This is a genomic window from Mycobacterium sp. NGS29, from assembly GCF_059812965.1.
In genome coordinates this window covers 55,385-113,055 of the sequence record NZ_JCALDR010000019.1, presented here as the reverse complement: position 1 = coordinate 113,055, position 57,671 = coordinate 55,385, and the positions used below count along the sequence as shown (strand labels likewise).

The 57,671-nt window shown below is 67.1% G+C and carries 47 protein-coding genes, 1 tRNA gene and 1 pseudogene (1 of these 49 cut by a window edge); 15 read left to right on the top strand and 34 right to left on the bottom strand.

Going from position 1 to position 57,671, the window contains the following annotated elements; all coding sequences use genetic code 11:
• Positions 1-3: 3 nt before the first annotated feature.
• The 6 genes from AC5Y5Z_RS21880 to AC5Y5Z_RS21855 form a co-directional block, all read right to left on the bottom strand.
• Positions 4-3,201, bottom strand: coding sequence for a PPE family protein (locus tag AC5Y5Z_RS21880; RefSeq protein ID WP_499927488.1), 3,198 nt, complete (start codon positions 3,199-3,201; stop codon positions 4-6).
• Positions 3,202-3,338: 137 nt separating this feature from the next.
• Positions 3,339-3,731, bottom strand: a complete 393-nt coding sequence (locus tag AC5Y5Z_RS21875) for a hypothetical protein (protein ID WP_463827544.1) — start codon at positions 3,729-3,731, stop codon at positions 3,339-3,341.
• Between the two features lies 1 nt (position 3,732).
• Entirely contained in the window at positions 3,733-4,986 is a 1,254-nt protein-coding gene (locus AC5Y5Z_RS21870; RefSeq protein ID WP_499927486.1) for a DUF58 domain-containing protein, read from the bottom strand.
• Positions 4,983-5,951, bottom strand: coding sequence for an AAA family ATPase (locus AC5Y5Z_RS21865; protein WP_499927484.1), 969 nt, complete (start codon positions 5,949-5,951; stop codon positions 4,983-4,985). Before AC5Y5Z_RS21865 ends, AC5Y5Z_RS21870 begins: the two co-directional genes overlap by 4 nt.
• A complete protein-coding gene (locus tag AC5Y5Z_RS21860; protein WP_499927482.1) occupies positions 5,948-6,433 on the bottom strand; it encodes a hypothetical protein in 486 nt (161 codons plus the stop codon). The genes AC5Y5Z_RS21865 and AC5Y5Z_RS21860 overlap by 4 nt, the downstream gene beginning before the upstream one ends.
• The gene (locus tag AC5Y5Z_RS21855; RefSeq protein ID WP_463827540.1) at positions 6,430-7,389 is read right to left on the bottom strand and encodes a DUF4129 domain-containing protein; all 960 of its coding nucleotides are present in this window, start codon (positions 7,387-7,389) and stop codon (positions 6,430-6,432) included. Before AC5Y5Z_RS21855 ends, AC5Y5Z_RS21860 begins: the two co-directional genes overlap by 4 nt.
• Before the next feature lie 106 nt (positions 7,390-7,495).
• Here AC5Y5Z_RS21855 and AC5Y5Z_RS21850 point away from each other — a divergent pair.
• Positions 7,496-8,778, top strand: a pseudogene (locus AC5Y5Z_RS21850) (HNH endonuclease).
• A 7-nt stretch (positions 8,779-8,785) separates the two neighbouring features.
• On the opposite strand, the gene AC5Y5Z_RS21845 reads toward AC5Y5Z_RS21850, so the two are convergent.
• Both AC5Y5Z_RS21845 and AC5Y5Z_RS21840 read right to left on the bottom strand, forming a co-directional pair.
• Positions 8,786-9,616 (bottom strand): SDR family NAD(P)-dependent oxidoreductase, encoded by an 831-nt coding sequence (locus AC5Y5Z_RS21845; protein ID WP_463827538.1) that lies wholly within the window; start codon positions 9,614-9,616, stop codon positions 8,786-8,788.
• A complete protein-coding gene (locus AC5Y5Z_RS21840) occupies positions 9,613-10,209 on the bottom strand; it encodes a TetR/AcrR family transcriptional regulator (RefSeq protein WP_463827537.1) in 597 nt (198 codons plus the stop codon). The genes AC5Y5Z_RS21845 and AC5Y5Z_RS21840 overlap by 4 nt, the downstream gene beginning before the upstream one ends.
• A 43-nt stretch (positions 10,210-10,252) precedes the next feature.
• Between AC5Y5Z_RS21840 and AC5Y5Z_RS21835 the strand changes: the two genes are divergently transcribed.
• The 3 genes from AC5Y5Z_RS21835 to AC5Y5Z_RS21825 are packed head-to-tail and all read left to right on the top strand — an operon-like array spanning position 10,253 to position 13,853.
• Entirely contained in the window at positions 10,253-11,371 is a 1,119-nt protein-coding gene (locus tag AC5Y5Z_RS21835; RefSeq protein WP_463827536.1) for a phosphotransferase family protein, read from the top strand.
• The gene (locus AC5Y5Z_RS21830) at positions 11,371-12,486 is read left to right on the top strand and encodes an Rv3169 family protein (RefSeq protein ID WP_499927479.1); all 1,116 of its coding nucleotides are present in this window, start codon (positions 11,371-11,373) and stop codon (positions 12,484-12,486) included. Before AC5Y5Z_RS21835 ends, AC5Y5Z_RS21830 begins: the two co-directional genes overlap by 1 nt.
• 20 nt (positions 12,487-12,506) lie before the next feature.
• Positions 12,507-13,853 (top strand): flavin monoamine oxidase family protein, encoded by a 1,347-nt coding sequence (locus AC5Y5Z_RS21825; protein WP_463827534.1) that lies wholly within the window; start codon positions 12,507-12,509, stop codon positions 13,851-13,853.
• Here the strand turns inward: AC5Y5Z_RS21825 and AC5Y5Z_RS21820 are convergent.
• Entirely contained in the window at positions 13,848-14,807 is a 960-nt protein-coding gene (locus tag AC5Y5Z_RS21820) for an alpha/beta fold hydrolase (protein WP_463827533.1), read from the bottom strand. The two genes, AC5Y5Z_RS21825 and AC5Y5Z_RS21820, sit on opposite strands and share 6 nt — an antisense overlap.
• A 135-nt stretch (positions 14,808-14,942) precedes the next feature.
• Between AC5Y5Z_RS21820 and AC5Y5Z_RS21815 the strand changes: the two genes are divergently transcribed.
• Positions 14,943-16,262, top strand: a complete 1,320-nt coding sequence (locus tag AC5Y5Z_RS21815; protein ID WP_499927508.1) for a flavin monoamine oxidase family protein — start codon at positions 14,943-14,945, stop codon at positions 16,260-16,262.
• Positions 16,263-16,266: 4 nt separating this feature from the next.
• Here the strand turns inward: AC5Y5Z_RS21815 and AC5Y5Z_RS21810 are convergent, their stop codons facing one another.
• The 3 genes from AC5Y5Z_RS21810 to AC5Y5Z_RS21800 are packed head-to-tail and all read right to left on the bottom strand — an operon-like array spanning position 16,267 to position 18,231.
• Entirely contained in the window at positions 16,267-17,139 is an 873-nt protein-coding gene (locus AC5Y5Z_RS21810; RefSeq protein ID WP_499927476.1) for an amidohydrolase family protein, read from the bottom strand.
• 6 nt (positions 17,140-17,145) lie between these two features.
• Positions 17,146-17,523 carry a nuclear transport factor 2 family protein gene (locus AC5Y5Z_RS21805; RefSeq protein ID WP_463827531.1) on the bottom strand — a complete coding sequence of 126 codons (378 nt, stop codon included), beginning with the start codon at positions 17,521-17,523 and terminating at the stop codon, positions 17,146-17,148.
• 9 nt (positions 17,524-17,532) lie between these two features.
• Positions 17,533-18,231, bottom strand: a complete 699-nt coding sequence (locus AC5Y5Z_RS21800; RefSeq protein WP_463827776.1) for a potassium channel family protein — start codon at positions 18,229-18,231, stop codon at positions 17,533-17,535.
• A 166-nt stretch (positions 18,232-18,397) separates the two neighbouring features.
• Here AC5Y5Z_RS21800 and AC5Y5Z_RS21795 point away from each other — a divergent pair, with 166 nt between their 5' ends.
• Complete coding sequence (locus AC5Y5Z_RS21795) at positions 18,398-19,894, top strand: potassium/proton antiporter (RefSeq protein ID WP_463827530.1); 1,497 nt, start codon at positions 18,398-18,400, stop codon at positions 19,892-19,894.
• Here the strand turns inward: AC5Y5Z_RS21795 and AC5Y5Z_RS21790 are convergent.
• The 11 genes from AC5Y5Z_RS21790 to AC5Y5Z_RS21740 form a co-directional block, all read right to left on the bottom strand.
• The gene (locus AC5Y5Z_RS21790) at positions 19,891-20,583 is read right to left on the bottom strand and encodes an acetoacetate decarboxylase family protein (RefSeq protein WP_499927474.1); all 693 of its coding nucleotides are present in this window, start codon (positions 20,581-20,583) and stop codon (positions 19,891-19,893) included. The genes AC5Y5Z_RS21795 and AC5Y5Z_RS21790 overlap by 4 nt on opposite strands.
• Positions 20,580-21,434, bottom strand: a complete 855-nt coding sequence (locus tag AC5Y5Z_RS21785; RefSeq protein ID WP_463827528.1) for an SDR family oxidoreductase — start codon at positions 21,432-21,434, stop codon at positions 20,580-20,582. Before AC5Y5Z_RS21785 ends, AC5Y5Z_RS21790 begins: the two co-directional genes overlap by 4 nt.
• A gap of 38 nt (positions 21,435-21,472) precedes the next feature.
• Positions 21,473-22,327 carry a hydroxysqualene dehydroxylase gene (locus AC5Y5Z_RS21780; RefSeq protein ID WP_499927471.1) on the bottom strand — a complete coding sequence of 285 codons (855 nt, stop codon included), beginning with the start codon at positions 22,325-22,327 and terminating at the stop codon, positions 21,473-21,475.
• A complete protein-coding gene (locus tag AC5Y5Z_RS21775) occupies positions 22,321-22,836 on the bottom strand; it encodes an FAD-dependent oxidoreductase (protein ID WP_499927469.1) in 516 nt (171 codons plus the stop codon). The genes AC5Y5Z_RS21780 and AC5Y5Z_RS21775 overlap by 7 nt, the downstream gene beginning before the upstream one ends.
• Positions 22,837-22,878: 42 nt before the next feature.
• Positions 22,879-23,205, bottom strand: coding sequence for an STAS domain-containing protein (locus AC5Y5Z_RS21770; protein ID WP_463827526.1), 327 nt, complete (start codon positions 23,203-23,205; stop codon positions 22,879-22,881).
• Positions 23,205-27,353, bottom strand: a complete 4,149-nt coding sequence (locus AC5Y5Z_RS21765) for a SpoIIE family protein phosphatase (RefSeq protein WP_499927467.1) — start codon at positions 27,351-27,353, stop codon at positions 23,205-23,207. The genes AC5Y5Z_RS21770 and AC5Y5Z_RS21765 overlap by 1 nt, the downstream gene beginning before the upstream one ends.
• A gap of 55 nt (positions 27,354-27,408) precedes the next feature.
• Positions 27,409-28,851 carry an MFS transporter gene (locus AC5Y5Z_RS21760; protein ID WP_499927465.1) on the bottom strand — a complete coding sequence of 481 codons (1,443 nt, stop codon included), beginning with the start codon at positions 28,849-28,851 and terminating at the stop codon, positions 27,409-27,411.
• Positions 28,852-28,950: 99 nt separating this feature from the next.
• Positions 28,951-29,337 (bottom strand): nuclear transport factor 2 family protein, encoded by a 387-nt coding sequence (locus AC5Y5Z_RS21755; protein ID WP_499927463.1) that lies wholly within the window; start codon positions 29,335-29,337, stop codon positions 28,951-28,953.
• A gap of 64 nt (positions 29,338-29,401) precedes the next feature.
• On the bottom strand, positions 29,402-30,841 hold the full coding sequence (locus AC5Y5Z_RS21750; protein ID WP_499927461.1) for a WS/DGAT/MGAT family O-acyltransferase: 1,440 nt from the start codon (positions 30,839-30,841) through the stop codon (positions 29,402-29,404).
• 52 nt (positions 30,842-30,893) lie between these two features.
• Positions 30,894-32,138, bottom strand: a complete 1,245-nt coding sequence (locus AC5Y5Z_RS21745; protein WP_463827521.1) for a KasA/KasB family beta-ketoacyl-ACP synthase — start codon at positions 32,136-32,138, stop codon at positions 30,894-30,896.
• Between the two features lie 202 nt (positions 32,139-32,340).
• Entirely contained in the window at positions 32,341-33,465 is a 1,125-nt protein-coding gene (locus AC5Y5Z_RS21740) for a hypothetical protein (RefSeq protein WP_499927459.1), read from the bottom strand.
• A gap of 250 nt (positions 33,466-33,715) precedes the next feature.
• On the opposite strand from AC5Y5Z_RS21740, the gene AC5Y5Z_RS21735 reads away from it, so the two are divergent.
• From AC5Y5Z_RS21735 to AC5Y5Z_RS21720, 4 genes are all read left to right on the top strand, one after another.
• Positions 33,716-34,549: a lysophospholipid acyltransferase family protein gene (locus tag AC5Y5Z_RS21735; protein WP_473139211.1), complete on the top strand. Its 834-nt coding sequence runs from the start codon at positions 33,716-33,718 to the stop codon at positions 34,547-34,549.
• A complete protein-coding gene (locus AC5Y5Z_RS21730; protein WP_499927457.1) occupies positions 34,549-34,995 on the top strand; it encodes an SRPBCC family protein in 447 nt (148 codons plus the stop codon). Before AC5Y5Z_RS21735 ends, AC5Y5Z_RS21730 begins: the two co-directional genes overlap by 1 nt.
• Positions 34,996-35,028: 33 nt before the next feature.
• The gene (locus tag AC5Y5Z_RS21725; RefSeq protein ID WP_499927456.1) at positions 35,029-35,199 is read left to right on the top strand and encodes a hypothetical protein; all 171 of its coding nucleotides are present in this window, start codon (positions 35,029-35,031) and stop codon (positions 35,197-35,199) included.
• A gap of 287 nt (positions 35,200-35,486) precedes the next feature.
• Complete coding sequence (locus AC5Y5Z_RS21720) at positions 35,487-35,882, top strand: nitroreductase family deazaflavin-dependent oxidoreductase (RefSeq protein ID WP_463827517.1); 396 nt, start codon at positions 35,487-35,489, stop codon at positions 35,880-35,882.
• A 489-nt stretch (positions 35,883-36,371) separates the two neighbouring features.
• Here AC5Y5Z_RS21720 and AC5Y5Z_RS21715 read toward each other — a convergent pair.
• The 4 genes from AC5Y5Z_RS21715 to AC5Y5Z_RS21700 form a co-directional block, all read right to left on the bottom strand.
• Positions 36,372-36,448 (bottom strand) — tRNA-Met (locus AC5Y5Z_RS21715).
• 65 nt (positions 36,449-36,513) lie between these two features.
• Positions 36,514-37,323 carry a crotonase/enoyl-CoA hydratase family protein gene (locus tag AC5Y5Z_RS21710; RefSeq protein WP_499927453.1) on the bottom strand — a complete coding sequence of 270 codons (810 nt, stop codon included), beginning with the start codon at positions 37,321-37,323 and terminating at the stop codon, positions 36,514-36,516.
• A 260-nt stretch (positions 37,324-37,583) separates the two neighbouring features.
• On the bottom strand, positions 37,584-40,562 hold the full coding sequence (locus tag AC5Y5Z_RS21705) for a UPF0182 family protein (protein ID WP_499927451.1): 2,979 nt from the start codon (positions 40,560-40,562) through the stop codon (positions 37,584-37,586).
• Between the two features lie 78 nt (positions 40,563-40,640).
• A complete protein-coding gene (locus AC5Y5Z_RS21700) occupies positions 40,641-41,663 on the bottom strand; it encodes a YlbL family protein (protein WP_463828214.1) in 1,023 nt (340 codons plus the stop codon).
• A 96-nt stretch (positions 41,664-41,759) separates the two neighbouring features.
• Here AC5Y5Z_RS21700 and AC5Y5Z_RS21695 point away from each other — a divergent pair, with 96 nt between their 5' ends.
• Entirely contained in the window at positions 41,760-43,130 is a 1,371-nt protein-coding gene (locus AC5Y5Z_RS21695; RefSeq protein ID WP_499927448.1) for a zinc-dependent metalloprotease, read from the top strand.
• A gap of 38 nt (positions 43,131-43,168) precedes the next feature.
• The gene (locus tag AC5Y5Z_RS21690; RefSeq protein WP_499927446.1) at positions 43,169-43,996 is read left to right on the top strand and encodes a cyclodehydratase; all 828 of its coding nucleotides are present in this window, start codon (positions 43,169-43,171) and stop codon (positions 43,994-43,996) included.
• On the opposite strand, the gene AC5Y5Z_RS21685 is transcribed toward AC5Y5Z_RS21690, so the two are convergent.
• Positions 43,993-44,166: a hypothetical protein gene (locus AC5Y5Z_RS21685; RefSeq protein WP_463828217.1), complete on the bottom strand. Its 174-nt coding sequence runs from the start codon at positions 44,164-44,166 to the stop codon at positions 43,993-43,995. The two genes, AC5Y5Z_RS21690 and AC5Y5Z_RS21685, sit on opposite strands and share 4 nt — an antisense overlap.
• 126 nt (positions 44,167-44,292) lie before the next feature.
• Here AC5Y5Z_RS21685 and AC5Y5Z_RS21680 point away from each other — a divergent pair, with 126 nt between their 5' ends.
• On the top strand, positions 44,293-45,636 hold the full coding sequence (locus tag AC5Y5Z_RS21680) for a macrolide-binding ATPase MABP-1 (protein WP_463828218.1): 1,344 nt from the start codon (positions 44,293-44,295) through the stop codon (positions 45,634-45,636).
• An 11-nt stretch (positions 45,637-45,647) separates the two neighbouring features.
• Here the strand turns inward: AC5Y5Z_RS21680 and AC5Y5Z_RS21675 are convergent, their stop codons facing one another.
• The gene (locus AC5Y5Z_RS21675; protein WP_463828219.1) at positions 45,648-45,902 is read right to left on the bottom strand and encodes a WhiB family transcriptional regulator; all 255 of its coding nucleotides are present in this window, start codon (positions 45,900-45,902) and stop codon (positions 45,648-45,650) included.
• Positions 45,903-46,325: 423 nt separating this feature from the next.
• Positions 46,326-48,425 (bottom strand): ATP-dependent DNA helicase UvrD2, encoded by a 2,100-nt coding sequence (locus AC5Y5Z_RS21670; RefSeq protein ID WP_499927443.1) that lies wholly within the window; start codon positions 48,423-48,425, stop codon positions 46,326-46,328.
• 100 nt (positions 48,426-48,525) lie between these two features.
• Between AC5Y5Z_RS21670 and mrx1 the strand changes: the two genes are divergently transcribed.
• The gene (mrx1, locus tag AC5Y5Z_RS21665) at positions 48,526-48,774 is read left to right on the top strand and encodes a mycoredoxin Mrx1 (RefSeq protein WP_463828222.1); all 249 of its coding nucleotides are present in this window, start codon (positions 48,526-48,528) and stop codon (positions 48,772-48,774) included.
• Positions 48,775-48,838: 64 nt separating this feature from the next.
• Entirely contained in the window at positions 48,839-49,477 is a 639-nt protein-coding gene (locus AC5Y5Z_RS21660) for a sensor domain-containing protein (protein WP_499927441.1), read from the top strand.
• Here AC5Y5Z_RS21660 and nudC read toward each other — a convergent pair.
• The 4 genes in view from nudC to AC5Y5Z_RS21640 are tightly spaced (at most 56 nt apart) and all read right to left on the bottom strand, a layout consistent with a single transcriptional unit that may run on beyond the window.
• Complete coding sequence (gene nudC / locus AC5Y5Z_RS21655) at positions 49,470-50,396, bottom strand: NAD(+) diphosphatase (RefSeq protein ID WP_499927439.1); 927 nt, start codon at positions 50,394-50,396, stop codon at positions 49,470-49,472. The two genes, AC5Y5Z_RS21660 and nudC, sit on opposite strands and share 8 nt — an antisense overlap.
• Positions 50,396-51,466, bottom strand: coding sequence for a potassium channel family protein (locus tag AC5Y5Z_RS21650; RefSeq protein WP_463828225.1), 1,071 nt, complete (start codon positions 51,464-51,466; stop codon positions 50,396-50,398). The genes nudC and AC5Y5Z_RS21650 overlap by 1 nt, the downstream gene beginning before the upstream one ends.
• A gap of 56 nt (positions 51,467-51,522) precedes the next feature.
• Positions 51,523-54,831, bottom strand: coding sequence for an ATP-dependent helicase (locus AC5Y5Z_RS21645; protein WP_499927505.1), 3,309 nt, complete (start codon positions 54,829-54,831; stop codon positions 51,523-51,525).
• On the bottom strand, positions 54,798-57,671 hold the 3' portion of the coding sequence (locus AC5Y5Z_RS21640; protein ID WP_499927437.1) for an ATP-dependent helicase. It continues 225 nt past the right edge of the window; only the last 2,874 of its 3,099 coding nucleotides appear in the window; its start codon lies beyond the right edge, outside the window; it ends in the stop codon at positions 54,798-54,800. The genes AC5Y5Z_RS21645 and AC5Y5Z_RS21640 overlap by 34 nt, the downstream gene beginning before the upstream one ends.

The window sequence follows — 57,671 nt, the reverse complement described above, 5'->3', positions numbered from 1 at the left end:
GGGTCAGCGGAAGATTCCGGCCACGTCGTCGCTCCGGTTGAACGCGCCCGCACTGCCGTTGCCCCAGTTCGACACGCCACTGCTCTGGCTGCCAACGTTTCCGATGCCGGTGCTGGCGCTTCCGGAGTTCCAGACGCCAACCGAGCCCTCTGCGGCATTGAACCAACCCACCAGTCCTGATCCGTTGTTGCTGATCCCGACGTTGCCGCCACCCACATTGTTGAATCCGGACATGTAGAGGCTCGCCCCGACCTCGGTGTTCTGGAATCCCGACGTGTGGTCGCCGGTGTTGAAGAACCCCGAGGTGCCTATTCCGCTGTTGCCGAATCCCGACCACGTCACGCCCACCGGGGTCGTGGAGCTGCCTATACCGGTGTTCAGATCGCCCGAGTTCATCACGCCGGTATTGGAGTCACCCGAGTTGCCGTAGCCGGTGTTGAAGTAACCCGAGTTGAAGTCACCGGTATTGGCGTTGCCGGCGTTGAAACTGCCGGTATTGGACGAACCGGCGTTACCGAGCCCCATGTTGCCGTAGCCGCCGTTACCGATACCCATGTTGAAGTCGCCCGCATTGCCGACGCCGAAGTTGGCGTAACCCGCATTTCCGACGCCGGTGCCGAACGAGCCTGCGTTCCAAAAGCCGGTGTCCGTATTGCCGGCATTACTGAAGCCGAAGTTCCCGTTGCCGGAGTTGAAGAACCCGACGTTTCCGTTGCCGGAGTTGAAGAACCCGATGTTGTTGTTGCCGGAATTCCCGAAACCGAGGTTTCCGATGCCACCGTTCAGAGCACCGATGCCGAATTGGTTGTCGCCGCTGAGTCCGAATCCGATGTTGTTGTTACCGCTGTTGCCGAATCCGAAGTTGTAGCTGCCGTTGTTGCCGAACCCGACGTTGTTCCAGCCATTGTTGCCGCTACCGAGATTGAACCAACCGAGATTGCCGCTGCCGACGTTGCGGTCACCGATGTTGCCACCACCCAGGTTCCCGTCGCCGCTGTTACCCAACCCGAAGTTGCTGTTGCCGAAGTTGCCGCTGCCCAGGTTGAGGCTGCCGATGTTTCCGCTGCCGAGGTTGGTGTGTCCGAGATTGCCACTGCCCAGGTTGAAGAAGCCCTCGTTTCCGCTGCCGATATTCAGGTTGCCGACGTTGCCGCCACCGAAGTTCACGTTTCCGGCATTGCCGCTGCCCAGGTTCAGGTCGCCGAAGTTGCCGCCGCCGAGGTTCCAGGCACCGATGTTGCCCAGGCCGGTGTTGATATCCGGGAATGTGATTGCCGCTGGCGCAGACACTGTGCCGACGATCGGAGCCAAGGGGCCCAGGTCGAGCAGGAACGCCGGGGTAGCGGCGGGGCCGAAGATGCCGGACTGGTTGTCGCCCTGGTTGAAGAGGCCGGCGCTGAACTGGCCCGCGTTGCCGACTCCCGAACTGTTGTTACCGCTGATGCCGATGCCTGATGCGAACAGCGCGGAGTTGAAGAAGCCGACGCCGGAGTCACCCGTATTGCCAATCCCTACGCTGGCAAAGCCCGAGTTGTTGAAACCCGACGTGTAGGCGTTGCTGTTGTTGAAGCCAGACACTTGACCCCACCCCATGATGGGGTCGGAATTGTTGAAGCCGGAGGCGTTATTCGCCGAGTTGTTGAACCCGGAGCTGCCGGTGCCGGTATTGCCGATCCCAGACGAGGTCGCCCCGAGCGGCGTCGTGGAACCACCGATTCCGGTGTTGAAGTCGCCTGAATTGAGCAGACCCGTGTTGGTGTCGCCTGCGTTGCAGATTCCGGTATTGATTGAACCCGAATTCGAGAAGCCCGTGTTGTACTGCCCGGAATTGAAGAATCCGGAGTTGTTGAATCCCGAATTGCCGGACCCGGCATTATCGAAACCGGCATTCGCCGATCCAAAATTGGAGCTACCGGCATTGCCGAAGCCCATGTTGAGGCTGCCCGCGTTGCCGAAGCCGGTGTTCGTGCTTGCCGCGTTCCAGAACCCGGTGTTGGTGCTTCCGCCATTCGAGAACCCAAAGTTTCCGTTTCCGGAGTTGAAGAGGCCGACGTTCCCGTCGCCGGAGTTGAAGAACCCGATGTTGTTGTTACCTGAGTTCCCGAAACCGATGTTCCCGAGGCCGGAGTTCAGCGCGCCGATACCGAACTGATTGTCGCCGGTGAGACCGAAGCCGATATTGTTATTGCCGGAGTTGCCGAAACCGAAGTTGAAATTGCCGTTGTTTCCGAAGCCGACGTTGTGCAAGCCGAGGTTGCCGCTGCCCAGATTGAAGGCGCCAGCGTTGCCACTGCCGAAGTTCGTGCCACCGACGAAGGTGGACGGATGGAAGGTGTTTCCGAAACCCAGATTCCCACTGCCGAGGTTGCCCAGACCGAAGTTGCCGCTACCTCTGTTGCCGAGCCCGATATTCACGTTACCGGAATTGCCGAGTCCCAAATTGGTGGAACCGATGTTCCCAAATCCGAAATTGCTGTAACCGAGATTTCCGAAGCCGAAGTTCGTGGCACCGGTGTTCCCGCTACCGACATTCGCATTCCCGGAGTTACCGCCGCCCAGGTTGAAGTCACCGATATTGCCGCCGCCGAGGTTCCAGGACCCGATATTTCCCAGACCGGTGTTGAACTCCGGGATCGTGGCCGCCGCCGCGCTCGCCGCCACCTGGCCGAGGCCAGTCAATCCAGCCAACGACGAACCCCACGACGCGAGCGCAGACACAGCCGCCGATGCCCCGCTGTAGTAGCCGACCATTGCCGCCACGTCGGCAGCCCAGAACTCCTCGTAGATACTCTCGGCGGCCGCGATAGCCGGCGCATTCTGGCCGAAGATATTCGACATCACCAACTGCACGAACGCATTTCGGTTCGCTGCCACCGCCAGGGGGTGTATGGTCGCGGCCCGCGCCGCCTCGAACGCACTCACCGCCGCCTGCGCCGATCCGGCGGCGCCCACCGCCCGCGCCGCCGCCGCACTCAACCACGCCGCATACGGCGCCGCCGCAGCCGCCATCGCCTCCGCCGCGGCGCCCTGCCACGCTTGAGCCGCCAACCCAGACGTCACCGACGAGAACGACTGCGCCGCCGTCGACAATTCGTCGGCCAAACCATTCCAGGCCGCCGCTGCCTGCAATAGCGGAGCCGGGCCTGCGCCGGAAAGTAGCCGCACGGAGTTGATTTCCGGCGGTAGTCCGAAGAAACTCATCAGACGCTCCCCTTCGTTGAGTCACAGGCCGCAACCGACCCACCGGACACACACTGTATGACTTTTCCTCGTGGCTATCCGGCAAATGCAAAAACCTCATGCAATAGCGACTCGCCTGAACGGAACACGCGCTCCGATCAATTCAGAAAGGGCCGGGTGGCCAGTACATAAATGGCCACCACCGCGAACGGGGCCAACAGCGGCAGCCACGGCACCTGCAGCGGGAACGACGTCGCAACCAACCCGACGAAGGTAAACCCCACAGCACCAACAACCGTCGTCCAGGATTGAGCGAGGTGTCGGCTCGTCAGGTAGCCCACCGCGCAGAGCCCGGACAGCGCAGCAAGTACCGGTGAGCTATCCGCGACGACGATCGCCGCGACCGCCGACAACACGGCAACCGTTGCCGCGGCGCGTATGACGAGTCCCGCTCCCACCGCCAGCACCGCGATCGCCGGAAATGCCAACGCAGGCCCGTGCGTGTCGATGGCGGCCAGTCCAACCATCAGCAGCCCAAGAACTGTCGGCATCTCAACGCCTGCCCTGTCCCCGGACCCGACGCCGGCGGTCCGGCAGTCCACCCAGCGAATGTTCCAGTGAGCGATCCCCCGGCCAGGACAGCACATCCACGCCCACCGTCGCCATGTCGCGGTACATGGCAGACCGTTGCAACGTCCACATACGGATGATCAGCGGATCATGCTCGCCTTCGAATGGGGAGTTGTCGAGGACGTCGACAGCTACCACCACATGGCCGCGCCTGCGCAAGTCGATCAGTGCCAGGGCGAATTCGGTGTCGAGCAGGGTGGAGAACGCAAAGACGATCGCACCCGCCGGTACCGCGGCACGGGGTGCCAGCGTGCCGGTGGCATTGTCGAACTGCTCGCCGGCACCCAGCACGGTGTCGAGCACCCGGTAGAACTGACGTTGGCCGATGTCGGCGCCCAGCCAGCGCGGCCGGTTGCCGCCCAGCGCGACGATGCCGGCGCGATCTCCGTTGCGCAACGCGGTTTGTACCACCTGCGCGGCGCCCCGCACTACGCGTTCGGTCGCGGCGGTCGCCGGACCCGCGGGCTGACGGTACGTGTCGATCAGCACCACCACGTCGGCCGCGCGGTCGGTCAGCCGTTGCGTGACGTGCAATCGTCCCCGCCGCGCGCTCACCGCCCAGTTCACCGCGCGCAGTTGGTCGCCGGGGACGTAGGGCCGAATATCGGCATATTCGACACCCGGGCCGATGTGCCGGGTCAGGTGGGCACCCAACCGGTCGAGCAACTCGGTCTGCGGAATGGACGTGGACTGTGGTGGCGTCAAAGGGAATACGATGACGTTGGATACATCGGCGGTCCCGGTGCCCTGCACCAGACCGCCGCGGGCGAGGACGTCGACGCGGGCCGTGATCGGATAGCGGCCCCAACGTTGCGCCACCGCGGTCACCGCTTTTCCCTCACCGGCATCCGCAACCTCGAGTTCCATGCCGGGAAGCGCGGATACCGCCAGCTCGACCGTCGCCTCCACGGAATCCGTTGTTGTCCAGACCTTTATCCGTGCCTCTTCGAGCTCGAAACATCGCTGGGCATCTGGCTCACCATGCACCTGCACGGTCGGGACTGGGTGTTGCCAACCCAGCGAGCACAAGACCCCGAGCAGCGGCGCGGCGAAGGCGATGAGCTGCCAGCGTCCACTGATGACCGCAGCGACCAGCGCGACGCCCGCACAGGTGGCGATTGCCAGCGTCAATGGCGATGCGCGCCAGCGCAACTCGACTTCCCGAGTCTGGATCACGCCGATCCGCCGTTAGCCCGCGGCACAGGCAGGCGTCGCAACAATTCCCCGACCACGTCAGCACCCTGGATCTTGCGCACCCACATCTCGGGTCGCACCGTAATACGGTGTGCGACAGCGGCTGTGGCAAGCGCCTTCACGTCCTCGGGAATCACGAAGTCGCGGCCGAGCAACAGCGCCCGGGCGCGCGCGAGTTGAACGAGGTCGAGTTCCGCACGCGGACTGGCCCCGACCGCAACCTGCGGATGATGTCGGGTGGCGGTGGCCAGCGACACCACATAGTGCAGGACATCCTCGTGCACCGTGACCTGCTCGACCGATTCGCGCATCGTCAGCAGATCGTGCGCGTCGACAACCTGGTTCACCGTCGGTTGGGCCGAGCCACGGTCCAGCCGTCGGCGCAGCATCGCCGCCTCGTCCTGCTCGGACAGATAGCGCAGTTCCAGGCGGATCGCGAACCGGTCCAGTTGTGCCTCCGGCAGCGGATAGGTGCCTTCGTACTCGATCGGATTGTCGGTAGCCAGGACGATGAACGGCGTTGGCAGGCGGTGGGTTTGACCGTCGATGCTGACCTGACCCTCGGCCATCGCCTCGAGCAGGGCGGCCTGCGTCTTGGGCGGCGTGCGGTTGATCTCGTCGGCGAGCAGGAGGTTGGTGAAGATCGGTCCGCGCCGGAAATCGAAACGGCCGGACTGCATGTCATAGATCGTCGAACCGAGCAGATCGGCCGGCAGCAGGTCCGGAGTGAATTGCACCCGGGTGAATTCCAGTCCCAGTGCCGAGGCGAACGAACGTGCGATCAGAGTCTTGCCGAGACCGGGCAGGTCTTCGATCAGCACATGGCCGCCCGCGAGGACGGCGGTCAAGATCAGCGTCAGAGCCGAACGCTTCCCGACCACGACGCGTTCGATTTCATCTAGTACTGCTTCACAATTGGCGGTGGTCTTCTCGGCCGGCATCGTCATACCTGTTCCAACTTTCGCAGAATCTCTTCCAGCGCCGCCCGTCCGGGACCCGATTGCCGGTGGCTATCGGTATTCCCGACGTTATTTGGATTAACCCATTCCCATAGCTGAGCTCCGAACAGCATCTGGCCGGTCGCGTTGTAAGCCGCCGGATCCTTCGCCTGCCGTTGGCCGGTGGCCATCTGGTAGCGCCGCGCCAACATCGGGCGCAAGTGACGATCCCAGTCCGCGCGGGTCGATTCCGACCATCGGATCGTGGTCTCGGTCGTGGCCAGCCAACGGCGCAATCCTTCGCCGGGATCGTCGGAGTCCGGTTCGGCGACCGATTCGTTCGGGTGTCCCAGGACACGGCGAACATTGAGCAGCACCAAAGCCAGACCCACCCCGGCCGCGGCGAGCACGAACCGCCGGTCCTGCAGGATCAGTGCCAGGGCCTCGGTGCCGAGGATGAGCAAAATGCCAAGCAAGATAAGCTTTTTCATGGTCGCGCACCTGACCGCGGTGTGATTTCTTCGAGGACGAGTTCGAGCACACGAACCGCGGTCTCCCGGTGGACCTCGTTCATCACGTGGGGGCTGAACCGCGCTTCCTCGAACAAATTGACCAGCTGGACGGCGTTTTCGGCATGCAGCGCATGGTGTTCGACGGCGCGGGCCAGCACTTCGGTCGGCGTGTCGAAATCCTGGGGGACCGCGCCGGGGACGTTGGCCAGCTCACGTTCCATCGCTGCGTAGCACGCGATGATCGCCTCGCGGGGTTCGCGGCTGAGGTCGGTCATTTCGGCGAGACCGACTTCGGCTGCGCGCACCAGCGTTTCGGACGCGGTCTGGGGTGGCGGCGCATCGCTGTCACCATCGCGGGTGGTTTTCGTGGTCGGCGTGGGTCGTCGACGTCGCGACGCGATGGCACCGCCGATGAACAACATCAGCAGCACAGGCGCACTCGCGAGCAGGATTCCGAGCGTGTCGGTGGAGTCTTTGTGCTGCGGCGGTTGTTTCGGTGGCTGTCCGGTGCCCGAACCGGTTGACGGCGTTGTGGTCGAGTTCTGTTGCGCCGCATCGAGTCCCAGATCAGGTGGGACGAACAGCCGGGAGAGCAGGATTGCGGTCAACAGCCACGCGACGATCACCCCCAGTCCGATCAGGACGACGCGCCAACTAGGTCGAGCACTGCCACGGCCAAGCAATTGGGACAACTCACCGGCACTGGGCGCTGCGGCACGCGGGTCGCGTAGCCGGGCGACGATCGAAAACGCCACCAGCACGAGCGTGCCCGCGAGCGCCGCGGTCAGGAACATCAGTGCCGCCGGACTGCCGCCCGATTCCCGCACGCTGGAACCGTGATGAGCGGGTAGGTAACCGCGCAAAGCCGCGGCGACCACGATCAGCAGGGCGATCATCAGGACAACGCGTGCGGTGGGCTTGTCGACTCGCCCCATAGCCGAAGGCTAGCCGTGGCGGCGTGCCGCGGTCCAGAACGGTGGTGCTCCACAACTCGCGACCGTGCCAGAGCACCGGCCAGCAATACGGGGTATAGTCGTACATATGTTCGAGTCACACGATATTCCCGCTGCTCGACGGGCCATGGAAGCTGAACTGATCGCCCGGATCACCGCCTGCGAACACGCCAAGAGCGTCGCAGCCGCCGAACAGGCCCGCGCCACCGCCGCCCTGGCTGTGGTGCGGTGCAGCGCCGAAGCCGCCACCGGAGTACCCGCCCGCAAACAGGGACGCGGACTGGCCAGCGAGATCGCCCTGGCCCGGCACGATTCCCCCGCCCGCGGCGGCCGCCACCTCGGCTTCGCCAACGCCCTGGTCCACGAAATGCCGCACACCCTGGCCGCACTGGAATCCGGTGCGTTGTCCGAGTGGCGCGCCACCCTGATCGTGCGCGAATCAGCCTGCCTGGACCTTCAGGACCGCCAAACGCTGGACCGCGAACTGTGTGCAGATGTCACGGCACTGCACGGGATGGGTGATCAACGGGTGACCGCAGCGGCCAAGGCCATCGCCTACCGTCTCGACCCGCATGCCGTCGTCGAGCGCGCCGCGAAAGCCGAGCATGAACGCACCGTGACCATCCGGCCCGCTCCCGACACCATGACCTGGGTCAGCGCCCTGCTTCCGGTGGCCAAAGGTGTCGGCGTCTACGCTGCGCTGCGCCGCGCCGCCGACACCACGTTCGACGGCCGCTCCCGCGGCCAAGTCATGGCCGACACCCTGATCGAACGCATCACCGGCACCCCCGCCGACGTACCTGCCCCTGTCGACGTCAATGTGGTCATCTCCGACGAGACACTGCTCGGCGACGGCAACGAACCAGCCGTACTCGACGGCTACGGACCCATCCCCGCCGCGGTTGCCCGCAATCTGATCGGCAGCGCCCTGGCCGACGCCCGCTCGCGGGCCACCTTGCGCCGCCTCTACACCCACCCCAAAACCGGTGCCCTGCTCGCCATGGAGTCCCGCTCCCGCACCTTCCCCCGCGGGCTGGCCCACTTCATCGGGCTACGCGACCAAACCTGCCGCACCCCCTACTGCGACGCCCCCATCCGCCACCGCGACCACGCCCAACCCCATCACTGCGGCGGACCCACCACCGCGCATAACGGCCTGGGTACCTGCGAACACTGCAACTACGCCAAGGAAGCACCCGGCTGGAGCGTCGAAACCAGCACCGACACCGGTACCCACACCGCCACTTACACCACCCCACCGGTGCCCGCTACCAATCCACCGCCCCGCCGCCGGTCGGCCGCCCACGAATCGAGCTCAGCGAAATTGAAGCAGCTGTCAAGATCACGCTGATCGACCGACATGCCGCTTGACGTGGATTCAGACTGTGAACGGTGTGAAGCTGCCATCGAGCACCTGGTGGTGACCGATGGTGCGGCCGGTGACCTCGCCGGGGTCGACGTGCGTCAGTTGCACAGCGGCCTGGGCGAATTCCTCGGCGGAACTCACGTCGTCGAAACCGCGCGCGTAATAAGACAGCCCCGGCGTCATGATCGGCTTGGACGGCGCCAGGGCGTTGACCGCAATGTGGTAGTCGGCCAGGTCGAACGCCGCGCACTGGGTCAGGTGTTCGAGGGCGGCTTTGGAGCCGCCGTATCCCGGCAGCACCCCGGCGCCGCGGTCGGCGTAGGGTCCGTCGCCGGGCAGCCGCGAGGCGATCGAGGTGATGTTGACGATCGATCCGCCGCCAGCCTCGATCATGTCCGGGCAGACCAGTTGCATGAGTTCGTATGCGGCGAAGATCGAGATCTCGAAGTGCCGGCGATAGGCAGCCAGCGGAACGCTGACGAAGCCCGGCCAATCGGGCTTGGGCGCTGTGTTGGCCGCTTTGGCGCGACGCTGCGCTCCCGGCCGGCCGGGAGCGGTGAAGGCGGCGTTATTGATCAGGGTCGTGATGGGCCCCAGGGCGTCCCGCGCCTCGGCGACCACCCGGCCGATGTCGTCACGGTCGGTCAGATCGGCCCGCACCGCCACCGCTCGGCCCCCGGCCGATTCGATCTCGGCCACCGTCTCGCCGATGGTGCCGGGCAGCCGCTCGTCCCAAACCGCCTCGGTGCGCCCGACGACGGCCACCGGGGCGCCGTCGGCGGCCAGCGCCAGCGCGATTGCCCGTCCCAGCCCGCGACTGGCACCCGTGACGATCGCGGTCACCGGTTGACCCCGTGCACGACGATGGCGGTGGTCTGGTCGACCCAGGCGTCGTCCAACTCCGGATACAGCAGCACCCTCAGCATGGTGGCTCCCCCTATCAACTCGATGAGTCGGCCCGGATCGACGTCGGGATGGGCTTCGCCGCGTTCGATGGCCTCGCGCAGTCGCACCCGGACCGCCTCGAAAAGGCCGGCGAACCGGGCCATCACCCGTGCGTTGAGTTCCGGGTCCGCGGTCATGTCCGCCATGAGCCCGGGCAGCGCAGCGCGCACCACGGGTGTGGTGAAGATGTCGCGCGTGGCTTCGAACATCATCCGAATGTCGGCGGCGAAGTCCCCCGCCGGCGTTTCCAGGGCAGTCGGCGCAACCGGAAAGGCAGCCTCGTGAACCAGCTCGGCCTTGCTCGACCACCTTCGGTACAGTGCCGACTTAGTGGTTCCCGCCCGTTCGGCGACCGCGGCCAGGCTCAGATTCGAATACCCGATCTGCACAAGCAGTTCCGAGGTCGCCGACAAGATGGCCGAGTCGATGCGCGGATCGCGCGGCCGCCCGGCGCCCGAGGCCTTGTCAAGGGATGGCAGGTCTGCTTTCATAACGCTACCTACCGTATCGTAATTATCTCGCGAAGGAAGCCTCGTGGCCAATGAACCGGCGGTCGAAGATGTCGGCCGCATGCAACGCTCGAGCCGCGACACCACCACCGTCCCGCAACTGATCTCGCAGTGGCTGTCGACCGTGTTGCCGGTGGCACCGGACATCACCGTGGAGAGCGGCGTCGACTCCACCGGCATGTCCTCGGAGACCATCATCTTGACCGCGCGATGGGCGGACCAAGAGCAGAAGCTGGTGGCCCGGGTCGCACCCACCAACCAAGACGTCCCGGTGTTTCCGACCTATCGCCTCGACCACCAATTCGACGTGATCCGCAAAGTCGGCGAACTGACCGACGTCCCGGTTCCGCGGATGCGCTGGATCGAGAACACCGGGGAGGTGTTGGGAGCACCCTTCTTCCTGATGGACTACGTCGAGGGCGAGGTGCCGCCCGACGTCATGCCTTACACGTTCGGCGGCAACTGGTTCGCTGACGCGCCGGCCGAGCAGCAACGCAAACTGCAGGATGCGTCGGTCGGGATTCTGGCAACGCTGCACTCGATCCCGGAGGCGGACAAGACGTTTGGCTTCCTGACGGAGGGTCTCACCGGCGATACCGCTCTGCGCAAACATTTCAGCTGGGTCAGGTCCTGGTATGAGTTCGCTGTCCCCGATATCGGCCGCTCGCCCTTGGTGGAGCGCAGTTTCGAATGGCTGCAAGACAATTGGCCGGAACAGGCCGACACGCGTGAGCCGGTCTTGCTGTGGGGCGACGCCCGGGTGGGCAACGTCTTGTACCGGGACTTCACTCCGGTGGCGGTGCTGGACTGGGAGATGGTGACGCTGGGCCCGCGGGAACTGGATGTCGCCTGGATGATCTTCGCGCACAAGGTTTTCGAGGAACTCGCCGGCCTGGCCACGCTGCCGGGACTACCGCAGGTGATGCGCGAGGAAGACGTCCGCGACACCTATGGTCGGCTCACCGGCGTACACCTCGACGACCTGCACTGGTTCTACGTGTATTCCGGCATCATGTGGGCCTGTGTCTTCATGCGCACCGGAGCCCGGCGCATTCACTTCGGCGAGGCCGAAAGGCCCGATGATGTCGAATCGCTGTTCTACCACGCCGGATTGATGAAACGCCTTATCGGAGAGGACAACTGATGCTCGGCCCGCTCGACGAGTACCCGGTACACCAGATTCCCCAGCCGATCGCCTGGCCGGGCTCCTCGGACCGCAACTTCTACGATCGCTCCTACTTCAACGCCCACGACCGGACCGGTGACATCTTCGTGATCACCGGCATCGGCTACTACCCCAACCTCGGTGTCAAAGACGCGTTCCTGCTCATCCGGCGCGGCGACATCCAGACGGCGGTGCACGTGTCCGACGCCATCGACCAGGACAGGCTGCATCAGCATGTCAACGGCTACCGGGTAGAGGTCGTCGAACCGCTGCGCAAGATCCGGATCGTGCTCGACGAAACCGAAGGCGTCGCAGCCGATCTCACCTGGGAAGGCCTATTCGACGTCGTACAGGAGCAGCCGCACATTCTGCGGACGGGTAACCGCGTCACGCTCAACGCACAGCGCTTCGCCCAGCTGGGCAGTTGGAGCGGACAGCTGTCGATCGACGGCGACGAGATCACCGTCGACCCCTCGGTGTGGATCGGCAGCCGAGACCGGTCCTGGGGTATCCGGCCGATCGGCGAGGCCGAACCGGCGGGGCGCCCGGCCGACCCGCCGTTCGAAGGCATGTGGTGGCTCTACGTTCCGATCGCGTTCGAGGACTTCGCGATCGTGCTGATCATCCAGGAGGAGCCCAACGGGTTCCGTTCGCTCAACGACTGCACCCGGGTATGGCGCGACGGGCGGGTCGAGCAGCTGGGCTGGCCGCGGGTGAAAATTTACTACCGCTCCGGCACCCGGATCCCGACTGGCGCGTCCATCGACGCGACCGCCCCGGACGGCACCCCGGTCCACGTCGACGTGGAGTCCAAACTCCCGGTCCCGATCCACGTCGGCGGCGGCTACGGGGGCGACTCGGACTGGCTGCACGGGACGTGGAAAGGCGAGAAGTTCGTCGAGCGACTGACCTACGACATGACCGACCCCGCCATCATCGCCCGGTCCGGTTTCGGTGTCATCGACCACGTCGGGCGCGCGGTGTGCCGCGACGGTGACGGAGATCCGGTGGAAGGGTGGGGCCTCTACGAGCACGGCGCGCTCGGACGCCATGACCCGTCGGGATTCGCCGACTGGTTGACGGTTGCCCCCTAGCGTGCGGTTCACTGGACAACGTGACAAACCCACCGTGGAATGTCGACGTTGTGGTGGTGGGCGCCGGCTTTGCCGGACTGGCTGCTGCCCGTGACCTGACCCAGCAGGGCCACGATGTGCTGGTATTCGAAGGCAGAGACCGTGTCGGGGGCCGCTCCTTCACCGGCAACGTCGCGGGTCTGCCCGTCGATATGGGCGGCTCGTTCGTCGGCCCCACCCAGGACGCGGTGCTGGGATTGGTCGCCGAACTCGGGCTGCCGACCATCCCGACCTTCCACGAAGGCAAGAACGTCATCCACTGGCGCGGCGCAGCGCGCGCCTACAGCGGCACCATCCCGCGACTGTCGTTGCTCGGCCTGCTCGACATCGGCCGCCTGCAATGGCAGTTCGGGAGACTTTCCCGTACCGTCCCGGTTTCCCGGCCGTGGGAGGCCAAGCGGGCACGCCAACTGGACAGCGTGTCCCTGGGCCAATGGTTGCGCATGGTGCACGCCACCGAATCTTCGCGCGACCTGATGGCGATCATGTCCCGGGTGACCTGGGGGTGCGAACCCGACGACGTCTCGATGCTGCACGCCACCCGGTACGTGCGGGCCGCCGGCGGACTGAACCGGCTGCTCGACACCGAGAACGGTGCGCAGCAGGACCGGTTTCCCGGCGGCACCCAGCAGGTCGCGGAATTCGCAGCGGCCGAATTGGGCTCGCGCGTCGTCCTGGACGCACCCGTCCGGCGCATCGAACGACACGGGTCGGGGGTCACCGTCACCTCCGATCAGGGCCAGGCCGAGGCCGGTTTCGTCATCGTGGCGATCCCGCCGGCGCACCGCAACCACATCGAATTCACCCCGCCGCTGCCGCCCGACTACGCCGAACTCGCCCAGCACTGGCCGCAGGGCCGCCTGAGCAAGGCTTATGCAGCGTATGAGACGCCATTCTGGCGGGCGCAGGGTTTCTCCGGCTCAGCGCTGCTCGACACGGGTCCGGTGTTCATCACATTCGACGTCAGCCCGCACGAAGACGGACCGGGCATTCTGATGGGTTTCGTCGACGCCCGCGCCTTCGACTCCCTGACCACCGACCAGCGCCGCCGCGACACCCTGCGCTGCTTCGCCTCGCTCTACGGCGACGAAGCGCTCAAGCCGCTGGATTATGCCGACTACCGTTGGGGCACAGAAGAATTCGCGCCAGGCGGTCCTACCGCCGCGGTGCCGCCGGGGTCGTGGACGAAGTACGGCCGGTTGCTGCGGGAACCGGTCGGCCCCATTCACTGGGCCGGTACCGAGACCGCCGACGCATGGACCGGATACTTCGACGGCGCTGTCAGCTCCGGCCAGCGGGCCGCCGCAGCGGTCGCCGCGCTGTTATGAGCTGATCAGTCGAATTCGATCGTGCCGCGCCCGCACCGATTCGGCGAGTCCGCGCAACTGCCGGTTCAACTCGTCGGGCTGTTCGAGCATCGAGCAGTGACCGCCGGGCAGTTCCACGAGACCGACGACATTCGGGGCGGTGGCCGCGAGCAACCGGGACTGGCTGATCGGCGTCAACCGGTCCCGCTTGCTGCCGACGACCAGCGTCGGCACCGTCAGGCCGTCCAGGCTGAGGTGGCGAGAACCCATCTCGTGCATGAGCATTCGCGCGCAGCCACCGCGACCGGCGGGCGTGGTCTGGGCGAACAGTTCGTAGACCAGCTTGACGATCCCGGGGTCGGCGTCGGCGCCGGTGGCCATCATCGCGACCATGTATTGGCTGGGAATCCGGACCGCATTCGGCAGCGGCAAGCCGCCGATGGCGTTGATCAGCGTCCGGCCGGCGATTACCCGGGCAGGTGAGAGACCCGCAGGCACCGACAGCAACCTGATCTTGGACAACAGATCACCGCTGGCCGTATTGATCAGCGCGACGGCGTCGGCACGCCGGGTGACCTTGTGTCGGTACCGCTGCGACCACGCCTGAATGGTCATACCACCCATCGAGTGCCCGGCGATCAACGCACGCTCGTGCGGAGCCAGGGTTGCTTCCAGCACGCAGTCGAGGTCGGACGCCAGGTGTTTGAGGCTGTACCCGCCGCGGCGGGGCACGCCGCTGCGGCCGTGACCGCGGTGGTCGAAGGCGATCACACGGTATTCGCCCGCCAGGTCGGCGATCTGGTAAGTCCAGGCGCGGATGGCACACACGAATCCGTGCGTCAGCACGATCGGATAGCCGTCCTCGGGCCCGAACACCTCAGCGTGCAACCGGGTTCCGTCTGCCGCGCGGACCGTCAGGGGACGGCCCGGCGGCATCGCATCAGCTACGGACTGGGTGTTCCTTCGAGCACTCATCGCAGCTCCCCCCTTGGCAGCGGCACCGTTGCCGCCCTCCGGTCCTGGCGAGTTTACCTGACCGTAATGTGCGCTCTGTCACATTCGCAGAACACAATCGGGTAACGGCGTGAGACCCTCACAGTCGTGTCCCGGATGTCCCGGCGGGAGTTCGTGGCGGCGACGGCGCTGGTAGCGGCGGGTTGCGCGCCGCATCGGCACCCGACTTCCCCCGACTCCAAGTCAGTGCTGGTCGTCGGCGCCGGGATGGCCGGCCTGGCCGCGGCGCGCACCCTGCAAGACGCCGGCTGGCCGGTCCGGGTCATCGAAGCCCGTAACCGGATCGGCGGGCGGGTCAGCACCATTCGCGACTGGAGTGTGCCGCTGGAAATGGGGGCTTCGTGGATCCACGGGACCACCAACAACCCGTTGGTTGAACTGGCCCAGCAGGCCCACGCGCACGTCGTGCCGACCGACTACGACCACGCTTCGAAGCTGACCATCGATCCCCGATTGCTGCCGTTGACGTACGACGCGACGACCTGGCGCACGCTGGTCTCCGACGCCCGCGACGACGCCGACGGGGGCAGCCTGGGCGCCGCGATCAGCACTGCGGCCCACGGACTCTCCAACGTCGAGCGCGCCGAGTTGGCGTACTACGTCACCACCGACATCGAAGACGAGTACGCCGCCGACGCCGACCAGCTCTCGGCGGCGACGTTCGACCTGGGCAGTTACACACGCGGTCCGCAGTCGGTGATCACCACCGGCTACGACGCCCTGCCCCGGCAACTGGCCGACGGACTCCACATCACCTTGCGGTCGCCAGTGAAATCTGTTACCCGACAGGGTAATTCGGTGACGATACATGCCGCCGGCCAGACGTTCGAGGGGCCGGCCGCCATCGTCACCGTTCCGCTCGGCGTCCTGAAAGCCGGGAGCATCACCTTCGAGCCGCCCCTGCCCGACGGACACGCCCACGCGGTGAGCGCCTTGGGATTCGGCGTCTTGTCCAAGAGCTATTTCCTTTTCTCACAACGCAATTGGGATCAGGAGAACGCCTTCTTTCAGTATCTGGGTTCCGAGCAGGGGATGTGGGCACAGTGGTTCACGCTGCCGGCCAGCGCCGGCCCGGTGGTGTTGGCCTTCAACCCAGGTGAGCGCGGCCGCCGGGTGGAGTCCGCCTCCCCCACCGAGTTGCTGGCCGGAGCGATGCCCATCGGACGCCGGCTGTTCGGCGCCGACGTGACCGAGGTCCGCTGCTCAGGCTGGACGCGTGATCCCTACGCCCTGGGTTCATACTCCTACCACGCACCCGGGTCCGGGCCCGATGACCGCCGCCGACTGCAGGAGCCGGTCAGCGACCGGATCTACCTGGCCGGTGAGGCGATCGGGGTGGACAACCCCGGCACGGTGCACGGGGCGCTGCAAAGCGGGCGCCGGGCGGCCACCGAATTGCTGCGCCGGCTGGGCTGAACACTCAGCTGAAAAGTTCGAACGCATTGTCGTGCAGCACTTTTCGGCACCACTGGTCACCCAGACCCAGCCTGGTGATCGACTCGATGGAGTGGTGGTACGGGTAGGGGATGTTGGGAAAATCGCTACCGAAGAGCACCTTGTCGCCCAGTTCCTCCAGCCGTGGCAGCTCCCGGCGCGGAAACGGGTGCAGCTGCTCGGTGAAGTCGGTGAACACCATCGTCGTGTCGAGATAGACCCCGGAGAACCGCTGGGCAAGGTCAAGGAACTCCCGATATTCGGGCATGCCCAGGTGGGCGATGATCAACCGCAACGACGGGTGGCGCTCCAACACCTCGGCCACCGGGCCCGGACCGGTGAAAGTGCCTGGCGCCGGGCCGGATCCGGCGTGGATCACCGTCGGGATCCCCGCTTGCTCCAACGCCGCCCAGACCGGCGCCAACAGCGGATCGGTCGGCGCATAGTCACCGACCTGCACATGGGCCTTGAACACCCGCGCTCCGTCACCGATCGCGCGTGTCACGTACTCGGCGGCGGTGGGTTCGGGGTAGAAAGTCGCGGTGTGCAGGCAATCCGGTGTGACGGCGGCGAATTGGGCCGACCAGGCGTTGAGCCACGCGGCCATGTCCGGCTTGTGCGGGTACACCAGCGAGGAGAACGCCGCTACCCCGAAGTCCCGCAACGTCGCCACCCGCGCTTGCTCGTCGAGGCGATAGGCGACCGGCCACGGCCGGCCGGTCAACGGGCCGACTCCGTCGAAGTACGCCCACACTTTGTCGAGCACCCGCTTCGGCATGAAATGGGTGTGGACGTCGATGATGGCGGCCAGGCCGACGTCGTCGAGCAACCGGCGCACGACGGCGCGCTCGGTATCCACGGACGCTCAGTACCCTTCCAGCGCGGCGACGCCACGCCAGCTCGGCCAGGTGGTCTCCCAGACCCGGTGGATGCGCCCGTCGAGATAGGCCGCGATCAGCACCACCTCGATGCGGGTCGGCCGCTCGCCCGGACGCGACGTGGTGATCCACACCCGGCCGGCGACCCGGTCGGGCGCTTCCACCCAGGCTTGCTCGTCATACTCGACCGCGTAGCTGATGGCGGTCTGGTAGAGCTGCCGGTGGCTTTCGTGGAACTCGGCGTAACCCTGGGTCATCCCGTCCGAGCACATCACGAAGTCGGGGTGATAGTAGCGCTCGACCAGGTCGGCGTTCTTGGCGACGACCATGCGCTCGAACATCTCACGCAGCGCGGCAACGGACATCGGGGGTCCTCACCAGGCGTCGTGACGCATCGGCATCCGCGGTGACGGCTTGATCCTGTTGACGGCGGCCCACAGGGCACGTTCCCGGGCGTTGTCGGCGATGAACAACAATTCGTCGCCCCCCTCCAGCACGTCGTCAGGACCGGGTGCGATGACCTGATCGCCGCGGACCACGGTGACCAGGGCGGTGTTGTGCGGCAGGTCCAGCTCCTCGACCCGCTGGCCCACGGTGGGGTTGTCGTCAGGCAACGTCAGCTTCGTCAGGGCGGTCCGGCCTTCCCGCAGTCCCATCAGCCGCACCAGGTGTCCGACGTCGATGGCACCCTCGATGCCGGCGACCATGGCGCCCGGCGTCGAGACCGCGACGTCGATCCCCCAGGCCTGGCCGAACAGCCATTCGTTGCGAACGTCGTTGATCCGCGCCACCACCCGGGGCACGCCGAACTCGGACTTGGCCAGCAGGCCCACCACCAGGTTGGCTTTGTCGTCGCCGGTGGCGGCGATCACCACGTCGCACAGGTGCACCCCCGCCTCCTCCAGCGAGGCCATTTCACAGGCGTCGGCGTTCAGCCAGTCCGCATCCGGGACCTTGTGCGGCTCGAAGGCCCGCCGCTGGCGTTCGATCAGCAAGACCTTCTGGCCGGCGTCGAGCAGCTCCTGTGCGACCGAACGGCCGACATTGCCCGCCCCGGCAATACCGATCCGCAGTTTCCGTGTCGTCACGCAATCATCTTTGCGTATGGCGTGAGGGTGAGCACGTCCCGCGGCGAGGTGAGCGACGAACGGCCTCGGACTGATTTACTGACATGACGCCGGAATCGGCATCCTCGTCGTACCAACCGCGGTAAGCGCCGGTCGTGTTGAACGGGAAAGAATGACTCTGGAACAGCTGTACCTGACGGTGTCGGTTGGCGGCCTGGTGCTGCTGGCCAGCATTGTCGGCACCCGGGTGGCCACCGTCGTGGGCTTCCCCAGCCTGCTGCTCTACCTGCTGGTCGGTGTCGCGATCGGCGAGGACGGGTTGGGGCTGGAGTTCGACAACGTGGTGCTGGCCCGCAACGTGGGGACTGCGGCGCTGGCAGTGATCCTGGTCGAAGGCGGTCTGACCACCAGATTCAGCGACATCCGCAAGGTACTGGCGCCGGCGGGCACCCTGGCCAGCCTCGGCGTGGTGATCAGCACGCTGGTGACCGCGGTGGGCGCGCATCTGCTGCTGGACATCGACTGGCAACTGGCGCTGCTGCTCGGCGCCATCGTGTCCTCCACCGACGCCGCGGCGGTGTTCTCCGTACTGCGAGTGCTGCCGCTGCCGCGGCGCATTGCCGGGCTGCTCGAAGCCGAGTCGGGATTCAACGACGCGCCCGGCGTGATCCTGGTGCTGATGTTCAGCGTGGTGCCCTTCGTGTTCGAACCGGAGGGCGCGCTGAGCCACCTGGTCTACGAACTGCTCGGCGGATCGGCGATCGGGGTGGTCGTCGGCTACCTGGGGGCCTTGGGGCTGCGCCGCATCGCGCTGCCCGCATCGGGCCTGTATCCGATCGCGACGTTCGGACTGGGCATGGTCGCATTCGCCGCCGCCGGCGACGCCCACGCCAGCGGATTCATCGCCGCCTACCTGGCCGCCGTGGTGTTGGCGAACTCGGGACTGCCGCACCGCTCGGCGACCCGGTCGTTCGCCGAAGGCGTGGGCTGGCTAGCGCAGATCGGGCTGTTCGTGCTGCTCGGGTTGCTGGTGGACCCCAGTGAACTGGCGGTGGACGTGGTGCCGGCGATCGTCATCGGACTGGTGCTGCTGCTGGTGGCGCGGCCGCTGTCGGTGGTGGGGTCGCTGGTCTGGTTCCGGGTGCCGTGGCGCGACCAGGTTTTCCTGTCCTGGGCGGGGCTGCGCGGCGCCGTGCCGATCGTGCTGGCGACGTTCCCGATCGTGGCCGGGGTCCAGGGCAGTCAGCGCCTACTCAACGTTGTCTTCGTGCTGGTCGTGGTCTTCACCCTGATCCAGGGTCCCAGCCTGCGCCCCATCGCCCGCATCCTGGGTCTGATCTCGCGGGAGGCCACCCGGGAAATCCAGGTCGAGGCCGCCCCGCTGGACATGCTGGACGCCGAGCTGCTGACCATGACCGTGCAGCGGCCCTCGCGGCTGCACAACGTGACCATCCTGGAGCTGCGCCTGCCCGACCCGGCGGTGATCACACTGATCATCCGCAACGGCCACACCTTCGTCCCGGAGCCCGATACCCGGATCGCGGCCGGCGACGAACTGATGATCGTCACCACCAGCAAGACCAGGGCGGCCGCCGAAGCACGGCTGCGCGCGGTCAGCCGCCGCGGCAAACTCGCGCACTGGTTCGACGAGTACGGCGAAATCGACTAGAAGCGTGGCTCGCCGAGGGTGAAGGTGGCGTCGTGGATGTAGACGCCGGCATGCAGACCGGGGCGCAGCCAGGTCGGTAGCGGTCCGGCCGAGGAGACGCCGACCGTCACCAACGCGGGCCGTACCCGGCCGGCGAAGATCAGCTCCGAGTCACCGACCCGGCCGTCGGCGAACTGCTGGCGCGCCGACGCCTTGAGCTTCAGAGGTATCGCCGGACCCTTCACCCGCGGCTTGGCGCTGACCGACCAGGACACCTCGTCGCTGCCCTCGCCGGTGATGAGCTCGCCGTCGGCCAGCTCGCCTTTGAAGCGGGCCAGCGTCTTGGGCATCGCCCAGTTGGTGCGGCCCCCGACCAGGCTGGACTCCGAATCCACCGACATGAAGGCCACGTTGCCCCACGGCCGCAGGCCGGTGCGGGAGGCGACCATGCCGAGTACCTCGTCGTACGCGCCGACGGGGGTGTCGGTGTAACGGACGAAGGCTCCCACCGTGGCCAGCGCCGGGCTGCCGGCGATGGCCGGCGGCAGAGCCGCCGCTGCGGCGCGCCCTCCGCGTCCCAGCCACAGCAACGCCGAGCAGCGACACTCCCAGGGGGCCGGCGCCGCGTTGTCCGGCAACGTCGCCACCAGCGCCGCACTGAGCGCGGTCTCCGGCACGCCGCGCAGTCCGGTCAATTCGATACGGCTCATTCCTGCTCCTTCTCCGGTCGCCCTTCGAGTTTTGCCTGGTAGGCCGCCCGTTTTTGGCGATCCAACCCCGAGGTGACCTTGTTGCCGCCGGACAGCCGGAAGGCCGTGTCGACGATGGCGCTGGGCATCGAGGCCGTTCCGCGGGAGACCAGACCGACCAGCTTGGGGACGAACACCGTTCGGGACGCGCCCTTGCGAAGTTCGTCGACCACGGCCGTCGCGACGTCCTCCGGGTCGACCACCAGGAACCGCTCCAGCAATCCCGGGGCGGCCATCCCCGCGATCAGCTCGGTGCGCACGAAGCCCGGGCAGATCGCCGAGATGTTGACCCCGCTGCCACGCCACTCCTGCCGCAGCGCCTCGCTGAAACCGACCACCGCGTACTTGGCCGCACAATAGGTCGCCGCGTTCGGCGACGCCAGCGTGCCCATCACCGACGCGATGTTGACGATGTGGCCCGATCCGCGCTGCGCGAAGCGGGTACCCGCCAGCCGGGTTCCGGTCAGCACACCAAGGACGTCGATCTCGATGGTTCGCCGGGTGACCCCGGGGCTCTCCTGCAGAAACGGCCCGATCGGCATGATGCCCGCGTTGTTGACCAACACGTCGAGGCCGCCGAGCTGCTCGGTCGCCCGATCCAGAAACGTCTCGAACGCGGCCTCGTCCATCACGTCGAGGTGGTAACCCGTTGCCGCGCTGCCGAGTTCGGTTGCGGTTGCCTGCACGGCGGCCTCCTGCACATCGCCGAGCACCACCCGGGCGCCGGCGGCGATCAGCGCCTCACCGATAGCCCGTCCGATGCCCTGCGCGCCACCGGTGATGGCAACCCGTCGTCCCTGCAGTCGAGCCATGGGGTTCAGCCTGTCATATCGCCGACGGCCGGCACCGCTCACCTCCCGGGCGTGAGCGCTGAATGAACGAGATCGACTGCCCGAGCAGCACTTTGAGCCGCACCCTCCATGGTGGTCGGCCAGTCGTTGTGCGTCCAGTCCCCCGCCAGCGCGAGGTTGGGCAGCGCGGTGCGGTTTCCCGGGCGGATGGTGGACATCCCGACCCGTGAGGAGAAGGTGGCCTTGGGCCACGGCACCACGGTCACGTCCAGCACCCGGGCGTCCCGGGCGGCCGGATAGCTGGCTTTGAGCGCCTCCACCAGGCGGTCAGCCACCTCGCGGTTCTTCAGCGGCATCAGGTCGTAGGCGGCACAGGTGGTCAGCGCATAGAGGTGGTTGCCGTCTTCGCGCGGACCGTGCATGCGGTCCCGGTCGAAGACCCAGCCGATGTCGCTGTCGAGCAACGACTCCCACGGAGCGACGGTTTCCAACGGACGGTCGAGCAGCACGTAGGCGTTCATGATCGGGATCGGTTCGAGTTGCTTGGCCGCCAGTCGGGCATCCTCCGAACCCGGCACCTCGTCCAGCAACGAACGCAGGTTCCAGGAGGGCACGGCGAGCACCACCGCGTCGGCGTCGATCGTCGAACCGTCGGACACCTGCACCCCGCACGCACGCCCGCCGGCGACCGCGACTGACACCGCCCGGGTACGCAGCCGCACATCCACACCGCGTTCGGCCATCACCCGCCGCGCACCCTCGAGATACAACGTCTCCAGGTCGACCGTCGGATACCCGATGCGCGCTGCGGCGCTGCCACCCCGACGGACGCGGTCGGCGCCGGTGCGCAGCAGTGCCGCGAACGCGTGCGCGGAGGCCAGCTGCGGCTGTTCGTTCAACAGCCCAATCACCATGGAGTTGAGCATGTTCGCCGTACCGCGGCCGGGAAGCCGAGGCGGTCGAACCACTCCTCGACGGTGATGTCGTCCAGGGCGTCGTCGAACCGGATGACCTCGCGAACCAGTCGGCCCCACGCCGGTGCTGTCTTGAGCAGGGTGGGGATGCCCAGCCCGCGGACCCGGCCGAGCAGCATGCGTCGCGCGTGGGCCGGGCGCAGGCCGAACGTCTCGACATGCCCGCCCGGGTAACGTACGCCGAACTCGTCGGGAAACGTCAAAAACTGCCGGGTGCCAATGGATTCCAGGTAGCGGAAGATGCAGTCGTACGAGCCGGCCAGGACATGCTGGCCGTTTTCGATGGCATCGCCGTGGCCCGACGTCAGACCAATGGTGCGACCACCCAACGAACCGTTGCTCTCCAGCAGCGTCACCGCGTAGCCCAGTTCGGCCAGCCACACCGTCGCCGCCAGGCCGGCCAGACCACCGCCGACGACGACCACGTGTCGGTTCGCGGAATCACCCATCACCGAACCATAACCTGCGCAACTCAGGCTTCCCGCCGGTAGTCAGCGGGCGCCGTCCACACCGGCCGACTCGACGGTCGCGATCTTGCTGAAACCACTGACGGTGAGCACCCGGACGAGCAGCGGATGGACGATCACATGCAGATCGTCGACAGCGTCGGCGTGATCGAAGAGCGCGTTGATGCCGGCGCTGTCCACATACCTGACCGCGCTGAGATCGATCGTGATGGGCCCGCGGGTGCCGCCGTTGGCGGCGGTGAGCGCCCGTTTGAACACCACGATGTTGCTGAGGTCGATCTCACCCGTCGCCACCACCCGGGGCGTCCCGTCTGCGGCACGGTCTGTGTTGAGGCTGAGCGGTGTAGCCATTACGCGATCCTCGAGTACAGGTGAACGGTCGTGCCGGCGTCGGTGGAGTGAATGCTGAAGTCTTCCATCAGGACTCGCATCAGGGAGATTCCGCGACCACGGCTCATCCCTGGGGTGGCCGTCGGAGTTTTCCACACTCCGGTGTCGGTGACCGTGACCTGCAGGCGGTCGACCACTGCGCTCGCGCGCAGCGAGACGGTGCCCTCGGGACGGTCGCGGTGACCGTGCTCGATCGCGTTCGCGACGGCCTCTCCGGTGGCGGTGAGCACGTCCTGAATCTGGTGCGGGTCGACGCCGACCTGGGTCAGCCAGCCGCGCAGGGCAGCTCGGCTGCCGGCCAGGTGGTTGGCGTTGGCGGTGAATTCCATTGTCAGCGGGGCAGGTTGGCGATAAAGCAGCACGGCCACGTCGTCGGGATAACCACCGGTGGGTTCCAGGCCGGCCATCAGGTGGTCGGCTACCTCGTCGAGCTCCTGCGAGCGACTGTCCTGCACCAGATCGGCAGCGCGGGCCATCCCGTCGTCGAGCGATGCGCCGCGGCGTTCAACCAGCCCGTCGGTGTAGAGCAACAACGTCGCCCGCGGCGGCATCGTGATCTGCGTTTCCGGCCGCAGCCACTGCGGCCGCAGCGCCAGCGGCAGGCCGTGTTCACCGTCCAGCAACACCTTGGTGCCGTCGGCATGCACCAGGATGGGCGGCGGATGACCTGCGTTGGCGTACAACAGTTCTCCGGTGTCGAGCGTAAGTACCGCGCAGAACGCGGTGGTGCACCGGGCGCCGGGCAACTGTGCGGCGAACCTGTCCAGACCCGCGAGAGCCGCACTGGGACTTGATTGTTCGAGCAGCAGCGCGCGACATGCGCTACGCAGCTGGCCCATCACCGTGGCGGCCGCCAACCCGTGCCCGACGCAGTCACCCACAATGAGGGCGACCCGCCCGTCGTCGAGGTCGACGACGTCGTACCAGTCGCCACCGACCTGAAGCGGACGACTCGCGGGGTGGTAGCGCACGGCGATGCCGCCGGGCGGGTGCGCCGGACCGAGCATGGCGTGCTGCAGCGCCACCGCTGTTTCGCGCTGCTCGTCCAATTGGTAGACCCGCTGCAGCCCTTGTCCGAGCCGCCCGGCCAGCACCGTGAGCAACGTGTGGTCGGCGGGGGTGAACTCCCGGTTCTCGGCCAGCTGAATCCAGACGACCAGGATCCCGCGGGGCTGCTGCAGCGCGATACCCGCGCTGCCCGCCTCGTCGCTGACGGTGGTGAGCAGGTCGGCGCCGCGCAGTGACTCGATCAGTTCGCGCCGGGCCGGCGGCAGATCGGTCCACTTGACCGCGTCGCCGGCGCACACGAGCTGGGGGGCACTCCCGCGCGGGGCGTCGCTGGGGAACGTCACCGCCAGCACAGTGCGGGCCTGCCACACCCGGCGCAACTCCTCGGCCGCGCCACGCAGCGCCTCATCCAATGTATCAGCTTGCGCCAGTTGCTGATTGAGCGCAGCGAGCGCCGTCTGCCGTTGCACGAAATAGTGCTCGGCGGTGACGTCACGCATCGTGCCCACCATGACCTGGCGCCCGGTGTCCGGATCGGCGGCATGGTTGAAGCTGACCGCCACCCACACCCGGTGCCCGGCCCGGTGCACGACCGGGATGGTGTAGCCACCCTGGTTCTGGCTCAGTAGCGCCGCGAACGCCTCTCCGGCCAGTCGGTGACCCTCGGGGTCGGTCTCGGCGTCCGGCCACCACGGGTGCAGGGGCTCATAAGGCAGATCTTCGGGGCCGAAGCCGAGAATATCGGTGAAGGCAGTGTTGATTTCGATGACCGCGCCGTGCTCGTCGCAGATGAAGAAGGCTTCCTGCAAGGAGTCCACCAGGGCGGTGCGCCACCGGGCGTGGTGGGTCCGCAGGCGCGCGAGATCGACGTTGGTACGCACCCGGGCCAGCAGATCCGCGGCGACGAAAGGCTTGACCAGGTAGTCGTCCGCACCGGCCAGCAGACCCTCGACAGAAGCCTCCTCACCGGCGCGCGCGGACAGCAGCAGGACAGGCAGCGCCGCGGTACGTGGATCGTTGCGCAGCGCGGCCAGCAGCTGCAGACCATCCAGGCCCGGCATCATCACGTCGCTGATCACCAGATCCGGAAGCTGGGTGCGGATGGCTTCCAGCGCCGTCACGCCGTCACTGAATGTGCTGATCGCATAGCCCGCCGCGCCCAGCAGATTGGCCAGGTATTCACGCATGTCGGCGTTGTCGTCGGCGACCAGGACGCGGGCCCGGGCCCCCGCCACCGGAGCGGCGTCGGGCTGGTCCGGCGGGCCGGGCAGCCAGCGCAACGCTTCCTGCACAAACGGTGCGGCCACCGCGCCGGTGGCCGGGGGCGCGGCGGGTGCCGTGCTCAATTCGTCGGTGCGCAGATGACTCGCGCCGAACGGCAACCGTACGCGGAACGACGTGCCCACGCCCTCCTGGCTCTCCGCGGTGATCGTGCCCTCGTGCAATCCGACGAGTTCCTTGACCAGCGCCAAGCCGATACCACTGCCCTCGGTGGACCGGGCGCGGGCCGTTTCGATCCGGTGGAAGCGTTCGAAGAGCCGGGGCATCTCCGCTGCCGGCACGCCGATCCCGGTGTCGGTCACCGTGACGACGGCGTGGTCGTCCTCCCGGGCCACCCGGACGGTAATGGAGCCCTCGAAGGTGAACTTCAGCGCATTGGAGAGCAGGTTCAGGATCACCTTCTCCCACATCTCACGGTCCAGGTACACCGGTTCGGGCAGCGGCGGGCAGTCCACCACGAACGTCAGACCGGCCTGGCTGATCGCCGAGCGGAACACGCTGGCCAGTTCGGCGGTGGCCGTGGCTAGGTCGACGGGTTCGAACCGGGCGCGCATCCGGCCCGCCTCAATGCGCGAGAAGTCCAGCAGCGTGTTGACCAGCTTGGCCAGCCGCAGGACATTGCGGTGCACCAGCTCCAGTTCCTGGCGCGCGTAGTCGTCGACGCCGACCGCTCGGCCGCTCAACTCTTCGACGGGCCCGAGGATCAGGGTGAGCGGAGTGCGGAATTCGTGGCTGATGTTGGAGAAGAACGTGGTCTTGGCGCGGTCGAGCTCGGCGAGTGCCTCGGCGCGCTGTTGCTGCGCCTCATAGCTGCGGGCATCGCTCACGCCGGTGGCCAGGTAGCCGGCGACCAACTCCACGAATCCGCGGTAACCGTCGTCGAACTCACGGTGCCGGTTCAGCGCCGCGACCAGGAATCCGACCGGTGGGCCACCCTGTTGCAGCAGCGGCACCAGCAGTGCGCGGGTGGGCGGTTCGCGCCAGGCGCCGGACGGCAGCTGCAGTGCGGCGCCGTCCAGTTCGACGAGTTCGGATTCACCGTGCGATACCCGTTCCACGGGCCACACCGACGTACCGGACCGCGGCACGATCTCCGGTGCCGCCGGGTGCCCGGCAGCGATCCCACTGACACCGGCGAGCTGCGCGTCACCCTGGTCGTCGAACAGATAGGTGATGGTGAAGGGCAGGTCGTAGGGGTTGAGACTGAGTTGCTGAGCGGCGAAATCCAGCATCTGCCGATCCGTGCGTCCCACGCTGGGATCGGAACCCAGGTCGCGCATCGTCGCCATACGACGCTGCGCAATCACCCGGCCGGTGTCCTCGCTGACGACACACAGCAAACCGACCACGCGCGCGTCGTCGTCACGCAGCGGGCTGTAGGAGAACGTGTGGTAGGTCTCCTCGGGGTAGCCGGACCGCTCCAGGATGAGCAGCAACGCCTCGTCCCAGGTCGACTCCTCGGCATCCAGCACGCGCTCCACGCGCGGCGAGATATCCGGCCAGATCTCGGCCCACACCTCACTGGCCGGCCGGCCCAGCGCCCACGGATATTTGCGTCCCAGGGTGTCGCGGCGGTACGCGGCGTTGCAGAAGAAAGTGAGCTCGGGTCCGCACCCCATCCACATCGAAAACTGGGACGACAAAAGGATACTGACCGCCGTACGCAGACTCTGCGGCCACTCGTCGACGGGCCCTAGTGGGGTGGAGGACCAATCGACAGCGGCGAGGTCTCTGCCGATCTCCTGGTCTGCACGGAAGACCACTGGTATCCCTCTCGAGCTCTGTCCGGCCCCACCGAGCGATCGCTCATCATCTGACATTATCCGCAGCAAACCCGCACTAGCTGCTTAATGCGGTCGAAGACATACATACACCTCATTCGGTGGCAGCTGCCAGTGGGGTGGCGATGTCTTCCAGCGATTTACCCTCGGCGTCAACGGCCAGGAACCAGGCGATCAACCCGCCGGCGATCATCACCCCCGCGCCCAGCAGGTAGCCCAGGAACAGCGGCATCGACTCAGAGCCGTCGCCGATCAGCGCACCGTAGATGACCGGGCCCAGGGCGCCGAAACACTGGGCGATGGCGAAGAACACCGCAATCGCCTTCGCCCGGACCTCCAGCGGGAAGATCTCGCTGACCGTCAGATAGGCCGCACTCGCCCCGGCCGACGCGACATAGAAAATTGCGCACCAGGCCACGGTCTGAGTCAGCGCACTGAGCACGCCCGCCTTGAACAGGACAGCGCTCACCGCCAGCAGCAATCCGGACAACAGGTAGGTGCCGGCGATCATCTTGCGCCGGCCGATCGTGTCGAACAAATGTCCGAGTGTCAACGGCCCCAACAGGTTTCCCACCGCGAACGCGATCAGATACAACGGCGTCGACTGCGCCGGAACGTCGTAGAACTTGCCCAGCACCAGCGTGTAGGTGAAGAAGATGGCGTTGTACAGGAACGACTGGCTGATCATCAACGAGGCGCCTAGCACGGCCCGGCTCGGATAGAGCCGGAACAGCACCCGGGTCAGCGTCAGATATCCGATCTTCTCGGCGGGGAGCAGGTCGATCGCCTTCGCCGGATCGACGGGGGGCAGCGAGACGCCGGTGGATTTGATGGCGTGCTCGATGAGGGTGATGGTTTGCTCGGCCTCCTCGGCGCGGCCGTTCATCACCTGCCAACGGGGGCTTTCCGGCAGGTTCCGCCGGACGAACACGATGACCAGGCCGAGCACCGGCCCGATCAGAAAAGCTAGCCGCCAGCCCAGGCTGAGGTCGATCATCTTGAGGAAGACGAAGGTGCCCAGCGTGCCGAGGATGGCCCCGGCCCAATAGGTGCCGTTGACCGCGATGTCGACCCGGCCGCGGTAACGGGCCGGGATCAGTTCGTCGATCGCCGAGTTGATGGCGGCGTATTCGCCGCCGATGCCCATTCCGGCGATGAACCGGGTGATGTAGAGGAACAGCAGCCAGCCGAAGTTGTTGCCCAGCGTGAACGCAGTCAGGGCGCTGCCGATCATGTACACACCCAAGGTGATGGTGAACAGATTGCGTCGGCCCAGTTTGTCGGACAGGTGGCCGAAGAACAGCGCGCCGAACACCTCACCGGCCAGATAGACCGTCGCCAGGAAACCGACCGACGCCGGCGACAGGTGCAGCGTCGCAGGTTCGGTGAGGGTCTCGGCCACCGCGCTGGCCACGGTGATCTCCAGGCCGTCCAGGATCCAGGCCACCCCCAGCGCCACCACCATGCGAGTGTGGAACGGAGACCAGGGCAGGCGGTCGATGCGGGCGGGAATAAGGCTGCGGACCGATTCCGTCACCTCACCGGGCATAGCTGTGATCGGCTCCTCGCGATTCGGCACACGTTGAGGTTCCCGTCACCGGGTGGACGAAAACATCTGTGGGCGGCCGGGGCGGAATCATTCCGCACCGAGTGGACAGCTGGCATAGACCCGCTCGCCGGTGATCAGGTCCGCGTCGTCGAAATCGAAGACTGCCCACAACCGCACCTCGAACGGTTCACCCGTCGCCGACGGGGTGCCACGCAACCAGAATTCGATCAGGACCTGGTCACCGTCCAAGTGAGTCAGTTCGATCAGTTCGTTGCGCTGATCAGGCACCATGGAGCGGCCATCTATCCAGTACCGCATCACCTCGTCGGCGCCGTCGAACACCGTCCCGTCCGGCAACTCGTAGCGGGGGTGGCTGAACGTCGCCATCGTCCGGTCCCATTCCTGGACGTTCTCGCTCTGCATGTGCTCGATGACGGTCGCGTTGCGGCGTGCCAGCCTACCGGGGTCCGTCATGGCGTCCTTTCATGAGTCGCTCAGTGCGACAATGATATTGAGGGTAACGCTGAAATCTCGGCGTTCACCCGGCCGCCGGCACCGCCGTGGCCACCGGCAGCGCCGTGCCCACCGGCGTCAGACTATCGGAAAGACCGGCAGCACTACGTATTTCGGTGAACGAATCGATCAACGCATCGGTGGCCTCGTGCGGATCGGCCAGCGTCACATCGTCGGTCAGCACCGAGATGGCCAGCTGATCAACGTAGCTCCACACCGTGATGTTCATGCCGCTGCCAGCGACAATCGGTCCGACAGAGTAGATCTCGCTGACAACGGCGCCCTGGATGTGTCCCCGTTCCCGCGGTCCGGGCACATTCGACACGGTCAGGTTCATCACACTGGCCGACTCCACGCGGCGGGCCTGCGTCCGAAACAACCTCGGCGCCAACGATGGCGGCAGATAGGACAACCACGCCGGCAGCACCGTGGGGCCGAGCAGCTGGTGGTTCTCCTTGGCGATCTTGGTCGCGACCGACGTCAACCTCACCCGCTCCAGCGGATCGTCGACATGGACCGGCAACGACGGCGTAATGTAGGTGAACTCGTTGCCTGCCAAGCGTTCCGGCGAGGTGTTGAAGCTCACCGGAACGCCGGCGATCAACGGGGCGTCGGCCAGCCCGTCGTAGCGCAGCAACAGTCGGCGCAACGCACCGGCCACGGTGGCCAGCACGACGTCGTTGAGCGTGACGCCGAGATGCCGACCCGTCTCCTTCACATCGGCCAACGCCAGCGGCGCGGTCGCAAACCGGCGCCCGGGAGTCACCCGGTGATTGATGAAACTCTGCGGCGGCGCGAAATTCCGGGCCAGGTCGGGGTGGGTGCCCCGCTCTTTGGCTCGGCGTCGCACCCGTTGCACGCCGCCGGCCGTCTCACTGACCAGCCGGGGCAGCTTGCGGATCAACCCGGCGTGGTCCCGTGCGGCCGTGCCGAGCAGGTGTGTGCGCGTCGGCAGGGGGCCGGTGCCGGTGCGGTGCACGGCGTCCGGGTGCTCGGTCGCCATCGCCTGGGCCATCTGGTTGGCCGAGGCGACGCCGTCGGCCAGCACATGGTGAACCTTGTGGATGATCGCGATGCGGCCCTGTTCGAGGCCGTCAGCAACGTACATCTCCCACAACGGACGAGAGCGGTCCAGCGGTGTGGCCGCGATGTGACCGATCAGTTCGTCGAGTTCACGTCGGCCGCCCGGCGCCGGTACGCGGGCCCGGCGCAGGTGGTAGTCCACGTCGATGTCCTCGTTGGTCCGCCACATCGGGTGGTGCAGCTGGAGCGGAATGTCCACCAACTGATAGCGCAGCGGCTCCAGCGCCATCAGCCGCGGATAGGCGATCTGCCGGAATGCCTCGAAACTGAAGTCCTGCTCGAAATTCGAGATGTCGAGCACGCCGATCTTCAACGTGTGCATGTGGATCTCCGGTGTCTCGCTGTACAGCATCAAGGCGTCCACACCGTTGAGTCGCTTCACATCCACTCCTATACCCGGTCGACCGCCGGAGTGGCACTCGCCGGGCACATGATCAGGCCGCGCCGAACACCACGGCGACGTTGTTCCCGCCCAGCCCGAACGACTCCGAGACGGCATAACGGTAATTACCCCGACGCGGCTCGCCGGTGACGATGTCGAGGTCGATCTCAGGGTCGACGGTGTCGAGGTTCAACGTGGGCGGCACGATCCCGTCGCGCAGCGCCTGTACGGTCAGCACCGCCTCGATGGCACCCGCCGCGCCGAGCGAGTGCCCCAGCGCCGCTTTGGCCGAGTACACCGCGGGCGCGTGACCGCCCAGCGCTCGGCGGATCGCGCGCGCTTCGGCGACGTCGCCGAACGTCGTGCCGGCGGCGTGCGCGTTGATGTGATCGATGTCCGCCGGCTCCAGCCCGGCGACGTCAATCGCGCGGGCGATGGCGTCGCCAGCCCGCTCGCCACTGGGATCCGGGCGCACCAGATCGCATCCGTCCGAGGTAGTGGCCGCGCCCATCAACCGGGCCAGGATCGTTGCCCCGCGGGCTTTGGCGTGCTCCTCGGTTTCGATCAGCAGCAGTGCGCCCCCTTCGCCGAACACCATGCCTTCCCGGGTCACGTCGAAGGGGCGGCAGGCGCCGGCAGGATCGTCATTGCTGGTGGAAAGCATGCCGAGCTGCCAGAAGGTGGCAACGGGCACCGCTTCGATCACTGTCTCGACGCCGCCGGCAATCGCGACGTCGGCCTCTCCGAGCACGATGTTCTGCCAGGCATGCGCAATGGCCGCGGTGCCGGACGCGTCGGCCATCACCGGCGTCATCACGCCTGCCTTGGCCTTCATGTCGAGCCCGATCACGGCGGCCGGCGCGTTCGGCATGTGCTTCTGCACCGATATCGGCGTCACCGCGCGCAGCCCCTTGACCTTCCAGACGTTGTGCCAGAGCGGGATGTCCTCGGTACTGCCCAGGCCGAGACCGACCGCCACCATCAGCCGATCGGTGTCGACCTCCGGGGATCCGGCCTGCTCCCACAGCCGTCGGCTCAGCACCGCCGCCATCTTCTGCATGAAGGCGAACCGACGCAGTTCGACGCGGTTGAGATGCTCATCGAAGTCCTCGCGCAACGTCCCACCGATGCGGACCGGGGAGTCGAATTCTGAGACGAACGGTTTGTCCAGTTCCCGGATGCCGCTGTGGCCCCCGAGCAGTCGCTGCCACGTTTCTTCGGCGTCCGCCGCGAGCGCGGTCGTGGACGCCACTGCCGTCACGACCACGTTGGGGTACCCCGCACCGGTTCTCAACATGGTGACAACCACCTGACCTGGGCGGATTGCTCCTCGACCTGTCTGGTGATCCGCTTCGACGCCATATCCCCTCCAAGAACCAAGCTCGGCACTGATTTTGCCGCGAGGCCCGAATACCGGTAGCCCTAGTTTGTGAAGGCGCCTACGATTTTACCCATTTGCGCAGGTCTGAATCCATATCGCGGCTGGGCGGCGGGGGCGGTTAACCGCGGCGAAGCTCTGGCTCGAGCTCGTCGATGGCGGCCAGGGCTTCGGTAGTCAGTTCCGCGCGGATGCCGCTTTCGGCGTGCGCGAACGGAACGTACGCCCGCAGCAGATCCGGCAGATTCTGCACCGTGCCGGACCGACCGCAGGGATAGTCGTCGAGGTCCGGCAGTCGCTCCGGTAGGCCACGTAGGCGTCCGGCACTCCAGCGCAACGGATCCCCGGTGCCGTCTTTGATGCACGCGCGCAACAACTCCCGGTCGTAGTCGTCGAACCCCCGGCCCGGCACGGTGGCGAAGAACCTGTCCAACAACTCGTTGACCTGTGCCGCGCTGTAAAACGGCGGTTGATAGTCACTGCCTCCCTCCGGTAGCCGCCGGACCAGCCACCGGAGCAGCGGACGACTTGCCGGCCACGTGTCCGACTCGTCGGACAGCGACGTCACGCCCTCTACCTCGACACCCCGTCGCAACCAGGCGCGGGCGTCGGCCAGGCTCATCTCGACGAACGTGCTGTCGGTATCGGTGCGGCTGCGCGTCGCGACGTCGAGAACTTCCTGCAGCGACGAGGGAACGAAGAACGCGTCCGTCACCTCGGTCGAACTGGCGTGATCGACGTAGGCCGCGCAGGCAATCTCGTGTCCGGAGGGCAGGCGCACACCGAGCATCACCTCGTCGCCGTCACCGATCACGTGCGTCATCCGCACCGCCCGATCGACCTGCGTGTCAGGTAGCTCGATGATCCACGGAGGCAGGTCGTGGTCGCGCGCGGCGACTTCTCGTTGGCAACGCGTCCGCTGCTCCTCGTCATCGAGCAGCGCGGCCAGCACCGCTAGGAGCGCCGTCGTTTCGCGAAGCTCGGTAGCGATGAAGCTGTCGATGAGTTCGTCGAGGCCGACCACCTCTTCATCGGCTTCATCGGCTTCATCGGCGCAATATCGAGGCAACGTCGCCTGGATGAGGAAACTCACCGTGTGCAACAGGGCCAACGGATGTTCGTCGGCGAGCGCCTCCCGCACCGCGTCAACAAGCGAGAACTCTTCTTCCTGCTGCTGCTCGCGACGCTTCCGACGCGCAGCGCGCCGCGCCTGCTTGGCCTTCCTGCGCTTTCTACTGTCCGACATGGACCGGACCCTACCGCGCTCTGCCGACAACGCCGTTCATTCGAGTGGGGTCGCGTGAAAGCTGGTCTGATGTATCTGGACTCGGTTGTGCCGCAGTCATTTCCGGTTGCCGATGGTCTTTGCAAGCAGGGGGCGAGATGCCGATTCGCCGGTGTCGATTCGCTGGTGTGAAAGCAAAGCCCTGCGGGTAGTCGGTTGCTACACACGAGACGATTGCCCGCATCGACGCGGACCGAGGGACAGGACGAACATGGGCGTCATCGGCGAGGTCATGGACTGGACCCGCAAGCAAGTGGCGTCCCGGGTCCCCAAAGCCGATCTCGACCAACGCGACCCGGACTACATCCGCGATCAGCTGCCGGGAACGTGGCTCATCGCGTCACTCTACTTCCGGGCCGACGTACGCGGGCTGGACCGCATTCCCGCCGACGGGCCGGTGCTGCTGGTCGGCAACCACAGCGGCGGGAATGTCCCGCCCGACACGTTCGTCTTCACCCTTGCGTTCTGCTCGTACTTCGGTGTCGAGCGGCCCTTCTACCAATTGGCGCACAATCTTGTCGTCTCCGCGCCGCCGCTGGGCTGGCTACGCAAGTTCGGCACCGTCGCCGCAAACCACGAAAATGCCCGTCTGGCACTGGAATCCGGAGCCGCGCTGCTGGTTTACCCCGGCGGCGACTACGAGGTGTTCCGGCCATCATGGGAACGGCACAAGGTCGACTTCGGCGGCCGGATGGGATACGTGCGACTGGCCCGCGATGCCGGCGTGCCGATCGTTCCGGTCGCCAGCGTCGGTGGCCAGGAAAGTGCGCTGTTCCTCAACCGCGGCCAATGGCTGGCCAAGCTGCTCATGGCGGATAAGTTGTTGCGGCTCAAGAGTATTCCGATATCGCTGGCGTTCCCCTGGGGGTTGAACATCAGCGACCTCGCGGGCCACATACCGCTGCCCAGCAAGATCGTGATCGAGGTGCAGGAACCGATCGAGGTCGACGGGGACGATCAGGCGGTGCACGACAAGGTCATAGAAAGTCTGCAGGGCGGCGTCGATCGATTGGCCGCCGAACGTCGATTCCCGGTGTTGGGCTGATGCGCGTCGAACGACAGTGCGTGATCGACGCGGACCAAGATGCGGTGTGGAAGCTGGTCGGCGACCCGGACAGCTACCCGTCTTTCATGAGCAACCTCGAGCGCTGGGAAACGGCCAGCGAACAGGCCGCCGGCGTGGGTGCGCGGTACATCGTGCACTGGAAGATCGGCTCGGTCCCCATCGGCGGGTTGATCGAGGTGGTCGAATTCGACGAGGGCCGCGATGTGGCTTTCGTGGGTATCACGGGTATCACACTGCGCGGGAGGATCCGGCTGCGCGACGCCGGCGATGGCGAGACCAAAGTGACGTTCCGGCTGTCATACCAAGCACCCGGGGGGTTGCTGGGCTATATCGCGGACCGGATTGCGGTGCGGCAGGTGGGGCGCACCCTGGCGGATACGTTGAAGCGGTTGAAGGGGCTCGCGGAGGGCCGTTCACGCTCGTAGCGGGGACAGGAGAACCTGTCGGTAATCCTTACGTTGATTGACTCGACTCCCGACGGAAGCAAGCCGGCCATTCCGGTCATGGGGACCTTTGTCGTCGACGGCGAGGGGCGGATTACTCGCTGGACCACCTATTTTGACCTGAACCTGATCATGAAGCTCATGCAAGGTGACGACATCAGCGCGCTGGTGCCCATGCCGGCATGAGTGGGGACATTGCCACCGATTTGGGATCAGCGGCGCAGGAACACCTGGCGCGACACAGCGGCCGAGATCGACGACGTACTGGGAGCAGACGCGGATGTAGCGGCCGGCATCAAGAACCACGATGCCAGCGCTACGGCGTCAATGATGTCGCGCCTCGGTGGGCCCATTCGCACCGGACCTCCGCGACATGGCACCAGCTAACTCCCTAGTGACGGCGATCCGCTCCGGGCCGTAGCGTTCCCACAGATACTGATCATTTCAAGCTCGGATAGGAACGGGGAGGGTCCATGCGGGTGCCCAGGGCCGTGGCAAAGTTCAATAGTCGAGTCACCAACCCAACGGCTCGGTCGATCACGCCGTGGCTTCCAGGTCAAGGAACACTCGAACATGTCGGACGCAAGTCAGGCAAGCGTTATCGAACGCCGCTGTTGGTTTTTCCCATCCGCGACGGCTTCGTCGTTCTCGTCGGGTACGGGCTGAAATCGGACTGGCTGAAGAATGTGTTCGCTGCTGGACAGGCGGTGCTTCACAAGCGCGGCAAGAGTATCGCGCTCGCTGATCCGCGCCTCGTCAGCAAGGCTGAGGCGGCAGCCCTCGTTACCGGCGCCTCTCGCGTGTTCTACCGCCTGTTTCCGTACAACGAAGCGGCGCTGGTGTTGACCGAAGTCAATGCCACGCAGTGACGAGGGCAGCAGAACGGGTTCGGCGGTAGGCAATTAGAGTTCGAGACCGTACCCATTGCGTTTGCGGTGACGACGCTGGTGGGTGGTGGCGGTGATGCGTGGTAGGCGATTTCACTTGCGGGGGGCTGGGCCTCGCGCCGGCGCCAAGCCTGCAACTGAGGGCAGGAGCTGCTGGGGGGCTGCGTATTTGATGCCCAGGCGCATCTCGCGGATGCCTGCGCCGGCTTCGTGGTGTTGGTGGGTGCGATGGTGACAACGGGGTAGATGGCGAGATGTTTGCGTCGCGGCCGCGGGTCAAGCCGACGTAGGCCAGAGCGCGACTGGCTTGATCGGACCGGACGGTCCAGCGCACCCCTGCTGGCCCGCTGCGTAGCGCCGAAGCGTTCCCGACCCGTTCCCTTGCGACCGTTAGCTTTGCGGAGGTCGCCACAGTGTTTCCCGAAAGGCACGAAAATGGCCCCCAGGCTGTTGCCTGAGGACCATTCACGTTGGTAGCGGGGACAGGATTCGAACCTGCGACCTCTGGGTTATGAGCCCAGCGAGCTACCGAGCTGCTCCACCCCGCGTCGGTAAACGCAAGGTTACCCAACGTCGGGGAGCCCACCAAATCGCCTGGCAGGCCCGGCGAACCCTAGGCTCCGGTGAAGTTCGGCGGGCGTTTCTCCAGGAAGGCGCGCGGGCCCTCCTTGGCGTCGTGCGAGCCCATCACCTCCATCCCCAACTCCAATTCCCGGGGAAACGCGTCGGCTTCGGCCTTGGTCAGGTTCTCGACCACCGACGCCTTGATGTTGCGCACCGCCAGAGGGCCGTTGGCGGCCAACCTCTCGGCCAGTTCGCGGGCCCGCACCAGCGCACCGCCGCTCGGGGTCACGTGCCCGACCAACCCCACTTCATAAGCCCGTCGACCGGTGATCGGGTCGCCGACGATCAGCATGTCCATGGCGACCGTGTACGGGATCTGACGCGGCAGCCGCACCGTCGACGCGCTCATCGGGAACAGTCCGCGCTGCACCTCACTGACCGCGAGCTGCGCGTCCTCGGCAGCGACCCGAATGTCGAACGCCTGCAGGATCTCCATGCCGCCCGCGTAGCAGTAGCCTTCCACCGCGGCGACAATGGGCTTCTTGACGTAGCGGTCCTTCAGGAAACCCTTATAGATCAACGAAAAGTCCTGCCGCACACGCTCTTCGTACTCATTCTGAGCCGGTTCACCGGACAGCAGCGCACCGACTAAACGGTCGAGATCGGCACCGGCAGAGAAGTTTCCGCCCGCCCCCGTCATGATGGCGACTCTGAGTTCCGGGTCGCTGTCGAGCAGATCCCAGGCATCGGCCAAGCGACACAACATCTCCGAGTTGAAGGCGTTGCGCTTCTCGGGACGGTTGAGAGTGAGCGTCAATACGTGGCCGTCACGTTCGACGAGGACCGCAGGTTCGGGCATGGTCGCCTTCTTCTTATTGAGTGTTACGTGTCGCGCCGAGTGTATGGCCGACGCGAAGGATGCTTGAGACCGCGGCGAGCGTCCCCATAATGCCGCAGAAAGTGGCCGTTCAGCGCACATATGAGGGCGCTCGCGGCGGGCACGACGCTCGCGGAGCGGAGCGGGGCGGAGCGGAGCGGGGCGGAGCTGGGCGGCGGCGGCGAGCAGGGCGGGGCACGACGCCCGCGGAGCGGTGCGGGCGGGTCGGACGACCCGCCTCCCTACTTCGTGCTGTTGAACTTGGTGATGGCTTCGTCGAGCCGCTGCAGCGCCGACCCGTACGCAGCGAAGTCACCCTTCTTCTGCGCATCCCGGGCCGCTCCGATCGCAGCCTGAATTTCTTGCAGCACAGCGGATTTGGCCGGAGACAAGGTGCTCGCACCATCGGGGGGTGACGGGATCGCGGCCGTCGGCGGCGGCGCGCCCGGTCCGGACGCCGGCGGTGGCGTGCCCGGCGAGTTGGCCGGCAAGCCCGCATCGGTGGGCTGAATTCCGGTCGCCGCGGCACCCGCACCCGGCCCGAACAACCCGGTGAGCGCGTCGCCGACCGTCGGCCCGTAACCGATCTTGTCGTTGTACATCATCGCCACCCGGATCAATCGCGGATACGACGATGCGGCGTCGCTGGCCCCCGGCGATGCATAGACCGGTTCGACGTAGAGCAGACCGTTCTCCCCCACCGGCAACGTGAGCAGATTGCCCCACTTGATGCGGTTCTGGTTGTCGCGCCCGATCACCCCGAGGTCCTGGGACACCGCCGGGTCGGTGGTGATGGCGTTGTTGGCCAGCTTCGGTCCGTTGACGTTGCCTGGAATCGTGAGCACCGTGAGCTTGCCGTACGTCGCGGGGTCCGAACTGGCGCTGATGTAGGCGGCCAGGAAGTCCTGTTTGAACCTGTTCATTGCGCTGGTCAACTGATATGACGGCGAATTGTCGTTCTTGGCAAGGTTTTTGGCGACGATGTAGTACGGCGGCTGATAGCTGCTGGCGGTCGGGTTGGGGTCCAGTGGCACGTCCCAGAAGTCCGAGGTGGAGAAGAACGTCACCGGGTCGTTGACGTGATACTTGGCCAGCAGCATGCGCTGCACCTTGAACAGGTCCTCGGGGTACCGCAGATGATCGGCCAGTTCGGCGGAGATCTCACTCTTGGCCTTTACGGTGCCCGGGAACACCCGCATCCAAGCCTTGAGCACCGGATCGTTCTCGTCCTGCTGGTAAAGCGAGACGGTTCCGTCGTAGGCGTCCACGGTTGCCTTGACGGAATTGCGGATGTAGGAGACCCGCTTGTCGGGGGCCAGCCGGTTGAACGCCACCTCGGCCGAGTCCGCCGTCGCCGACGACAACGACGTGAGTTCGGAGTACGGATAGTTGTCCAGGGTGGTGTATCCGTCGATGATCCACACCAGCCGTTTGTTGACGATGGCCGGGTAGACCGCGCTGTCGGTGGTCAGCCACGGCGCCACCGCCTCCACCCGCTGCGCCGGGTCGCGGTTGAACAGGATCCGGCTGTTCGAGCCGATCACGTTGGAGAACAGGAAGTTTCGCTCGGCGAACTTCGCCGCGAACACCGACCGGGTCAGCCAGCTGCCGATCGGCACCCCACCACCGCCGGTGTAGGTGTAGTTCTTGGTTTCGTTGCTGGTCTCGTAGTCGTACTCGCGGTCCGCCCCGGTCTTACCGACGATCGCGTAGTCGGCGGTCGCGCTGGCGATGACCGGTCCGAAGTAGACCCGGGGCTGGTCCAGCGGGGCCGGACCGTCGGACACGATGCTGCCGTTGGCGCCGACGACGTTGACCAGGAACTGCGGGTAGCCGCCGTTCTGGTTCGGGTCGTTGGCGATGCCGCGCACGGTGTTGGCCGGTGACGCGATGAACCCGTTGCCGTGGGTGTACACCGTATGCCGGTTGATCCAGTCGCGCTGGTTGTCGATCAACCGGTCCGGGTTCAGTTCGCGGGCGGCGACGACGAAGTCGCGCAGCGCACCGGTGCGGTCCTTGTAGCGGTCGATGGACAGCTGCTCGGGGAAGAAGTAGAAGTTCTTGCCGCGTTGGAACTGGGTGAACGCGGGGCTGACGATCGTGGGATCGAGCAACCGGATGTTGGAGGTGGTGGCGCGGTCGGCCGCGACCTGTTGCGCGGTCGCCTGACTGTCGCCGGTGTAGTTGCGGTAAGTCACCACATCTGACGTGAGACCGTACGCCTGCCGGGTCGCCGTGATACTTCGGCTGATGTATTCGCTTTCCTTCTGCGCGGCATTGGGTTTGACGCTGATCTGCTCGACGATCAGCGGCCACCCGGCACCCACGATGAGCGAGGACAGCAACAGCAGCACCAAGCCGATGGCCGGAATCCGCAAGTCGCGCAGCGTAATCGCGGAGAACACCGCGGCCGCACAGATCAGCGCGATCGCCATCAGGATTAGTTTCGCCGGCAGTACGGCGTTGATATCGGTGTAACCGGCGCCGGTGAACGGCTTGCCGCCGCGGGTGTGCGACAGCAGCTCGTACCGGTCCAGCCAGTAGGCCACCGCTTTGAGCACGACCAGGACACCGACCAGGGTGACCAACTGGATCCGTGCCGAGCGGCTCAGCACCCCCGCGCGCCCCGACAGCCGGATGCCGCCGAACAGGTAATGCGCGACCACATTGGCCAGCAGCGCCAGGAAGACCGCGACGAACAGGTAGCTGAGTACCAACCGGTAGAACGGCAGCTCGAATGCGTAGAACCCGAGGTCCTTGCCGAACTGCGGATCGGTGATGCCGAAGTCGCCGCCGTGCAGAAACAGCTGCACCCGCACCCAGTAACTCTGCGCCACCATGCCGGCCAGCACGCCGAACGACGCCGGAACACCGATGCCCACCGACCGCAGCCGGCTCATCACCACCGCGCGGTACCGCGCCACCGGGTCGTTTTCGTTGCTCGGGACGAACACCGGGCGGGTGCGGTAAGCCGTCGCCAGACCGGCGAACACGATGCCGCCGACCAGCAGCCCGGCCACCAGGAACACCACGATGCGCGTGACCAGCACGGTGGTGAACACCGATCGGAAGCCGAGTTCGCCGAACCACAGCCAGTCCACGTAGGCGTCGATCAGGCGCGGGCCGGCCAGCAGCAACACGATCACCGCGAGTGCGATCAGGATCAGAATCCGGCTACGCCGAGTCAGCTTCGGCATCCTTGCGGCGGGCCGCATTCCCACTGGCTACGCTCCCTGCTCTAGTTTCCCGACGGTCACAACTGTACGCATCGCGCCGACCGGCCCGGCCTGCCCGCGGGGCTAGCAACTCGGGGTGGCCGCCCCCGCCTTCATCGCGCGCAGCGCATCGACTGCCGAGCTCAGCGTTTCGACCTTCACCAGCCGCAACCCGGACGGGATCTCGGAGACGGCTTCGACGCAATTCTTCGCCGGCACCAGGAAGACGGTGGCGCCGGCCGCGCGGGCGGCCGCCATCTTGTGCGTGATGCCCCCGATCGGCCCGACCTTGCCGTCGACGCTGATGGTTCCCGTGCCCGCCACGAACGTCGAACCGGCCAGGTCGTCGGTGGTGAGTTTGTCGACGACAGCCAGGCTGAACATCAGCCCGGCCGACGGGCCGCCGATATTGGCCAGGTTGAAGTTCACGCTGAACGACGCCCACGGCGCGTCCACCACGCCGACCCCCATGAACCCGTAGTCGCGGTCCTTGTTGCTGCCCAGGGTGATCTCCGCGACGCCGGGTGGCTCGTTCTTGCGCCGGAAGTCGATGGTGACCACCTGGCCCGGCTTGGTGTTCTTCAACAGCGCCGTGAACTGCTCGACCGTGGCCACCGGCGTGCGGTCGACGGCATCGAGGGCGTCGCCCGGCTTGAGCTTGCCCGCGGACGGCCCGTCCCCGGTGACCGTGGCCACCGTCACCGCCTCGGGGTACTTCAGATACCCCAGGGCGGCGTACTCGGCGCTGTCCTCGGAGTTCTTGAAGTCGGCGTTGTTGGCTTTGTCGACCTCGTCGCGCGACTTTCCCGGCGGGTAGACCAGATCGCGCGGAACCAGCTGTTCCTGACCCGAGATCCACAGCGTGATGGCTTCACCCAGGGTCAGGTCGTCGCGCTGGGACACCGTCGTCATGTTGAGGTGACCGGTCGTGGGGTGGGTCTGGGTCCCCTCGATCTGGACCACCTGCTTGCCGTCGACCTCCCCCAGGGTGTCGAAGGTGGGTCCCGGGCCCAGTGACACAAACGGAACCGTCACCACCGCCAGCAGCACGCCGAACACCACAATCGGCACCAGCGCGACCATCAACGTCAAAATCCGCCTGTTCACGCAGAACACACTAATCGGCGCCGTCCACGACCGATTCAGCTGCGAGCGTGACGGCGCACCGCGCTTTCTGTTTCCCCGGTGGGTACCGTTGACCCCATGGCTGACCTGCCCTTCGGCTTCTCCTCGGGAGACGACCCCGAGCACGAGAAGCGCGGGAAGAACGATCCCAACTCCGGATCGGGCGCGAACCCGTTCGGTTTGGGCGGCGACTTCGACATGGCCAACCTCGGCCAGCTGTTCACCCGGCTGGGTGAGATGTTCGGCGGTGTCGGCAGCGCGATGGCGTCGGGGGCATCGGGAAAGGACAGCGGCCCGGTCAACTACGACCTGGCCCGCCAGGTGGCGTCCGGTTCGCTCGGGTTCGTCGCTCCCATTCCGGCCACCACCAATTCGGCGATCTCCGACGCGGTGCACCTGGCCGAGACGTGGCTGAACGGCGCCACGGCACTGCCGGCCGGCACCACCAGGGCCACGGGCTGGAGCCCCACCGATTGGGTCGACAACACCCTGCACACCTGGAAACGGCTGTGCGACCCGATGGCGCAACAGATTTCGTCGGTGTGGGTGTCCTCGCTGCCGGAGGAAGCCAAGGGTATGGCGGGGCCACTGCTGCAGGTCATGTCGCAGATGGGCGGCATCGCATTCGGCTCTCAGCTCGGCCAAGCCCTGGGCCGGCTGTCCAAGGAGGTGCTGACCTCCACCGACATCGGTCTACCGTTGGGGCCCAAAGGAATTGCCGCGATCATGCCCGACGCGGTGGAGGCCTTCGCCGCCGGGCTCGAGCAGCCGCGCAGCGAGATCATGACGTTTCTGGCCGCCCGCGAGGCCGCCCATCACCGGTTGTTCAGTCACGTGCCCTGGTTGTCCAGCCAGCTGCTGGGCGCCGTCGAGGCCTACGCCCAGGGCATGCAGATCGACATGAGCGGAATCGAGGAGCTGGCCCGCGACTTCAACCCGGCGTCGCTGGCCGACCCGGCCGCCATGGAACAGCTGTTGAGCCAGGGGGTGTTCGAGCCCAAGGCCACCCCGGCGCAGACTCAGGCGCTGGAACGGCTGGAGACGCTGCTCGCGTTGATCGAGGGATGGGTGCAGACGGTGGTGACCGCCGCCGTCGGTGACCGCCTGCCCGGCGAAGCTGCGCTGAGCGAGACGTTGCGCCGACGCCGGGCCAGCAGCGGCCCCGCCGAACAGACGTTCGCCACGCTGGTCGGGCTGGAACTGCGCCCACGCAAACTGCGCGAGGCCGGGGCGTTGTGGGAGCGCCTGACGCAGGCTGCGGGCATGGATGCGCGCGACGCGGTCTGGCAACACCCTGACCTACTGCCCGGCGCGGACGACCTGGACGACCCGGCGGCCTTCATCGACGCGGTGATCGGCGGCGACACCAGCGGGATCGACAAGGCGCTTTCCGACCTGCAGGCCAAGCTCGACGACGACGGCCGCGACACCGGTCCTGTGGATAACTGAGTACGACGGTCCCCGCCGGCGTGGCAGCGTGACACGTCATGGCGCGGCCCGCACCTTGCTTGTACTGCCTGGACCCGGCCATGCCGGTGCTGCTGCGACCCGACGGCGCGGTCCAGGTGGGCTGGGATCCGCGCCGGGCCGTGCTGGTCCGCCCGCCCGGTGAATTGACCGCGACGAAACTGGCCGCCGTGTTGCGGTCCATGCGGTCACCGACGCCGATGACCGAGCTGCAGCGCCAGGCCGACGGCGAGGACCTGACCGACCTGGTCACCCAGCTGGTCAACCACGGGGTCGCGACCCGAGGTTCGCGACCCACCGCCGCCCGCGCGGCGTCGATCAGGGTGCACGGACGGGGTCCGCTGTCTGACCTACTGGTGCCGGCCCTGCGCAGCTCGGGGGTCCGGATCGGGCACAGCAGCCAACCGCACGCGACGGTGTCCAGCACCGTCGACCTGGTGGTGTTGGCCGATTATTTGGTTGCCGATCCGCGGATCCTGCGCGATCTGCACAGCACGGGTGTCCCACACCTGGCGGTACGGGTACGCGACGGCACCGGGCTGGTCGGACCGCTCGTCATCCCGGGCGTCACCAGCTGCTTGAGCTGCGCGGACTTCCACCGCCGCGACCGCGACGCGGCGTGGCCCGCCATCGCCGCGCAACTGCGCGACACCGTCGGCGTCGCGGACCGGGCCACCCTGCTGGCGACTGCGGCGCTGGCGCTCGGCCAGGTGAACCAGGTCATCGCTGCGGTCCGCGGCCAGCGGCCCGCTCCCCCGTCGGCCCTGAACGCGACGCTGGAATTCGACCTGAACAGCAGCGCCATCGTCGCGCGCCAGTGGACCCGGCACCCGCTGTGCCAGTGTTAGCCCAACCGGCCCTGCTCGGGGACGTTCGTCGAGATCGACGCGTAGGCCCGGGCCAGGGAGTCCAGCACGTCTTCGGTCAGGGTCCGCTCATTGCGGTGCTTGTCCAGGGTTTCGATGATGGCCCGGAACAAGGCGTCGGCGGCGTCGTGCTGGGTTTGTTTGGCTGACATACGGTCGGTCCACCCTCCGGGACAGGGAATCTGGGGAAGTGTTCGAGTGCGACCCGAAGAGACTACATATCGCTGACGAACCACCGCTGACTGTGCGGAATCGATGCAACGGATGCCCTGGCCGTGATGGATGATGGTGGAGTGTCAGAAATCAAGCGTGGCCGTGCGGCCCGCAATGCAAAACTCGCCAGCCTGCCGGTCGGCATGGCCGGCCGGGCCGCTCTGGGCTTCGGCAAGCGGTTAACCGGCAAGTCGCGGGACGAAGTCAACGCCGAGCTGATGGAAAAGGCGGCGAACCAGCTGTTCACCGTGCTCGGCGAGCTCAAGGGCGGCGCGATGAAAGTCGGCCAGGCGCTGTCGGTGATGGAAGCCGCCATCCCCGAGCAGTTCGGTGAGCCCTACCGCGAAGCGCTGACCAAACTGCAGAAAGACGCCCCCCCGTTGCCGGCCGCCAAGGTGCACCGGGTCCTCGACGCCCAGCTCGGCACCAAATGGCGCGAACGTTTCCGTGAATTCAACGACACCCCGGTGGCGTCGGCCAGCATCGGCCAGGTGCACAAGGCGATCTGGAACGACGGTCGCGAAGTCGCCGTCAAGATCCAGTACCCGGGTGCCGACGAAGCCCTGCGCGCCGACCTCAAGACCATGCAGCGGCTGGTCGGCGTGTTCAAACAACTCGCCCCCGGCGCCGACGTCCAGGGCGTGGTGGACGAGTTGATCGAACGCACCGAGATGGAACTGGACTACCGCCTGGAAGCCGACAATCAGCGGGCCTTCGCCAAGGCCTACGAGGGTCACCCGCACTTCCTGGTGCCGCATGTGGTGGCCAGCGCGCCGAAGGTGGTGATCCAGGAGTGGATCGACGGCCTGCACATGGCCGAAATCATCCGGCACGGCACCACCGAGCAACGCGACCTGATCGGCGTCCGGCTGCTCGAACTCACCTTCGACGCGCCACGCCGGTTGGAGATGCTGCACGGCGACGCCCACCCCGGCAACTTCATGCTGCTGCCCGACGGGCGTCTGGGCGTCATCGACTTCGGCGCGGTGGCACCGCTGCCGGGCGGCTATCCCATCGAACTCGGGATGACCATCCGGCTGGCCCGCGACAAGAACTACGACCTGCTGCTGCCCACCATGGAGAAGGTCGGGTTCATCCAGCGGGGCCAGGACGTGTCGGTCCGCGAGATCGACGAGATGCTGCGCCAGTACGTCGAACCCATCGAGGTCGAGGTCTTCCACTACACCCGTAAGTGGCTGCAGCGGATGACGGTCAGCCAGTTCGACCGGTCCGTCGCGCAGATCAAGACGGCACGGCAGATGGACCTGCCGCCCAAGCTGGCGATCCCGATGCGGGTGATCGCGTCGGTGGCCGCGATCCTGTGTCAGCTGGACGCCCGGGTGCCGATCAAGGCGCTCTCGGAGGAGCTGATCCCGGGCTTCAGCGAACCGGACGCGGTACCCGTCTGAGTTGACGTTGCCTACGCGGCCTGCTTGCGCGGACGTCCGCGCGGGCGCTTGCGGCTGACGATCGAGCCCCGCTCGAATATCTCGCCGCCCCACACCCCCCACGGTTCGGCCCGGTCGAGTGCGGCGGTCAGGCACTGCCGCCGAACCGGGCAGTCCGTGCACAGCGTCTTGGCGCGCTCGAGGTCCGCCGGTGTCTCGGCGAACCACAGGTCGGGATCGCCGCCGTGACACGGCAGCGTCTGTCTGGGGACTGTCAGAGCCGACATGTCCTGTTCACCTGCTTCCTGGTCGGTTTGGCTGTCTTTCGGCGATCCGGGCCAGGTCGGGAATCGGGCTTCCCGAAAGCTATGGCCACGGATCCTGGTGACTTCGGGGTCCGTGGCCATTTGGCGAAACTGGGCTTGCTACGTCGTTATATGCAGCCCCAATCCATGGACGCTTCAGTCGCGGCGGCGACGCGGTGCTTACCCGCGGCCGCCGCAGCGGCGGCGGCAATGGTGCTCGAGAGCATGCGGGCAGCCACGCCTACGCCGGACGCAGTTACGTCGATCGTGTTGAACATCGCGGGCCACCCTCCTTCCAGATTGCTCTGCGCACCAGCCTTCGATACCGGCCGGCACAATGCGATTCGAGGGTAATGCGTCCCAGCCTGTTGCGACAACCGATTTTCTGACCTGCGGGTTTACCGGTCAGCGCGGGTGCCGGACCATTTCGAGCAGATCCGGCCCGTACTGCGCGAGTTTGGTGGCGCCGATGCCGGGGATGGCGATCAGGCCCTCGTCGTCGGTCGGCAGCATCTCGGCGATCGCAACCAGGGTGTTGTCGCTGAAAACCATGAACGGGGCGATCTTGTGTTCCTTGGCCCGGTCCGAGCGCCACGCCTTGAGTTTGAGCAGCAGGTCTTCGTCCACGTCACCGGCGCAGGTGATGCAGCGCCGCAGCATGATGGCCGCCGGCGTGGTGAGGTCCTTGTTGCAGATCCGGCAGCGCGACGGGCCGCGGTTGCGCCGCGACCTGGCCGGCGCCGGATCGCCGCGCAGCTCAGGCGCGATGCCGTTGAGGAACCGCGACGGCTTACGCGTCTGACGTCCGCCCTGGGTCCGCGACAGCGCCCAGCTCAACGCCAAATGCACACGTGCCCTTGTGATTCCGACGTAGAACAGACGGCGCTCTTCTTCGACCGGCTCACTGTCGGGGCCGCGCGCCAGCGCGTGCGAGATGGGCAGCGTGCCGTCGGCCAGCCCGACCAGGAACACCGCATCCCACTCCAGGCCCTTCGCGGCGTGCAGCGACGCCAGCGTGACACCTTGCACCACCGGTGGGTGCCGGGCGTCCGCACGCTTGCGCAGCTCGGCCACCAACTCCGGCAGCTGCAGCTCCGGACGCAGGGCGACTTCGTCGTCGACCAACTCGGCCAGCGCGGTGAGGGCCTCCCAGCGTTCGCGGGCTTTGGTACCGGCGGGCTCGCCGGCCGTCAATCCCAGCGGCTCGAGGACGGCGCGGACCAATTCGGGCAGCGGACCATCGGCACCGCGTTCGGCGCTGCGGTGCAGGGCCAGCAGCGCCTGCTTGATTTCCTGACGGTTGAAGAACCCCTCACCCCCGCGGACCTGATAGGCGATACCGGCTTCGGTCAGCGCTTCTTCATACACCTCAGACTGCGCGTTGACCCGGTACAGAATCGCGATTTCGCTTGGCGCGGTGCCGGATTCGATGAGGCCCGCGATCTTGGCGGCCACCGCGGCAGCCTCGGTGGCCTCGTCGGGGTGTTCCCGGAAGGACGGCGCCGGACCCGGTGGGCGCTGGCCGATCAGCTGCAGTCGGCTGCCCGCGACGCGGCCCCGGGCGGCGGCGATGACCTGGTTGGCCAGCGACACCACCTGCGGGGTGGACCGGTAGTCGCGTTCCAGCCGCACCACGGTGGCACCCGGGAATCGGCGGGAGAAGTCCAGCAGGAAGCGCGGTGAGGCGCCGGTGAACGAGTAGATGGTCTGGTTGGCGTCGCCGACCACGGTCAGATCGTCCCGGTCGCCCAGCCACGCCGAGAGCACCCGTTGCTGCAGCGGCGTGACGTCCTGGTATTCGTCGACGACGAAGCAGCGATAACGGTCCCGGAATTCGCCGGCCACCGCGGCGTCGTTTTCGATTGCCGCAGCGGTGTGCAGCAGCAGGTCGTCGAAGTCGAGCAACGTGACGTCCTCGTCGCGAACCTTGAGCGCCTCATAGGCGGTGTAGACGGCCGCGACCTGCTCGGCGTCCAGCGGGGTGTCGCGGCCGGCGGCGGCCACCGCACCCGGGTATTCCTCGGGGCCGATCAATGACGCCTTGGCCCACTCGATCTCGCCGGCCAGGTCGCGCACGTCGTCGGTGCTGACGTTGAGCCGGGACCGGCTGGCCGCACGGGCCACCACGGCGAATTTGGTATCCAGCAACTCCCAGCGGGTGTTGCCGACCACCCGCGGCCAGAAATAGCGCAACTGGCGACGCGCCGCAGCGTGGAAAGTCAGTGCCTGCACCGAGCCGACACCGGCACCCAGCTGGGCGGCGGCATCCAGCGAGCGCAGTCGGGACCGCATCTCACCGGCCGCGCGCTGGGTGAACGTCACCGCCAGCACCTGGCCGGGGGCGACATGCCCGTCGGCGACGAGGTGAGCGATGCGGTGGGTGATGGTGCGCGTCTTGCCGGTTCCGGCACCGGCCAGCACACAGACCGGCCCGCGCGCGGCCAGCACCGCTTCGCGCTGCTCGTCGTCCAGGCCCGCGGTCAACGGGTCGGTCACCACAGACATGGCGTCCATCTTCGCAGCGCGGGCCGACAAACCTGGCGTGTCGCGGTTTTCGGCGGGGCCACGCTCGGAATGGTTCATCGCTTCGTTACGTTAACGAGTCATGACCAACGCTGCGCTCACCGTCTATTCGACCACCTGGTGTGGGTACTGCTTCCGGCTGAAGACCGCGCTCAAGGCCCAGGGCATCCCCTACGACGAGGTGGACATCGAACGCGACGCGGCAGCAGCGGAGTTCGTCAGTTCCGTCAACGGCGGCAACCGCACGGTTCCCACGGTGAAGTTCGCCGACGGGTCCACCCTGACCAACCCGAGTGCGGGTGAGGTCAAGGCGAAGCTGGCCGCCGGCTAGACACAGCGGTTTCCGGCGTCGTTGATGCGCAGGCCCGGTAGTACCGGGCTTTACGATGAGGACCATGGCGTCAGCGCTGCTCCAACGAGCGGTTCTGGCTGTGTGTTGCGCGATGACCCTGGTCGCCGGATGCTCCGACAGCAACACCTCGGCCACGCCGACTCCCGCCGCGACCGGAGCCGACGCCTTGATCGTGAGCATCGACGACGTGCGGCGCATCGCCAATTACGAGGAACTGACCGCCCATGCGCACGCCGATCTTCGGCATCCGCCGGTCGGCGACGTCAATGCCCCGGGGCCGTGCCGGGCAGCCGGAACCAGTGACCTGACGTTCGCCGGCGGCTGGACGGAATTCCGTAGCGCCGGCTACAGCGGGGTCACCGATGACATCGACCCGGGCGGGCTGGCCATGGTCGACTCGGTCAATCAGGCCGTAGCGATCTATCCGGACGCGCATGCCGCGCGCAGCGCACTGGACCAGCTGCACGCCTCGCTGAACGCGTGCGTGGCCCTGCACGACCCGAAATACGACTTCAAGCTGGACAAACCGGACACATCGTCACTGCGGATCACCGACAACGGGTGGAGCCATCAGTACCGGGTCAAGAACGCGGTGTTGATGTCGGTCGGCGTGCTGGGCATCGAGCCCGCCGAACGGATCGCGTCCGCCATCCTGGACAACATCACCGATCGCATCACATAGCGGCCCACGATTCGATGATCACCCGGGCAATCGAAATCGACCCGGGCAGCAGCAGTTTGGAGTCCGACGCACTGGTCCAGTCGCCGGCGTCGAGCGCCGCGCGCACCTCGTCGCGGGTGAACCAGGCCGCCTCGGCGATCTCGCCATCGTTGAAGGAGAACGGTTCGTCGGCGTCGGCCAGCGCGTGGAACCCGACCATCAGGGAGCGGGGAAACGGCCACGGTTGGCTGCCGAGGTAGCGGACGTCGCGGACGGTGAGCCCGATCTCCTCCCGGATCTCCCGCGCTACACACACTTCGAACGACTCGCCGGCCTCGACGAAACCGGCCAGCAGCGAGAACATGCGTGGCGGCCAGTTCGCCTGGCGGGCCAGGACGGCCCGGTCGCCGCCGTCGTGCACCAGACAGATGACCGCGGGGTCGACCCGGGGGAACTCCTCGTGCCCGGTGAGCGGATTGACCCGCGACCACCCGGCCCGGGCCGGCTTGGTGGGCGTGCCGTCCAGCGGGCTGAAGCGGGCGCTGTCATGCCAGTTCAGCAATGCCAGTGCGGCGGAGACCAGTTGACTGCTGGTGTCATCGATCATGCGACCGAGCCTGCGTAGGTCGAGCACTTCGACGTCGTCGGGGGCGTCATCGGGCGGCTCAAGTGCGGCGCGGATGGCCCAGACGTGGCGGCCGCCCTCGACGCGGCCCAGGAAGACCGCCTCAGCGGGTGGTTTCTCGCCGAGTGCGGCGGCAGCGCCCAACACCACTTTGCCGTCGGCGGCCAACACCTGGTTGCGGTTGTCGACCCGAAGCAGGGCGGCCTCGGCCCACCCCGCCGTTGCCGCGTCGATGTCGGTGCGCAGCTGATCGGCGCGGTCGGCACCGATGCGGGATAACAGCGGGACGTCGCGTAGCTGGAAATCGAGGGGCATCAATGCCCCCCGTGGCGGATGTACAGCAACCGGTCGCTGGCCTCGACCGCGTCGACCTCGGGTGCGTCGATGCGCAGCAACCTTCCGTCCCGGACCACGCCGAGCACGATGTCGCGCAGGTGCCGCGGCGAGCCGCCGACCTCGGCCTGCTCCACCTCGCGTTCGGCGATCGCCAATCCGCCTTCCGGGGTCAGCAGGTCTTCGATCATCTGTACGACGCTGGGGGTGGTGGTGGCCAGGCCGAGCAACCGGCCTGCGGTCTCGGAGGACACCACCACCGAATCCGCTCCGGACTGCTGCAGCAGGTGCTGGTTTTCGGTCTCCCGGATGGACGCCACGATCTTGGCTTTCGGCGAGAGCTCGCGCGCCGTCAACGTCACCAGGACCGCGGTGTCGTCGCGGCTGGTGGCCACCACGATCGAGGCCGCGTGCTGGGTGCCGGCCAGCCGCAGCACGTCGGATTTGGTGGCGTCGCCGTGCACGGTCACCAGGCCGGCGGACGCGGCGCGGTCCAGGGCGGTGCGGTCGGTGTCGACGACGACGATTTCGCCGGGTGCCACGTCGTCGCCGAGCATCGCTGCGATCGCGGTCTTGCCCTTGGTCCCGTATCCGATGACGACGGTGTGGTTGCGCACTCTGCTCCTCCAACGCTGGATTTTGAATGCCTGCCGCGACGTTTCGGTGACGACCTCGAGCGTGGTGCCGACCAACAGGATCAGGAACGCGATGCGAAGCGGCGTGATGATCAGCACGTTCGCCGCGCGCGCGAACTCCGAGATCGGCGTGATGTCGCCGTATCCGGTCGTCGACAGCGTCACCGCCGAGTAGTAGAGGCAGTCCAGGAAGGTCAGGCGATCGCCCTGCACGTCGTGGTAGCCGTCGCGGTCGAGGTAGACAGTCGTGGCGCCGACGAACAATGCCGCCAGGGCGATGGCGATGCGGCGGGAGATGATGCGGGCAGGGCTGGATCGACCCTGCGGAATACGCAGTACACCGACCAGGGCGTAACTGGGCTGGGCGGTCAACCTTTCGTCGAGACGCCTCAGCCGCCGCCAGCTACCTTTCGCCACGGAAACCCGTACTGGTCTCAGCGCACGTCACCCGCACGTCCATCATGAAACCACGATCAGGGGCTGCGGGGGCGACTGGAGTCGGTCAGCAGAACCGCCAGTTCGTCGGCGCCGGGTTGCTCGTCCGGGACGACGGTGGTTCCGCTGCGCACGTAGTGGAATGCGGTACGTACCGACTCTTGCGGACAACCGTGCAGGGCCGCCCACGCCATCCGGTAGACGGCGAGCTGGACAGCGGCCTGGCGTTTGGCTTCCGGGCCGCGCGGTGGTTCCCCGGTCTTCCAGTCCACCACGGTGGTGCCGCCGTCGTCGTCGGCGAACACCGCGTCGATGCGGCCGCGGACCACGGTGTCGGCGATCGGCATCTCGAAGGGCACCTCGATCGCGATCGGGGTGCGGGCCGCCCATGGTGACGCGGCGAACGCGGTCTGCAGGGCGGCCAGCTCGGCGGGTTCGCCGACGTCGGAATCAGCAGCCCCCGGCAGATCTCCGAGGTCGAACAGCAGCTCGGTACCGTAGAAACGCTGCACCCAGGCGTGAAATGCGTTGCCCAACAATGCATGCCGGTCAGGGCGGGTGGGCAGCCGGTGAATCAGCCGCAACACGGCGCCATCGGGGTCGCGCGCGAGTTCCACCAGTCCGCTGACCGAGACCTGGTTCGGCAGCCGATGGCTGGGGGGTTGTGCGGCGCGGGCCCGCTCGGCCAGCAGTGCATCGACGTCGGCGGCCCAGCCCTCAGCATCGGCCGGTCCGGTCCGGAGGTTCCCGGCGGAGATGGCGGCGGACACCAGTGCCGCGCCGCGTTCGACGTCACTGCGGCGCGAAGCCAGCGGGTCGACCGGCCATACTGCCTCGACAACGTTGTCCCGCAACGGGTTTCGCTCCCCGTCCGCGGGCGCGGGCGACCACTGTTCGACCGTGCCGCAGGGTTGGCCGTGCTGGGCGGAACGATCGATGATCTCCCTGACCTCGCAGAGGAATTCCGAAGGCCCCCGAGGCTTGATTCCCGTGGCACCCCACTGGTGACCGGACACCAACAGAGTGTCTTCGGCGCGGGTGACAGCGACATACAGCAGGCGGCGCTCCTCGTCGATGCGTCGCTGGTCGAGTGCGGCGCGATGCTCGGCGATCTTGTCCGACAACTGCTTTCGATTGGTCACCGCCGATGTGTCCAGTACCGGGATGCCGAGTGCGCCGGCTCGGGAGCGGTCACCGCGCAACAGCGGCGGCAGCTCACCGGAGTCGGTGAGCCAGCTGCTGCGCGACGCGGTCGACGGGAAGGTGCCGCCCGACAGGTGTGCCACCGCCACCAGCTGCCATTCCAGGCCCTTCGCGGCGTGCACGGTGAGCACTTGGACCCGGTCGCGGGTGACGGTGGGTTGAGCCGGTGCCAAACCGTTCTCTACCTCGCCGGCCACGTCGAGGTAGGCCAGCAGGCCGGCGACCGACGCGGTGTTCGAGTTGCCGGTGCGCTCGGCGTAGCCGGCGACCTCGTCGGCGAAGGCGTCCAGGTGCTCGGTGCCCGACCACGGCAGAGCGGCCCGGGCACGAACCTCACAGTCGAGCCCCAATACCCGGCGCACCTCGGCGACCAGATCGGGCAGGGAGTATCCGAGGTGGCCGCGTAGCCCGGTCAGCTCGCCGGCGAGGGCGTTGATGCGCTCGTAGCCGGCCGGGGAGTAACCGGCGGCCGGACCCGGATCGCAGATGGCGTCGGCCAGGCAGGGCGAGTCGGCAGCTGAGCCGGCCGTCATCGCGATGGCTTCGGCGCAGGCAGGTTCGGTCGCATTCACCGGTGCGGTGGGCGCGTCGCCCAACTCCTGCGCCCTGCGCCACAGCGCGGCGATATCCCGTCCGCCCAGACGCCAGCGCGGACCGGACAGCACCCGCATGGCGGCCGCGCCTGCGGTCGGGTCGGCAACCAGGCGCAGCATGGCCACCAGGTCGGCGACCTCAGGGACCGACAGCAGACCGGCCAGGCCGACGACCTCGGTCGGGATTCCGCGAACGCGCAGCGCGTCGGCGATCGGGGCGGCGTCGGCGTTGCGGCGGACCAGCACCGCCGCGGTGGGTGGTGCGCTGCCGTCGTCGCGGGCCTGCCGGTACCGCTGCGCTATGTGGTCGGCGATCCAGTCGCGCTCGGTTTGCACGTCGGCAAGCAGGGCACAGCGGACAGTTCCGGGCGGGGCATCCGGGCGCGGGCGCAGTGGCCGTACCGCGACCGACCGGCGTCGGGCCTCGGCCGATATGGCGTTGGCGAGATGCAGCGTGCTGGGCGGGTTGCGCCAGCTGGTGCGCAGTTCCAGGGTCGGCGCCGGCGACCCGTCGGCGAGCGGGAAGTCGGTGGTGAACCGCGGCAGGTTGGTCGCCGACGCGCCGCGCCACCCGTAGATCGACTGGATCGGGTCGCCGACCGCCGTGAGCGCCAGTCCGTCATCACAGCCGCCACCGAACAGCGACGACAGCGCGATGCGTTGGGAATGGCCGGTGTCCTGGTACTCGTCCAGCAACACCACCCGGTAGCGGCTGCGCAACTCCTGACCCACCTGCGGGAACTCGGCCGCCAGCTGCGCAGCGGAGGCCATCTGCATGCCGAAGTCCATGACCTTGTCGGCCCGCAGGCGGTCCTGGAGCGCGTCCAGCAGCGGTACCAGCTCGGCGCGGTCGGTCTGCGTGGCCAGCATCCGCAGCAACGACTGGTTGGGGCCGCTGTCCCGCTGGCGCGGACCGGGCGGCAGCGTGTGCACCAGCCGCTCCAGCTCCATGTGGGTATCACGGAGCTGACCGGTGTCGACGAGGTGTTCGGCGAGCTGACCCCACAGCCGCAAGACCAGGGAGGTGACCGCGGCCGGCGTCTTCTCCGTGTGCAGTTCGCCGCGGTATCGGTTGACCACGTCGAACGCGAGCTGCCACATCTCGGTTTCGGTGAGCAACCGGGTGTGGGGTTCGATCGGCAGCAACAGCCCGTATTCGCGCAACAGCGAACCGGCGAACGCGTGGTACGTGCTGACCGTCGGGGTGGCTGCGGGTTGGGGCGTTTGCCCCGAGTCGGCGTTGAGGCTCGACAGGCGGGCCAGCCGGGTCCGGACGCGGCGCAGCAGCTGACCGGCAGCCTTGCGGGTGAACGTCAGGCCGAGCACCTGGCCGGGTTCGGCATACCCGTTGGCGACCAGCCACACCACGCGGGCAGCCATGGTCTCGGTCTTGCCGGCGCCGGCGCCGGCGATCACCACCAGCGGCCCCGGCGGTGCCGCGATCACTGCGGCCTGCTCGTCGGTGGGTGGTAAAACGCCCAGCGCACCGGCTAATTCGGCGGGGCTGTAGCGCGGAGTCACTGCGCCGGCCCGTCGGCGTGTGCGGGGCAGGAGGGTCGGACCGGGCAATGCGAACAGCCGTCGTTGCGCCGGGCGACGAAATGCGGCCCGACCGTCGCTTCGGCGGCGCGGCCGATCAGGTCGCGCCAGTTCTCCCGAGCCTGCGGCGTCAGCGGATCCTGCTCGCGTTGAGTGGCGCCCGAGGCCCCGGTCTTGCCGGGATAGACCAACCGGGCGCCGCCGGGCTCGTCGCCGTCGGACATCATGCCTTCGGCCACGGCCAGCTGATACATCGCCAACTGCGCGTGCTGCTGCGCATCGTCTTTGCTGACCGGCGACTTGCCGGTCTTGACGTCGACGATCACCAGCCGACCGGCGGCGTCACGCTCGAGCCGGTCGATGCGGCCGCGCAGTCGGATCTCGCGGCCCCCACCGTGCTCCTTGTCGAGCATCCCGTCGACACCGACCTCGACACCGACCTCGGTCAGCTCGCCGCGTGTTTGCGCACGCCACTGCACAAACGCCTGGATCATGGCGCGGTGGCGGGCCAGCTCGTTGGCCGAATGCCAGGGCGCCTCGAACGGAAGGTGTTGCCAGACGCGGTCCAGCTCCGCCAGCAGCTGCGACTCGGTGCGGCCGGACTCGGCGACCAGCGCATGCATCACCGAGCCGACAGTGGAGCGCAGCTCCCGCGGGTTGGTCCCGCCGTGCCGCTCAACCAGCCAGCGCAGCGGACAGTCGTTGAGCGTCTGCAGGGTCGACGGCGTCAACGTCACGGTGTCGTCGGGTTTGGACAGCGGCGCGTCGGTGCTGACCGTGGTTAGACCGTGCCAGTCCGCCGGATTCGCGCCCGGCACGCTAGCTTTGGCCAGGCGCGCCAATTGGGTTGCCGCGCAGGCCCGTGCGGCCTCGTCGACCGTGCCGTCGGGTGCACACACCACTGCCCGCAACCGGCCCACCACCGCGGGCGTCGACAGCACGCGCGGCGCCGAAACAGGTTGCGGCTCCTCGACTTCACCGTGCGCCCACTGAGCGGCCTCGAAAAAGAACGGTGACGGCAACGCGGCTTCGTGTCCACCGCGGTCGGCGCTGTCCACGGCGGTCAGCACCAGGCGACGCCGCGCCCGGCCCATCGCGGCCACCAGCAGCCGGCGCTCCTCGGCCAGCAGCGGCGCCCGTACCGACGCATGGTCACCCACCCCGTCGAGTTCATCGAGCAGTCGCTGGGTGGCCAACACGCCGCCCCGCGGAATCATGTTGGGCCACAATCCGTCCTGCAGTCCGGCTATCACCACCAGGTCCCATTCGTGACCCAGGGCGGCGTGCGCGCTGAGCACCTTGACCTGTTCGGACGGCGACGTGAGGTCGGTGGTGGATTGCGGCAGCTGCAACGCCGCGACATGCTCGACGAGTCCGCGCAGCGACGCCCCCGACGTGCGGGACACGAAGTCGTCGGTGATGTCGAATAGCGCCGTCACCGCTGCGAGGTCCCGCGCGGCCTGCTCCCCCGCCGGCCCACCGCGCTCGATTGCCGTCAGCCAGCGCCGCTGCAGACCCGACCGGTGCCAGGCCGCCCACAGCGTGTAGCGCGGATCCTGGCCGTTGCGGTGGCAATCGACTGCCGCGTCCAGCACGGCGCGCACTCGCCGCAGCGCAGCGGCTTGCGCTTCGGGAGCGGGTGGTTTGTCCCCGGTGAGCGTCTGCACCAACAGCTCGGCGAACGTGCCGTCCTGCCTGCGCTGCAACGTCCTGCGCAACTGGCGAAGCGAGACGGGGTCGACCCGGCCGATCGGTCCGGTGAGCAGTGCCAGCGCGTCGTCGCCGTCGAGTCCGTCGGCGGCGGCGAGAAGGACGGTGAGCAGCGCGCGCACCGCGGGTTTCTCAGCCAGCGGCCCGCCTGTCGCGGGGATCGCGACCGGAACACCGGCGGCGGCCAGCGCTCGAGGCAACCGCCCGCCGGCGCGTGGCACCGACCGGACGATCACCGCCATCTGCGACCACGGCACACCGTCGACGAGGTGCGCACGTCGCAGGGTATCGGCGATCAGCGCGCCTTCGGCGTGCGCCGAAGCGGCCAAGCGGACGCTCACTCCACCGCAGCGCCCATCGTCCCCGGTGCCGTCGATGCGCCGGCCGGGGCAAGCACCGGGCAACCGACTCGCGATGCCGCTCACCGCGCGGGCGACACCCGGCGCGCACCGATGTGAGGCGCTCAGCGTCACCCCTGGGTGGTCACCGCCCAGCAGCAGCCCCGGATCACCGCCCCGGAACCCGAACACCGCCTGGTTCGGGTCACCCGCGATCAGCGCGACATCGGCACCGACAGCCAACGCGCGCACCAGCTGCGCGGCCTGCGGATCGAGTTGCTGGGCATCGTCGACCAGAAGCACTCGGAGCCGGGCACGTTCAGCGGCCAGCAGCTCAGGATCGACCGCAAACGCCTCCAGTGCCGCCCCGACCAGTTCGGCGGCGGCCAGTGCAGGTGCGGTGGCCTGCGGGGCGGCCGTCCCGACCGCCGCGCGCAACAACATCACCTGCTCGTACTGCCGGGCGAATCGACCGGCCGCGACCCACTCCGGCCGGCCGCAGGAGCGACCCAACCGTTCGAGCTCGAGTGGCTCGACCCCGCGTTCAGCGCAGCGCGCCAGCAGGTTTCGCAGTTCGTTGGCGAATCCCGCGGTGGGCAGCGCGGGCAGCAGATGAGCGGGCCAGGACGCGCCGTCCTGGAGGTCACCGGCCAGCAGTTCGCGGACGATAGCGTCCTGCTCGGCGCCGGTCAGCAACCGCGGCGGTGGCCCGCCGCTACGTTCGGCCGCCCGCCGCAGCACGGAGTAGGCGTAGCTGTGCACGGTGCGTACCAACGGCTCGCCCACGACGGGCCGACCGTGGCT

Bases quoted from the DNA above. Each gene is read 5' to 3' on its own strand.
- AC5Y5Z_RS21770 (WP_463827526.1), bottom strand. From the start codon at position 23,205: ATGGCTACACCGCTCAGCCTCAACACAGACCGTGCCGCAGACGGGACG.
- AC5Y5Z_RS21790 (WP_499927474.1), bottom strand. From the start codon at position 20,583: ATGAGCCGTATCGAATTGACCGGACTGCGCGGCGTGCCGGAGACCGCG.
- AC5Y5Z_RS21685 (WP_463828217.1), bottom strand. From the start codon at position 44,166: ATGTCAGCCAAACAAACCCAGCACGACGCCGCCGACGCCTTGTTCCGG.
- AC5Y5Z_RS21795 (WP_463827530.1), top strand. From the start codon at position 18,398: ATGACTCTGGAACAGCTGTACCTGACGGTGTCGGTTGGCGGCCTGGTG.
- nudC (WP_499927439.1), bottom strand. From the start codon at position 50,396: ATGCCCCTCGATTTCCAGCTACGCGACGTCCCGCTGTTATCCCGCATC.
- AC5Y5Z_RS21865 (WP_499927484.1), bottom strand. From the start codon at position 5,951: ATGACGATGCCGGCCGAGAAGACCACCGCCAATTGTGAAGCAGTACTA.
- AC5Y5Z_RS21840 (WP_463827537.1), bottom strand. From the start codon at position 10,209: ATGAAAGCAGACCTGCCATCCCTTGACAAGGCCTCGGGCGCCGGGCGG.
- AC5Y5Z_RS21830 (WP_499927479.1), top strand. From the start codon at position 11,371: ATGCTCGGCCCGCTCGACGAGTACCCGGTACACCAGATTCCCCAGCCG.
- AC5Y5Z_RS21675 (WP_463828219.1), bottom strand. From the start codon at position 45,902: ATGTCGGCTCTGACAGTCCCCAGACAGACGCTGCCGTGTCACGGCGGC.
- AC5Y5Z_RS21740 (WP_499927459.1), bottom strand. From the start codon at position 33,465: ATGTCGGACAGTAGAAAGCGCAGGAAGGCCAAGCAGGCGCGGCGCGCT.
- AC5Y5Z_RS21660 (WP_499927441.1), top strand. From the start codon at position 48,839: ATGGCGTCAGCGCTGCTCCAACGAGCGGTTCTGGCTGTGTGTTGCGCG.
- AC5Y5Z_RS21805 (WP_463827531.1), bottom strand. From the start codon at position 17,523: ATGTCCGTTGCCGCGCTGCGTGAGATGTTCGAGCGCATGGTCGTCGCC.
- AC5Y5Z_RS21785 (WP_463827528.1), bottom strand. From the start codon at position 21,434: ATGGCTCGACTGCAGGGACGACGGGTTGCCATCACCGGTGGCGCGCAG.
- AC5Y5Z_RS21855 (WP_463827540.1), bottom strand. From the start codon at position 7,389: ATGGGGCGAGTCGACAAGCCCACCGCACGCGTTGTCCTGATGATCGCC.
- AC5Y5Z_RS21680 (WP_463828218.1), top strand. From the start codon at position 44,293: ATGGATGATGGTGGAGTGTCAGAAATCAAGCGTGGCCGTGCGGCCCGC.
- AC5Y5Z_RS21735 (WP_473139211.1), top strand. From the start codon at position 33,716: ATGGGCGTCATCGGCGAGGTCATGGACTGGACCCGCAAGCAAGTGGCG.
- AC5Y5Z_RS21815 (WP_499927508.1), top strand. From the start codon at position 14,943: ATGTCCCGGCGGGAGTTCGTGGCGGCGACGGCGCTGGTAGCGGCGGGT.
- AC5Y5Z_RS21690 (WP_499927446.1), top strand. From the start codon at position 43,169: ATGGCGCGGCCCGCACCTTGCTTGTACTGCCTGGACCCGGCCATGCCG.
- AC5Y5Z_RS21780 (WP_499927471.1), bottom strand. From the start codon at position 22,327: ATGGTGATTGGGCTGTTGAACGAACAGCCGCAGCTGGCCTCCGCGCAC.
- AC5Y5Z_RS21775 (WP_499927469.1), bottom strand. From the start codon at position 22,836: ATGGGTGATTCCGCGAACCGACACGTGGTCGTCGTCGGCGGTGGTCTG.
- AC5Y5Z_RS21875 (WP_463827544.1), bottom strand. From the start codon at position 3,731: ATGCCGACAGTTCTTGGGCTGCTGATGGTTGGACTGGCCGCCATCGAC.
- AC5Y5Z_RS21860 (WP_499927482.1), bottom strand. From the start codon at position 6,433: ATGAAAAAGCTTATCTTGCTTGGCATTTTGCTCATCCTCGGCACCGAG.
- AC5Y5Z_RS21880 (WP_499927488.1), bottom strand. From the start codon at position 3,201: ATGAGTTTCTTCGGACTACCGCCGGAAATCAACTCCGTGCGGCTACTT.
- AC5Y5Z_RS21710 (WP_499927453.1), bottom strand. From the start codon at position 37,323: ATGCCCGAACCTGCGGTCCTCGTCGAACGTGACGGCCACGTATTGACG.
- AC5Y5Z_RS21730 (WP_499927457.1), top strand. From the start codon at position 34,549: ATGCGCGTCGAACGACAGTGCGTGATCGACGCGGACCAAGATGCGGTG.
- AC5Y5Z_RS21765 (WP_499927467.1), bottom strand. From the start codon at position 27,353: ATGTCAGATGATGAGCGATCGCTCGGTGGGGCCGGACAGAGCTCGAGA.
- mrx1 (WP_463828222.1), top strand. From the start codon at position 48,526: ATGACCAACGCTGCGCTCACCGTCTATTCGACCACCTGGTGTGGGTAC.
- AC5Y5Z_RS21695 (WP_499927448.1), top strand. From the start codon at position 41,760: ATGGCTGACCTGCCCTTCGGCTTCTCCTCGGGAGACGACCCCGAGCAC.
- AC5Y5Z_RS21820 (WP_463827533.1), bottom strand. From the start codon at position 14,807: ATGAGTGCTCGAAGGAACACCCAGTCCGTAGCTGATGCGATGCCGCCG.
- AC5Y5Z_RS21755 (WP_499927463.1), bottom strand. From the start codon at position 29,337: ATGACGGACCCCGGTAGGCTGGCACGCCGCAACGCGACCGTCATCGAG.
- AC5Y5Z_RS21670 (WP_499927443.1), bottom strand. From the start codon at position 48,425: ATGTCTGTGGTGACCGACCCGTTGACCGCGGGCCTGGACGACGAGCAG.
- AC5Y5Z_RS21720 (WP_463827517.1), top strand. From the start codon at position 35,487: ATGCGGGTGCCCAGGGCCGTGGCAAAGTTCAATAGTCGAGTCACCAAC.
- AC5Y5Z_RS21745 (WP_463827521.1), bottom strand. From the start codon at position 32,138: ATGTTGAGAACCGGTGCGGGGTACCCCAACGTGGTCGTGACGGCAGTG.